A 57,671-nucleotide genomic window follows, 5' to 3' on the forward strand; every position below is an offset into this window, starting at 1 on the left:
CGGCACTGTCCCGCCGCAGTCCGGCCGGCCGGGTTCGGCGGACGCGGGCAGCCGCAATCCTCGTCCCTCGCGGAATTCCCGCATCGCCATTCCGGCCGCTAAATATTTATAAGGCTCAACACTTTTATTTCGGTACCGATACATGACGGGCATCCATCCTTACCTGGGCATTTTCGGGTAAACCTCGTTTAACGTTCATTCGCCGATAACCTTCGACATACGAATATTTGTAGCTTTAAAACCGGCAGATTTATAAAGGTTCAGGGCGATTTCATTGTCTCCGAAGACATGCAGGGAAATTTTCGGAGGCAACCTTCTTTCTTTTATGAAAGCCTCCAGGGCATGCAGCGTTTTCTTGCCGAACCCGTTCCCCCGGAAATTTTCATCCATACGAATCCCGTAAATAAATACTTCCTGCTGTTCCTTGCGTACTTTGATCCACAGCGTACCGACGATTTGACGGCTTTCCTCGTCCATTGCGTTGAAAATATAGCTGTCCGCCGTATTTAATCCGTCCGGCAGCAGCTCTTTAAATTCACGAGCCGAGTCTTCCAAGGCTTTCCCGGCCTCCGTATTACCGGCTTTCGATTTACTTTCGGCATATTCCCTTACGGAAAGCTCCAGCCAGCCATCAAACTGTTCGGGCAGCATAGGTTCTAACACGACCATACGGGCACCTCCGTTTATTTGAAAAGTTAGCCTGCCGTCTCTCCGGTTACAGCTGATCCAGCAGCTTAAGACTGGTCCGCTTCGCATGGACTCCTTCAATCTCACTTCCGATGCAGGACGGACAGCCGTCTTCGCACGCGCATTTCCGGATGAGATTTTTGGCGGCCTGTTTAACTTCCTCGAAGCGGCCGTACACTTCCTCGGCCAGGCCAATTCCGCCGGGATAGTGATCGTATATGAAAATCGTCGGCAGGCCCGTATGAGCCGCCTTGATTTGCGAAACGACGTGAAGGTCGCTGCGGTCGCACATGACCAGAACGGGCGCGATATGCCGCAAGACGTTTGAAATTCCCAGCAGAAGCTGCTCCAGCGTTTTAACGCCAAGCTCCGGATCGACCTCGGCAAGCTGCACCCAAGCCGCGCTTGTGTGCAGCTCTTCTTCGGGCAGATGAATGGGGCCGGAACCGATATTTTCAAAGGTGCTCAATTTGATTTTCTTGAAAATAGTCGGCATCGCGTTCACCGTCACGTCCCCGTAATGCAAAGCCGACTTCGCAAGGCTCCGCGTCTTGTCAATCTCCAGCACTTTCAGCTGGACGGCCAGGTTCGCATCCGTGTAATATTCAACGTCCACTTCGCGGACGTACGCTTTTTTGTGCTCCCAGTCCAGCTTTTCGACCTGATACTGCACGCCTTCGTGAAGATAAATCGCTTCGTCATGCAGAAGCGTCATAGCGCTGAACCGGTCCATTTCCCCGATAATCCGGACGTTCGCCACATCGGACTGGTCGATAATGACCACGTTCTCCTGGGACGCCGACCGCAGGCTTATATTGCTGGCGGGAAAAGACTGGTCCGCCCAGTAGAATGTATCCGCATTGCGGTGCAGCACGCGCTCTTCCACGAGAAACTCCATAATCTCGGTAACCGCCAAAGGCCCGTACTCCTCCGTTTCCTTGAAGGGCAGCTCATAGGCGGCGCATTTCAGATGATCCACGAGAATAATCAGATTCTCCGGGTTGATCCGGGCGGCTTCCGGGGTTCTCTCGAAAAAATACTCCGGGTTCTGCACCACGTACTGGTCGATAGGCGTGGAACTCGCGACCATGATAATGAGCGCTTCCCCATGACGTCGTCCCGCCCGTCCCGCCTGCTGCCAGGTGCTCGCGATACTTCCCGGATAGCCCGTCATCACACACACCTGCAGCTGTCCGATATCGACGCCGAGCTCCAGCGCATTCGTGCTGACGACGCCGAGAATTTCGCCGTCCCGGAGCCCTCTTTCGATTTCCCTCCGCTGTTTCGGCAAATACCCGCCCCGGTATCCACGGATCGATTTCGTGCCGATTTCGTTTTTGACGAGTTCCTGGATATGGCTCAAAATAATTTCGACCCGCACGCGGCTTCTCGCGAAAATAATGGTCTGGATTTTATTTTTCAGAAATTGCTTGGCCAGGCTGTTGACTTCGGCTGTCGCGCTCCGCCGGATATTGAGGGGCTTGTTCACCACAGGCGGGTTGTAAAACACGAAATGCTTCCGTCCTCTGGGAGCGCCGTTATCGTCGATCAGCCTCATCGGAGAGCCGGTCAGCTGTTCCGCCAGCTCTTTCGGGTTGGCAATCGTGGCGGAAGTGCAGATAAACACCGGATCGCTGCCGTAAAACTTGCAGATCCGTTTCAGACGCCGGATTACGTTCGCGACATGGCTGCCGAATACGCCCCGGTACGTGTGCAGCTCGTCGATGACGATATATTTTAAATTCTCGAACAGGCTCACCCATTTGGTATGATGCGGCAAAATGGCGGAGTGAAGCATATCCGGATTCGTAATGACGATATGCCCGGCTTTCCTTACGACCTGCCGGATGGCCGGGGAAGTATCCCCGTCGTACGTGTAGCTTTTGATGTCGATGCCCATTTCGCCGATAATTTCGTTCAACTCGCTCTTCTGATCCTGCGCCAGAGCTTTCGTCGGAAACAGGTAGAGCGCCCGGCTGCTGTCGTTATCCGCGATGGCCTGCAGGACGGGCAGATTGTAGCAGAGCGTTTTGCCGGAAGCCGTGGGCGTCACCGCCACGATGTTTTGTCCGGCATGCACCGTCTCGTAGGCGGTGTGCTGATGGGTGTACAGCTCCGTGATCCCCCGCTTTGCCAGAGCCGACTTGATCCGGTCGTCCACACTCCCGGGTACGGCTTTTGTTTTCGCTTCCTGGGGTTCGATCTCGTGCCAGTTCACTATATTTTCATCGGTCCGGAGTTCCTGAATTAATTCGGCAAGCTGTTTCTTTCTCATGATTCGCGTCCCTTCTTAACCTTGACTGCTTAGAACGGCTGTTCTCATTATTATACGCTTCCCGGGCAAAAGAAAAAAAGCCCCAGTTTTATACGGGGCTTTCGTTAAGACAGACACCGGCGCCGGGCGCAAGGGCAAGATCGTCCCGGCCCATCGCCTCGTCGAGCAGCTTCGCTCCCTGCATCACGATGGGGATTCCCCCGCCGGGATGCACCGAGGCTCCGACCGCGTACAAGCCCCGGATCGGATAAGGCTTGACCTGCGGCCGGAATACGCCGCTCTGAAGCAGGGTCGGCGCAATGCCGAAGCTTCCTCCGGCATAAAGCCCGCCGGCAAGCGAATCGTGCGGGGTCCGCACCTTGCGCCACCGGACCGACTTCCGCAGCCCGACGAATCCGCGCTTCTCCACTTCGTCGATGACGGAATCGGCGAGGGCTTCCGCCCCGCTCCAATCGAGATGCTCACCGGACGGAACCGGGACGAGCATGTACAGCACGCTGTGCCCCCCGGGCGCCAGGGAACCGTCGATCAGCGACGGGTTGAACACATAAATGCACCGCTTCTCGGGCACGACTCTGCCGTGAAACACATCCTTCATCATGCCGTCGAAATGGTCGGAGAAATAGAACTGGTGAACATCCTTATCCGCGTAAATGGTGTCCACTCCCAAATAAACGAGCAGGCAGCCCGAAGACGGCGTAAACTTTCTTTTTCCCGCGGAATGCTTTTCGTCAAAAAGGCCCGAAACTCCCGGAAAATCCCCGTTGAGCACCACCCGTTCCGCTCCGATCTCCTCGCCTCCCGCGGATATTCCCCGGCACACGCCTTCCGCGTGAAGAACGCGCTCCACGGCGCGTCCGGTATGCACGCGCACGTTTTTGGCCAGCAGCTCCTCATGGAGCGTTTTCGCAAGTCCGGCATATCCTCCCTGAACATACCAGATGCCGTGGGCATGCTCCGAGTAAGGCACGAGCGAGTACAGGGCCGGTGTGTCTGCGGGATTGCCCCCGATGTACAAGGTTTGGAACGAATATGCCTGACGGAGGCGCGGATCGCGGAAAAATCTGGCGGCATCCCGGCTTACGCTGAGATAGGCCCGCATTCGGAGAAGCTCCGTCGTGTTTTTTACCGTAAAAAAGTCGCGCTTGCGCAGGAACGACTTTTCCAGAAACGCGGCCCGCCCCCTTTCGAAGCGGACCTTCATTTCTTTCATGTAGGCCCGGTATCCGTCCGCTTCCCCCGGAAACAAGCGCTCGATTTCTTCGATCTGGCGCGCTTCCTCCCGCCATTTCGTGAACACCGTTCCGTCCGCAAAATGAATGCGGTACAGCGGATCGCACGGGATTAGCGGAACCCGGCCGGCCGGGACACCCGCCTCTTCCAGAATGCCGCGGATCATATCCGGCAGCAGCACGATAGTCGGCCCCTGGTCGATCTTGTAGGTTCCGTTTCCTTCGTACGCCAGGCGTCCGCCCAGAACCGGCCCCCGCTCGTACAGCGAAACCTCGTGCCCGCGCCCGGCGGCATACAAGGCGGCTGTCATCCCCCCGATGCCGCCGCCTACGATGATCGTGCGGTTGCGGTCCCTCATCGTCCTACCTCCCGCGTCCCGGCTGTCCGGCGGAAGCGCTCCGCCGCCGTATATTTGGCGGCAATGCCCCTGGCAGTGATGCGGGCCGACTCCATAATCGTCGGCAGTCCGCTGCCCGGATGGGTGCCGCCCCCGACCAGCCAGCAGCCATCCGCTTCCTCGAAGCGGTTGTGAGGGCGCAAATACATCATCTGGCTGAGATTATGCGCCAGGTTGAACGTCGCGCCTTCGTAAACATGATGCTGCCGCTCCCAATCCAGCGGCGTGATCATTTTTTCGCCGACGATATGCGACGACACCCCCGCGAATCCCGCCTGTTTTTCCAGCTTCGACAGAAGCAGTTCACGGAAGCCGTCTTTCTCCGCTTCCCAATCGATGCCGCTCGTGTTGTTCGGAACCGGAGCCAGAACGTAAAGCCCGCTGCAGCCGGCAGGCGCCAGGGTCGGATCGGTGACGGCGGGGTTCTGCACATAAACGGACGGATCTTCCGACAAAATTTTGGACGCGGCGATTTCATGGACATTCCGCCGGTAATCGTCCGCGAACAGAATCGTATGATGCGCCCCTTCATATACTTTGTCCAAGGCGAGATACATCATAAAAGTCGAGCAGGAATACGATTTTTTCCCGAGACGGCGGGGCGTGTATTTTTTCAAAACACCGGGTTCAAAAAGCGTGTTCATCGCCTGGGCGAAATCCGCATTCACAATGACCTCGTCGGCCTCCACCTTCTCACCGTCCGCCAGTTCGATCCCGGTTGTCCGTCCGGCTTTCACCAGCACCCGCTTGACCGCGCAGTTCGTATGGATTTCTCCGCCGTATTCTTCCACGACCCGGGCCATCGCCCTTGAAATTTCGCTGACTCCGCCGATCGGGTGATAAATGCCGTAGGCGTGCTCGATATAAGAAAGAATCGTAAACGCACCGGGGCATTCCCAAGGCGACATGCCCAAATACTTGGCCTGGAAAGTAAACGCGAGCCGGAGCCGCTCGTCCGTGAAATAAGAAGCCAGACACCCGTAAAGCGATTTGTGAACCGTCAGCTTCGGCAGCGCTTTAAGAAAACGGGGATGCAAATAATGAAGCAGAGAATCGTGCTTGTTCTGCAAAATAGGAGAAAGCGCCTTCAGTTTCGCTCCCTCCTCGCGCATAAACCGGTCGTAACCGGGCCCGTTTCCCGGAAAAATACGTTCGATCTGCTCCACCATCGTATCCCGGTCCCGGTGAGCGTAAAATTCGGTTTCTCCGAATACGAGCCGGTACATCGGATCGATGGCTTTGAGCCGGACATAATCGTGAACGCTGCGCCCGGCGTCCTCGAAAAGCTCTTCCAGAATATACGGCATATTTAAAAAAGTCGGTCCCCGGTCAAACCGGTAATCCCCGAGTGTGAGGGATGAGTTTCGTCCCCCGACGGCAGGCCGGCTTTCGAACACGCTTACTTTATAGCCTTGGCTGGCCAGAAGCATGGCGGCGCTGAGACCTCCCGGTCCTGCTCCGACAACGGCTATATGCCTGCTTTTCATCTTGTAAACAACCTCCTCTGTCTAACGTTTGGACGGTCAGGTGGACTCAAAAATGTTTTTATGTATAATGTTAGTATAATGTATTACAACGTTTTTGAAAACAATTGAGCTTTTTGTACAAGGTTTGTTATATGTAAGGATTGTTAAAATTTCTAACTTGAGGTGATCATGTTGCACGCTGGCGACCTGGAAAACGCTTACCGTTACTGTGAGAGCATCGTCTGCAAGCATTCCTCCAGCTTCTACCGGGCCTTCTCCATTCTGCCCGAGAGCAAACGGAAGGCAGTCTGGGCCGTGTATGCCTTCTGCCGTACCGTTGACGATATCGTCGATGAAACACCCGGAGATGCAGGTAAGCTGCTGGGTGAATTCGAGCAATCCTTCAACCGCCTGCTGCAAGGGAAACCGGATGAGGGGCCCGGCTGGACGGCGCTTGCCGATGTATTCGGCCGCTATCCGATGGAGCCCGGGCCGTTCCGGGACATGATTGCGGGACAGCGCCAGGATCTGAGCCAATTCCGCTACGGCAGCATGCAGGAGCTGGAGCGCTACTGTTATCTGGTCGCCGGCACGGTCGGGCTCATGCTGCTCCCCATTCTTACGGACAAGATTACGCCCGCACTTCGCGAGAAAGCGATCCGGCTCGGCGTCGCGATGCAGATCACCAATATTTTGCGTGACGTCGCGGAGGACTATGGCCGGGGCCGCGTCTACCTCCCGGAAGATCTGATGACGCGCTTCGGTTACCGGGCGGAGAACATTCCCGCGGGCATGGACGCTCCGGGCTGGCGTCCCCTGTTCGAGCATCTGGCCAGCCGGGCCGAGCGGGACTACAGGGAAGGCTTATCCGCCCACCCCTATTATCCGCGCGACAGCCGGGCCTCTCTCTCGGCCGCCGGACTCATCTACCGCGAGATTCTGGTGCAGGCCGGAGTCCGCGGCGGCGACGTGTTCAGCGGGCGCATACGCGTGTCGGGAAAGCGCAAGACGGCGATTCTGCTTACCCTCCTGCTTCAGCGCGGGACCTGGAGGAAGCCTCAGCTCCTTCCCGGATCGGAGAGCAGTCTCACATGCTGAAGCCGCTTTTGTACGTCTACGCGTTCTGGTTTCTGTGCGGCTTCGTTCTGCTGCTCGCGGATCTCCTGCCTCCCTGGCTGGAGTGGGCCAACAGCGTCTACCTGATGCTCGGCGGAATCGCGGCGCTGCTCTGGGTGCGCCGGGAAGCAGGCACTCGCCGGATGCTCCTTTTCCTCATCCTTTGCGGCGGCTTGTCCTTCTTCTCCGAGTGGTTCGGTTCTCATACCGGCCTGTGGTTCGGCCGCTATTCGTACACGGACCGCTTTGCCCCGCTTCTTTTCGGGGTCCCGCTGGCGATTCCGATGGCTTGGTGCCTCATACTGGCCATCGCCAAATGGTTCGTCCGGGGCAGGGGAATACGCGCAGCCGCTGCCGCGGGCGGGATCGCGTCGATGATCGACCTCGTGCTCGATCCCGTTGCCGTACGCCAGCGGTACTGGGTGTGGGCCGATCCGGGAGCGCTGTCTTTTCACGGCGTGCCCTGGACCAATTTCGCCTGCTGGTGGATAACCGCCTCCCTGATTTACGCGTGCTGCATGCGCTGGAAGTTGGCCCCGCGCAGCCGGCTTCATTCGCCGGGCCGGACGGGCCGCCTAACCGCTCTTATACGTGCCGCCGATGTCCAGGCCGCCGCCCCGCTCCTTCTATTCGTTACGCTTGAGCTCCTGTTTCTCGCTCTCGGCAGTTCATTCGGCCTCTGGCCGGCCGTTTTGATCAACGGAAGCGGCGCCGCTCTGCTTCTGCTGTGGAGATACGCCGCCTCGGGACGGGCAGCCCGCGGAAACCTGCAAGACCAGCCGGATCTTTTTGCTCATCCCCGTTCCTGACTGAAAGGAGAGAAACACCATGATTGTTTCGCTCATCGGCTCCGTCACGCTCTTTTTCACCTTATGGCTCCTGTGGAACATAAGGCAGTGGCCGAAAGTACGGACGGGCGTTCCCGGGGTTTTTCCGCGGGTGTCCATCCTGGTGCCGGCACGCAACGAGGAGCGCGGCATCGTAAGATGCGTCGAAAGCCTCGCAGCCCAGAACTATCCCGACTTCGAAATCCTCGTGCTCGACGACCGCTCCGAGGACCGCACGCCTGCGCTGCTCGGCGGGCTTGCCCGGCGCCATCGGCAGGTTCGCGTGCTGCACGGCAGGAAGCTTCCCGAGGGCTGGGTCGGAAAAGTTCATGCCTGCCACCAGCTTTACGAAGCGTCCTCCGGGAGCTGGCTGCTTTTCGTCGACGCGGATACCGTACATACGCCGGATATGCTCCGCTCGGTCCTGCATACGGCTTTTACGCGGGAAACTTCCTTCGTTACGGGCTTCCCGCGCGTCTTGTCCGCACACGCTTTCGGGTGGCTCATCCTGCCGATGCTGCATTTTATTATCGCGCTCCATCTGCCCGTCCGGTTCGTATCGCGATCCCGGGATGACCGCTTTATGGCGGCTCACGGCGCTTTTATGCTTTTTTCCAGAGAAGCTTACGAGAAGATAGGCGGACACGCCGCTTTTAAAACGGAAATGGTTGAGGATATGGCCCTGGCGCGGGCCGTGAAGAGAGCGGGCTTTCAAGCGGACCTGCTGGATATAACGCCCGTTACCTCCTGCGAGATGTACGAAACGCCGCGCGATGTGGTGGAAGGGTTCACCAAAAATATTTTTCTGGGCGTCGGCCGCTCCTCCGCGGCGCTTTTTGCCCTGCTTTTTTTGTACGGGTCGCTTTATGTATGGCCGCTGCTCGGTGCTGTTTTCGCTTTTGCCGGTGGAAATCTGTATGAAGGAGGCTTCTGGACGGGGATTTACCTGCTGGGGGTTCTCCAAAAATGGACGGTCGATCACCGGTTCGGCACGAAAGGCCCGTGGCACTGGTTTTTGCCCCTTTCATTCGCAGGTCTGGGCTATATCGCGCTCCGCTCCTGGTATATCGGAATAACAAAACGGGGCTATTCTTGGAAAGGCAGGGTTTACAGATGAATCGCACACCTGAAGGCGTCATAATCGGGGGCGGAATCGGGGGGCTTGTCGCTTCGATCAAACTCGCTTCCCTAGGATACAAGATCACGCTGCTTGAAAAAAACGCCTCTCTCGGAGGCAAGCTCCAGGCCCACGCTTACGGCCCTTATTCGTTTGATTTCGGTCCTTCTACCATGACGATGCCCTGGGTCTTCAAACGGCTTTATACCGAGTGCGGCGAGCAGCAGGATCCTGCGCTCCAGTTCATCAAGCTTGACGTGAACTCCCGCAATTTTTTCCGGGACGGGTCCGTCATCGATTTGTCTGCGGATCCTCATTTTATGGAAGAACAGCTGAAATCTTTCTCCGCCCGCAGCCGTCAGGGCTTTAAAAACTACCTGCGTGAAGTGGAACGGATTTACCAGATCGCAGAGCGGCAGTTTTTCTCCCGTTCGTTTACGAAATGGAGCGATTATGTCTCGCCCGCGCTCGGAATTTCCCTGCTCGGCGTCCGACCATTCACAACGATGAACAAATTTCACGAGACTTTTTTTGACGATCCCCGTCTGCTGGCCATGATGAACCGTTACGCGACTTACGTCGGCTCTTCCCCTTACCGGACTCCCGCGACATTGTCGATGATCGCTTACCTGGAGCTGTTAAAAGGGGTGTATTACGTTCAGGGCGGCAACTATAAGCTGATCGAAGCGCTGGAAAGGCTGGCACGCAAAAAAGGAGTGGACATCAGGACGTCCATTCCGGTCGGGCATATCTCTGTGCGGGGCGGAAAAGTGCAGGGCGTTGAAACTCCCGGCGGCTTCGTTCCGGCTTCGTTTGTCGTATCGAATAACGATTATTACGCGACGCAGCTAAACCTGATTCCGGAAGAGTTCCGCAGTATCCCGGGGAGCATCTTCTTGGGCCAAACGTCGACGAGCTTGTCCTCTTCGGGTTTTCTTATGCTTCTCGGCGTGCGCAAAACGTTTCCGCGGCTTCATCATCACAATCTGTTTTTTCCGGACCGGTATGAAACCGAATTTACCGACCTTTTCGAGGGCGAAGTCTGGCCCCGCAATCCGGCTCTTTACGTGTGCAACTCCTCCTATACGGAGCCGCAGCGGGCCCGTCAGGGCGGAGGAAGCAATCTCTATATTCTCGCGAATGTTCCCGCCGCCGTTCCCGGCAGACTCGGAAGCCATCCATCGGAACTCGCCTCCGTGGCGGATTTGTACAGAAGCCGTCTGACCGGCCTCTTGGAGAGACAGTGGGGCCTCCAGGGATTGTCCGCGAACACGGAAGTCGAACGCGTCTTCCATCCGGGAGACATTGCCGAAATTAGCGGCTCCATGTACGGAGCCCTCTACGGGCGGGCGTCCCACGGACTGAAACCGACCTTCTTCCGGCCGTCCATCGCGGACCGCCGGATTGAAGGCCTTTATTATGCGGGCGGAACCACGCATCCCGGTGGAGGAACGCCGATGGTCGCGCTGAGCGGTATGCTGGCGGCAGAGGCCGTATCCCGCAATTATCCGGTTCTTGAAGGTTACGCGAGATCGGACGAATCGTCATAATCATAGCGGATGCCATCCTGAACGGCGGTTGTGAAGGCGCTCTGCTCCTGCAGAGCCTGCATGGAACTAAGCTGGAGCTTGTGAAGCACCTCGCGGTATTCCTCGGCTTTCGTCTCCTTCGTCTCGCTGCGGATGGCAAGCTGAAGGGCTCTTTCAATCACAATGATATCCTGGCTTGTAAAGTTCATGTTCAGCACCCCCATTTTGTTAAAAAGAAGCTGTACTAGCATGCCCTGTTTTTTCCTCTGTCATACGCCGCTTTGTTTAGGATTCGCCGTTTGCGTCCAAATAAAGAGGTGTACCGTTTTTTGCTATCGTCACTCAAAAGACAGGAGGAATGGTCATGCCGGAACATCGTTTCGACGTACAAAATGAGCGTCACGCCGCCTATGACATCAATCCGATCTTTCTTAACCGCTGGTCGTCGCGGGCTTTTCTCGAAAAGGAGATCTCGGACGAAATTCTGATGAGCCTGTTCGAAGCGGCCCGCTGGGCCCCGTCCGCCAGCAATCTTCAGCCATGGCGTTATATTGTCGCACGTACGGACGAAGAGAAGCGGGTATTCGCCGAATTTATTTCAGCTTCCAACAAATCCTGGTGCCTGAGGGCGCCCGTGCTGGCTCTCCTGCTTTCCCACACGCCTTCCCCCGCCGGAGGGGTAAACGGTTCTCATGCGTTCGACGCGGGAGCTTCCTGGAGTTATCTGGCACTGGAGGCGGTCCGTCAAGGGCTGATTTCCCACGCCATGGCCGGTTTTGACAGGGAGAGCGCCCGCCGGCTGCTCGGCGTGCCCGACGATTACGATATCCATACCGTTATCGCCATCGGCTATCACGGCAACACGGACTCTCTCTCCGAACAGCACCTGCAGCGCGAGCAGCCGTCGGGACGGCGCGAGCTTGACGATTTTTTATTTGCGGGAAAATTTGGAAACTCTTTTGAGTAATTTCAGACCTCAGGCCGGTCTTCAAAGTCTGGGGCCTCTCTTTTATACATAGGGGGGCTCCCAGGCTTTTTTCGTCCATCCCAAATGTTCGGACAGCACCTTCATTTCTCTATCCAGCGTCACATCAATGCCGAACGGCAGCTTGTGCTCATGCCAAAATCTCACTTCGCGCCATTTCACCACGTATCCTTCTTCATGCGTATCCCAGCTTACATGACCGCTCTGTGCAAAAGCCAGAAATGCCCGGACACCTTCGGCAGCCATCGCCGCCTCGACAACCGGATGCGTCCGGTCCTTGACGTAGGTATCCTTCAAAACGATTCTCGCCCCCCGCACCGTTCCGCTGTGAAAGCTGTCTTCCGTTTCCGCCGCAAACTGCCAGCTTCTCCACGTCAAACCCGGAACCAGCAGCAGCGGGCCGGATGCCCCGAACCGGTCTTTCACATAGCCGCTCAACCGGCGGAAAAGAATTCGCTTATGGAGCCATCTCGCGATTACGTAAACGAAACTAGCCGTATATACGGCAGCCATGCATACCCCAGGGTGTATCGCTCCCGCCGCCCACAGCAGAGCCCCGCCTCCGTGAAGCACCAAGAGAAACGGATCGGTAAGAGGCAGAATATCGAGATGGAGCCAGCGGGATGAAAAGGGCCTTAAACACTGCACGCCATATGCGTTCAGCAAATCCAGCCCGACGTGGAGTATAACGGCCGCGGCCGCCCAGCCGAAAAGGAGAGCGTAATGGTCCCATGTGCCGAAAACCGCTGCGGCCAGGGCGCTCAGCAAAGCGGGCCAGACCAGCAGGGCAGGCAGCGAATGCGTGATTCCACGATGATGCTTGAGATAGACGGCATACCCTTTGAGGCGGGTGACCGTATCGAAATCCGGCGCATGAGAACCCGCTACGGTTGCGGCCAGCACCGCCTGCAGAAGAAGCGGATTTTGCGCGACATCCGGCTGCAGTGTGGCCAATCCCGCCAGCGTGACTCCGAAAAGCAGATGACTACCCGTATCCATGCTTATTCCCTCCCTGGACTGCTGATCTCGGAGCATCGGGCTGCGGGGGAGGTTGCCGCAGTGTCAGCGGCTGAAGTTACTGCCGCGGGCTCACGCTGCAAGCTCCTCCTAAACTGTCGGTTCACGGCGTGGATCGAATGCCCGCCCGGACCGTGTCCGCTCTCACGCACGGCAAAGTTATTGCGCCGCCGGCAGTATTACCGGGCAGTACGCCCCGTTGTTTCCCCCGGGTTCCCCTTCCCCGTATCGGGCAGCCGGCCGCGTGCGCGGTGGGCGAATCGTGACGGCCGTTCGTCCCCCATCCCGAGCTTGCCTCCCGGCAGCGCCCGACCCCCTGGGATCAGCCTAGCAAGCCCGCATCATTGGAACGTTAGCAGAAGATGAAGATTTTATGAATACGCTCTGCGTCAAAAGCGAATCGTAGGAGATGGAAAGGAGGGATACCGATGGCCAAAAAAGATAACCGCGGGGATAATGCCGTTCATCTGAAAAACAGCATCCGGAACACGGAAGCCCGCCTTCATGAAACTCAGGAATATTTGGACGAGCATGCGGACGAAATTTCCACAACAGAACAAGAGGCGCTTCAAGCCAAGAACGAACGCCGCCGCCAAAGCGTGAGCAGCTTCAAAAGCGAACTCCAGGACGAAGCTAAATTCGATACGACCGAGTGATTCCGGCATACGCCGGTGGAGCGGAAGTAACCAGCGGCTCATCAAAAAGCTTTGCATAGAAAAAAGGGCCCGGCTGGTGTGATCCCGCCGGGCCTTTTTTCTATGCATTTGTTCCTAGGGGAACCGGATAGCCCTGCTCAGCTCTGTTTGCGCGGAACCACGTGGCTGTAGAAGTCTTCGGCCAGCCAAGAATCCGGGTGAATCGCTCTCGCTTCCTCAAGAAGACGATCGGCTCCCTCTCCTTGATAGCGCGAGGAGATGTGCGTCATGATCAGCGCGCCGACGCCGCCGTCCGACGCCGTACGCGCCGCCTGTTCCGTCGTCGAATGGTCGTACGCCTCGGCAAGATCTTCCCGTTCCGCTCCGAACGTCGCCTCGTGAACGAGCACGTCGGCGCCTTCCGCAAGCAGCGCCGAATTGCCGCACGGCTTCGTGTCGCCGAGAATCGTCACCGTCCGGCCCTTGATCGAAGGCCCGACGAAATCGCTTCCGTGCAGCTCGCGGCCGTCCTCCAGCTTCACCGTCTGGCCCTGCTTCAGGCGCCCGTACAGCGGTCCGGCGGTAATGCCCAGCTCATGCAGCTTCTCCTGCTGGAGCTTGCCCGGAAGGTCCTTCTCGACGATGCGGTAGCCGAAGCACTCGATCCGGTGCTCCAGAGGCGCGGCCTCGACCCGGAACGTCTCGTCCTCGAAGACGACTCCGCCTTCGGACGGGATTTCCCGGATAACCAGCTCGTAGTCGAGATGAACCTGGCTCAGCTGCAGGGACATGTCCACATACGCTTTAATGCCCTTGGGTCCGTAAATCGTAAAAGGCGTATCCCCGCCTTGATAAGAACGGCTGCTCAGAAGTCCCGGCAGGCCGAATATATGATCGCCGTGAAGATGCGTTACGAACAGCTTTTCCGACTTGCTCAGCTTGACGGGCGATCTCAAGATCTGATGCTGCGTTCCTTCCCCGCAGTCAAAAAACCAGATGCTCCCCCGCTCCGGCAGCAAATTCAGCACAATGGATGTCACATTACGGTGTCTGGCAGGCATGCCTGCTCCCGTTCCGAGAAAATACAATTCCACGACCCTGTTCCTCGTTTCTGCAGATATCGTTTCCTGCTTTTTAACATGCTATAAAAATTCGTTCCGGAAGTCAAACGGCCCCGTATTCCATGGGAAAGCTCCTTTAATGGCTCCGTAAATTTCTTTGCCGCAGAAGCAATTCCCTTCCGGGACAGACTTCCCCGGCTCCTTCCCGCTGCATTCGCCCCAGGTAGAGGGCAAAAAAGACGGTTCTTCTCGGAAGAACCGTCCTGCTTTTCGCAGCCTGCCGGCCGAACCGGTGGTCAGCGTCTATTTATTCATAATCATTTTGCGGGCGGGACGAAACGTTAAACTTTGTCGACGTTAAAATACCGCGCTTGAGGATGGGCGAACACGATGGCCGATACGGAAGCTTCCGGTTCCATCATGCAGCCTTCGGTCAGCTCGATTCCGATATCCTCCGGCTTCATCAGCTCGAACAACGGCTCCTGATCCTCCAGATTCGGACAAGCGGGATAACCGAACGAGAACCGCTGGCCGGTATACTTCGCCCCAAAACGCTCCTGCATCGTCATTTCCGCACTATCCGGAATGCCCCACACGTCGCGCATAATATGATGCACGCGCTCCGCGAAACCTTCCGCGACTTCGAGAGCGGTCGACTGCAGCGCATGGGAGCGCAGATAATCGCCCTGCTCGCGCCATTCGCGCGCCAGCTCGCTTACGCCCTGCCCCGCCGTGACGACGAGGAAGCCGATGTAATCCATAACGCCGCTGTCTACCGGCTTGAGATAATCGGCCAGACACAGGAACGGCTCCGTTCCCTGACGCGGGAAGGTGAACCGCTTGAGCACCTTCGTCGTGTCCGCGGGATCGTACACGACAACATCGTTTCCGTCCCCTTGGGCCGGGAAGAACCGGTACATCCCCTGGGCACGGATGATGCCGTTCTTCTGCGCTTCGTACAGGATGGTGTCCACGGTGTCCTTCAGCTGCAAGGCTTTCGGGTCCTGCTCGGCGATGAGCTTATCGACCTTGCCTTTCAGGCCGAGGTGATGCCCGAGGAGCATCTGCATGTTCACGTACGGCATGAGATGGCCGATCGGATAATCCCGCAGTACGTGGCGGTCCAGATCCGGCGGCACCGCCACCGGCAGGGTGCGGTCTACCGTGGACGAGAACACGCGCGTCAGCACCGGCATTTCCGTCCCTTCCTTGCGGCCGGCTTCCATCACATCGGAATCTTTCGCTTCCCGAAGCTCCTGGATAAGGCGCTCCCGCTGCACGGGGTCGCTCAATTTGTTCGCGATGTCGAGACCGTCCATCGCGTCTTTCGCATACAGCACGAGGCCGTCATATTCCGGCGAGATGCGCGTCTTGGTGAACTTCCGCGTCAGAGCGGCGCCGCCCACCATGATCGGAACGTCGATTCCCGCGGTACGCAAATCCTGCGCCGTGACGATCATCTGCTGGGCGGACTTCACGAGCAGACCCGACAACCCGATCGCATCCGGCTTTTCTTTGCGGAAAGCCTCGATCAGCTGCTCCGGCGGAACCTTGATGCCGAGGTTCACGATCTGGTAGCCGTTGTTGGATAAAATAATTTCCACGAGGTTTTTGCCGATATCGTGGACGTCGCCTTTTACGGTGGCCAAAATAATTTTTCCTTTCACCGCAGACTCGTTCTTCTCCATAAACTGCTCCAGGTAAGCCACGGATGCTTTCATAACTTCGGCGCTTTGAAGCACTTCCGCTACGATCAGCTCGTTGTTGTTGAACAGGCGTCCGACTTCTGCCATCCCTTCCATCAGCGGACCGTTGATCACTTCCAGGGGGGAATATTTCTGAAGCGCCTGCTCCAGATCGGGAAGAAGCCCTTCCTTCGTTCCCTCGACCACGTAAGAGGCCAGCCTCTCTTCGAGCGTAAGGGTCGATATCTTTTCCTTCTTCTCAACCTTCTTTACCCGGAAATGAGCCACAAATTCGGCCAAAGTCTCGTCGTTCGTCTCATAGATGAGCCGCTCGGCAAGCGTTCTTTCCTCTTCGGGGATGGAGGCGTACCGCTCCAGCTTCTCCGTGTTCACGATGGCGTAATCCAGGCCCGCTTTCGTACAGTGGTACAAGTAAACGGCATTCAGCACCTCGCGCCCGGCTTCGGGAAGACCGAACGAAACGTTGCTGAGACCGAGAATGGTTTTGGTTTGGGGCATCGCTTCTTTGATAAGCCGGATGCCTTCGATCGTTTCTTTGGCGGAACCGATATACTGCTGGTCTCCGGTGCCGACCGGGAATACGAGCGGGTCGAATATGATATCTTCGGCGTTCATTCCGTACTTGTGCACGAGCAGATCGTGGGAACGCTGCGCAACTTCCAGCTTGTCTTCGCGCGTTATCGCCTGGCCGCGTTCGTCAATCGTACCGACTACCGCCGCCGCTCCGTAACGGTGAATAAGCGGAAGCACCTTCTCGAACTTCTCTTCCCCGTCCTCCAGGTTAATGGAGTTGATGATCGCTTTGCCCTGCGAATGTTTCAGCCCCAGCTCGATGACACGCGTATCCGTCGAGTCAATCATGAGCGGAACCTTGATCTTTTTAACGACAAGCTCCAGGAACTTCGTCATGTCTTCCGTCTCGTCCCGGTCCGGGTCCTGCAGACAGACGTCGATAACGTGGGCGCCGCCCTTAACCTGGGCACGGGCGATCTCGGAAGCTTCTTCATACTTGCCTTCGGCAATCAGACGCTTGAACTTCCGGGAACCGAGTACGTTCGTCCGCTCGCCGACCATGTAAGGGCGGTTCTCCGGTTCGATGTATACCGTTTCGATACCGGACACGGCCGACGGGTGCGTTCCAAGTTCGGTACGCGGTTTGTAAGCGCTCAGCGTTTCGGCGAGCGCACGGATATGAGCGGGAGTCGTGCCGCAGCAGCCGCCCGCGATGTTCAGCCAGCCCTGCTCGGCAAAAGCCGCCATTTTCTTGGCCAGGGATTCGGGCGACTCATGATAATGACCGTTCTCGTCGGGAAGCCCCGCGTTCGGATAACAAGAGATATAAGTGCCCGCAAGCCCGGACAAGGTACGGATATGATCCCGCATAAATTCCGGCCCCGTCGCGCAGTTCAGGCCGATCGAAATCGGATTGAGATGCTCCAGGGAAATATAGAAGGATTCGATATTTTGTCCGGCCAGCGTCGTGCCCATCGGCTCGATCGTACCGGAAATCATGATCGGCAGCTCGATACCCGTCGTCTTAAAAGCCCGCTGTATCGCGATCCCGCCCGCTTTTACGTTAAGCGTATCCTGGGAAGTCTCCAGCAGAATGGCATCGACGCCCGATTCGATCAAGGCGACCGTCTGCTCGTAATAGCTCTCTTCAAGCTCCTCGAACGTAACGCCTCCGGTTACCGAAAGCGTCTTCGTCGTAGGTCCGAGTGCGCCGGCGACATAACGCGGCCATTCGGGAGTTGAATATTTCCGGGCGGCTTCGACGGCCAGTTTGGCGGCGGCAACGTTAATTTCGCGCGCCTTCTCCGGTATATCGTATTCGGCCAGGACGACGCTCGTTGCCCCGAACGTATTCGTTTCAACGATATCCGAACCGGCTTCGAAATATTTCTCATGGATGCGCTGAATGACATCCGGACGTGTAAGAACGAGCATTTCATTACAGCCGTCGAGCTCTTCTCCTCCGAAATCGTCGGCCGACAAATCTTCCTGCTGGATCATCGTGCCCATGGCACCGTCCAGAATGAGAATTTTTTTCTGTAGTTGTTCTTTCAAACTAGGTTTCATCGTCCACCCTACCCTTTCCACGAACCTCCTGCTAGAACGCGCCTTTTAACGTAGAAAAGCGCACAAGTTAAGAAATAGTTTAGCAGATACGTGGGGGGAAGAAAAGAAATTTGTCGTTTTTCCGCCATAAGCCGCAGCGGATTGCAAAAGCCTTCGGATCCATCATGCGCAAACGAGAATATCTCGGGGACACGGACGCCAAACTATAGTCGGGAAACTTTTACTGAATGTAAGCGAACGGAGGTGATTTGTATGAACAAACGGATAACAACCTTGGCCGGCATCCTGCTCGTGACCGCTTCGCTGGCGGCCTGCGGCCAAAAGGAAACCGCGCCTACGCCTCAGCCGACCACTCCTGCCGCAACGGCGTCTCCGACAGCTTCACCGGGTGCCGCTGCGGGCGGCAACGCTCCCGAAGGCGAAGGCAGCGGAAGCCAGACGGCTCAGGCCGAATCTCTCTACAAGGCCCAGTGTATCGCCTGCCATGGCGTCGATATGGGCGGCGGCGTAGGCCCGAACCTGCAAAAAGCGGGAAGCCGTTTAAGCGAGGCGGACGTCAAGAACATTCTTCTGAACGGAAGAGGCGGAATGCCGGCTTTCAAGGGCAACCTGAGCGACACGGATATCCAGGCGCTGGCCGCATGGCTCGCCGCCAAGAAATAAGCCGCTTTTTCCACGCCAACGCATTCAGCGAGTTATTGTCCGAACCAACGCACGGATCCGCTACAGAAAACGGAATCTTCCGAAAGATTCCGTTTTTTCTTTTTCCTTACATACAAATCGGCAAAAAGGTGATACTTGGATATAACACTCATCTCGAAAACTCCACTTCTCTTACAGGAGGAACATCATGGCAGAAAATCAGCAGACCAAGCAGCCCCGGGACGAATCCCGGCGAAAGTTTCTGAAACTGTCCGGCGTAGCGCTCGGCGGAATTGTGGCGGGCGGAGTCGTCGGCGGTATCGTCGGCAATTCCATGGCCAAGAACAAGCAGGCCGCTCCGGGCAGCCCGCAAGGTCAGGGGCAGGCACAGACGGGCAACGCCAAGGATTACAACCAGGCTCCCATGTTTTTCAATCAGGAGCAGCTGCGTATTACGGAAGCCGCGACGGAGCGCATTTTTCCGAAAGACGAGCTCGGTCCGGGAGCCAAAGAGCTCGGTGTCGCTTATTATATCGACCATCAGCTTGCCGGCCAGTGGGGGATGAACGCCCGCGATTATATGATGGGGCCTTTCTATAAAGCCGAAGCGACCCAAGGCTACCAGGCAAGCTACAAGCGGCATGAGCTGTTTGTGATGGGCCTTACGGTCATGAACGACTACAGCAGGCAAAAGTACCAGAAAGCCTTCGCGGATCTCGCCGAGAACGAGCAGGACGAAGTGCTGAAAGCGTTCGAAAGCGGCAAAGACGTGCAGCTGAACGGCGTGCCGAGCCAGACGTTCTTCGAAATGCTGCGCAGCCTGACCATCGAAGGCGCTTATGCGGACCCGCTTTACGGCGGCAACAAGAACATGGCGGGCTGGAGAATGCGCAAGTACCCCGGCGATCAGATGAGTTACACGGCGATCATCGACAAAAAAGAGTTTGCCGTCATGGAACCGCTCAGCTTGCACGACCACACGAATCATTCCTGACAAGGAGGAGCAACGAAGAATGGCAACCAAACTTCCCAAAGTACCCATCCTGATCGTCGGAATGGGCTGGTCCGGCGGTATTCTGGCCTCAGAGTTAACGAAAGCCGGGCATAAAGTCGTCGCGCTCGAACGCGGCAAAAGCCGTAAAACCGAAGACTATTACATGGCCCACGACGAACTGCGCTATTCCCAGCGCTACGAGCTGATGCAGGACTTGTCGAAGGAGACGGTGACGTTCCGCAGCAGCGAGAAAGTACGCGCCCTTCCGATGCGTTCCTACGGCTCCTTCCTGATGGGCGACGGCGTCGGCGGGGCCGGCGTGCACTGGAACGGCCAGAATTACCGTTTTCTGCCCTACGATTTCCAAATCCGCACCAAAACGATCGAACGCTACGGCAAAAATAAAATTCCGCAGGGCATGATGCTGCAGGACTGGGGCATCACTTACGACCAGTTGGAGCCATACTTCGACAAGTACGAGAAAATGGCCGGAATCTCCGGCGAAAAGGAACAAAACGAAATGGTCGGCAAACGCTCCGCCCCCTTCCCGACGGGACCGATGAAAAAGACGCCGGGGATGGTCCTTTTCGAGGATGCCGCCAAAAAGCTCGGCTATCACCCGTATGTCATCCCGTCCGCCAACTTGTCGGAGAACTACACGAATCCCGACGGGATCGCCCGTGCGGCCTGCCAGTACTGCGCGTTCTGCGACCGGTACGGGTGCGAGTACGGGGCGAAAGCCGATCCGGTCGTCACGGTGATCCCCGTTGCCGAGAAGACCGGCAACCTCGAAATCCGCACAAACTCGAACGTCACCAAGCTGCTGCACACCGGCGGCAAAGTGACGGGCGTCGTATATGTCAATACGCCTACCGGCGAAGAATTCGAGCAGCCTGCCGACCTTGTCATCCTGGCGAGTTATGTATTCAACAACGTCCGGCTTCTGCTCACGTCCAATCTGGGCAAACCCTACGATCCGAAAAGCGGTACGGGCGTTATCGGCAAAAATTACGCCTATCAGATTACGGGCGGGGGCGCAGTCGGGTTTTACGACGACCAGGAATTTAACATCTTCGCGGGCGCGGGTGCGCTGGGGAGCTGCTTCGACGACTTTAACGGCGACAACTTCGACCACAGCTCCCTTAATTTTCTTCACGGGGCTAACATCCGCTTTACCCAGGCCGGGCTCCGTCCGATCGCCCACAACCCGGCTCCCAAAGACACTCCGCGGTGGGGTAAAGATTTTAAGCAGACCACGATCAAATACGCCAACCGGTTCCTGAACGTCAGCACGCAGGGCGCCAACATGCCTTGGCAGCATCACTTTCTGGATCTCGATCCGACCTACAAGGACATTTACGGGCTGCCTCTGCTCCGCCTGACCTACGATTTCGAAGATCAGGACAAGGAAATGGTCAAATATCTCGCCGAGAAAACGACGGCCGTGATGAAGGAAATGAATCCGACCAAGGTCGAGACGTCCAATACGATCAGCACCTATAACATCGTGCCCTATCAGTCCACCCATAACACGGGAGGCGTTATCATGGGGGCCGATCCTTCAACCTCCGCCGTCAACAGTTACCTGCAGATGTGGGATGTTGAAAATCTGTTTGTCGTCGGCGCTTCCGCTTTCCCGCACAACAGCGGATACAATCCGACCGGAACGCTGGGAGCACTCGCTTACCGCGCCGCAGAAGGAATTTTGACCTATTTGAAAAAAAGCGGCCCGCTGGTCTGAACCGACCGTCAAGGCATCGGGCATGGAAATGAGGTGACTGCTTATGGACCGGCCATCCGAAATGATCGGTCATCTGGAGGAGCTGCGCAAACGGCTGATTCTGGTGGCCTCGTGGTTTTTGCTGGCTCTGATCGGAGGGCTTTACGTCTCCCCCGTTATTCTGAACGCGGTAAAAGAGTCTCCGGCGGCGCTTTCGTTTCACTGGAACGTGTTCGCTCTTCCGGACGGGCTGGCCATATACATGAAATGCGCCGTTTTGTTCGCCGTCCTGCTCACTCTACCGCTGCTTCTGTATCAGCTCTGGGCGTTTGTCAGACCGGGCCTGAGCGAGCAGGAAGCCAAGGGGACGCTGGTCTATGTGCCCGCTTCCTTCGCGCTTTTCCTGTCCGGCGCCGCCTTCGGCTACACGGTCGTGCTTCCGATGATGATCCGGTTTATGCAGACCATCAACCGCAGCATCGGGGCTGCCGAGACCTACGGCATCGACCGTTTTTTCGGTCTCGTCTTCAACGTCGTGTTCCCGCTCGGAATCGCGTTCGAGCTGCCTCTGCTCGTGCTTTTTCTGACAAGGCTCGGTCTCTTGACGCCCGAAAATTTGCGAAAAACACGCAAATATACGTACATCGGACTTGCAATCGTGGGAGCTTCGATCTCACCGCCCGATTTCTTCTCCCACATTGCCGTCACGATTCCGCTGATCGCGCTGTTTGAATGCAGCATCCTTCTCTCCGCCCGCTATGTCCGCAGGATGAACCTGTCCGCCGGATCAAGCTGAAGTCAGAATGAGCGCCTTAAATCATCCAGGAAAGGAGACACACCCATGCTCAACAATATCGGTATATCGGGACTACTCATCATCTTGATGCTGGCCCTCATTTTGTTCGGCCCTTCCAAGCTGCCGCAGCTCGGACGCGCTTTCGGGGACACGCTTCGCGAATTCCGCACATCGACCAAAGAAATGGTGGACGATGTGGAAAAAAGCATCGAAACGACAGACCGGGACAAACAATCCTGACGGTTTGGCGGGTACAACGGGAAGCGGCGCATCACCTCGTCTAAAAGAAACACATCGCTTCCCTTCGCCCTGTCGTCTTGACTTCTTAACCGGATATCTTCGTGCATTACCGCCTGGCCTTATTAGGGCGGCATCGCGTATATCTAGAGCGCCTCTCCCGCCGGAGAAGCGCTCTTTTAAAATCCCATCGGAAAAGTTGTATTTTTTGCCGGGAATCATCGACAGCCGGGAGTTTATCCTCTATAATCAGGTATAAACCTATTCCGACCTACGGGCGGCTATTATTTCCGAGAAAGAAAGAGGGATGAGAAATGGCTGAAATTCATATTCGCAACACGGGTGAACGCATTTCCGGAGAGGAGAATGTCCGGGCGTTTCTGGACCGTCAGGAAGTTCTTTACGAGCACTGGAATCCGACCAAGCTGCCTGCCGGCATTCAGGAGAAATTCATTTTGTCCGACGAGGAGAAAGCTCAAATTTTGAGCACTTACGACGAGGAGATCCGCGATCTTGCCAAGCGCCGCGGTTACCAGACGTGGGACATTATCGCTCTTTCCGACGCGACTCCTAACCTGGACGAGCTTCTTAAAAAGTTCGAGCAGGTGCACACGCACACCGAGGACGAAGTCCGCGCCATTACGGCCGGCAAAGGGATCTTTATCATTAAAGGTTCCGACGATGTCGGTTACTTCAACGTAGAGCTGGAAGCGGGCGATGTCATTTCCGTACCGGAACACAAGCCGCACTTCTTCACTCTGATGGACAATCGCCAAATCGTCGCGGTCCGTCTCTTTATCGAAACGGAAGGCTGGATTGCCCACCCGTTTGAGGATCCGACTTTTCAAAAAGCTTAAGACACCTGAAGCCGGATAATGGCACTTAATCATTTCTTCATAGAAAAAGCGAAAACCCGCCGCTCGTATTAAACGAGAGACGGGTTTTGTTTTTACCCGGATATTTGAACTTCCCGTTCCGCTTCCAGAATACCCCGGATGTCGCGAAGAGAAGTAATTTCAAACGTCGGCTTGGCTTCTCCGTTAAAGAGCATGCCGTGCCGGTTAATCCACATGTTCTTCATCCCGCAGCGGAAGGACCCGAGAATATCGGTCGTCAGCTTATCGCCGACCATTACACATTCCTCGGCCTTCAGACCGAGCAGCTCCATGGCGTGGTTGAAAATCGTGACAGCCGGCTTACCGTCGCCGAAATCGCCGGAGATGACGATATGATCGAAGTAAGGAGCCAGTTCGGGGACTCCCGCCAGTTTTTCGCGCTGCAGATCAGGGGATCCGTTCGTCAGCAGCAGCAATTTGTACGACTTCTTGAGCTCGGCGAGCACTTCGAACGTCTCTTCGTAGACGATGGGACGCGATCTCCGCTCGGCGGGAAATTTCTCGGCGAGCCGTGCTCCAAGCTCCGGATCGTTAACGCCGAGAGCGGCAAGTCCGCGGGTCCACGCTTCTTTGCGGTAACCGGGCGCCAAAGCCTGCAGCTTGCGGAACTCTTCCTGCTTCCCCTCCGTAAAGTTGGCCCACAGCCCCTCAAACGGGTTGATTCCGATATGCTGGGTGAACGGAAACGTTTCGTAGGCTTCGTACAAAGCCCGTGCTTCCTTGCGTACGGAAGCTTCCAGCTCTTCGGGATTCACATCCGCATGGCGGGCCGCCTCCTCGCAGGTAGCCTGGAACGCTTCCTTCACACTCCGGTCATCCCATAACAGAGTGTCGTCCAAGTCGAACAAAATTGCTTTTACCGTCATCTTATAGATCCCCTTTACTGCCTTTGGCGGCCGATAATTTTATTGTTCATCCGTATAATGGATGGAGTCCAGCTGACCTCTTAGCTGTGATTTCATTGCTGCAATATATTCTTTACGCAATTCGTTGCGCTCCTCAAGCTCAGCCTCGGACAATCCGACGCTTTTTGCTTTGCGGGCCAACTCGTTAATGCGCTGTACTTTAAGTTGGAAATTGTCGCTCATACGTAAACCTCCTATCCAGCCGTTCAATATCTATTACTTTGCCATCCGCTATGTCGATTGTCAAGAAGCCGTCTGACTTAAACGGACACGAAAAACGAAAAAAAGACATATCCCGCAGGACATGTCTTTCGCAATATCGTTATTTTGGATTTGGTCCTTCAGAGAAGGCGGATAGAGCCGACAGAGCTGCCTTTCTAATAGAAGAAAGAGCTACGGCAGCTTGATGACATCTCCCGCTTTAAGCACGTCTCCCGCGGACAAATCATTGATCTTGCGCAGCTTGTAAATATACGCCCGGACATCAGAGCCTTCCGGAGCTTGATTCGCAGCGATACTCCAGAGCGTGTCTCCTCTTTGTACGATGACGGAAGGCTCCGCGGTCTCCTGCTTGTTAATTGCCGCAGCCTGAAGCTCTACGTCAGCCGTGCCGTTCTCTCCGCTCGCGAACGCCCGGACCATAATGACGCAGCTGAAAGCGATCAGAAGGACAAATGCGATTACAGCCGTACGTACGATATTGCGGTTGGATTTTTTCAAAGAGGGAACACTTGTTCTCTCCCCTGCTGTGCGGACACTCCGTTCGGCCTTGGAGTCGGATGTACGCGCCGTTAGACGGCCGCTATTGTGACGAGGATCGTTCGCTTCATTAACTGCCGGTGTATGGGGTGAAGCCTCGTCTTCCGGGGACAATTCCCCGTTTCGTGTATGTAAGGTTAATTCCGGATTGGCAAAGTATGCGATCATCAATAACGCCTCCAAACATTTGTTCTGTTTTGAATTTAACACGAACGAATGTTTGTGTCAACGCATTTTTTCGAACTTATGTTTGTACGAACTCCGGTTCTGTGCTATACTTTAGGTAATTTATACATATTGGAGTGATACGTAATGGGCAAGGTCTCGCAGCGCCAACTGGCCATCCTTGAATTTATCAAGAATGAAGTGAAAGATAAAGGCTACCCGCCATCCGTCAGAGAAATCGGAGAAGCCGTAGGTCTGGCATCCAGCTCGACGGTGCACGGGCATCTCGAACGCCTGGAGAAGAAAGGTCTGATCCGCCGGGATCCCACGAAACCGAGAGCCATCGAAATTACGGACGGAGATTCCGATTTCGCGCTTTCCATCGCACAAGTCCCTCTCATCGGTAAAGTAACGGCCGGTGTGCCGATTACGGCTACCGAGAACATCGAAGACTACTTCCCTCTTCCGATGCACCTCGTCAGCGACTATAACGTCTTTATGCTCAATGTCGTGGGCGAAAGCATGATCGAAGCCGGCATTCACAACGGCGATATGGTGATTGTCCGCCAGCAGCAGACGGCTAACAACGGAGACATCGTCGTTGCCATGACCGATGAAGACGAAGCGACGGTGAAGCGTTTCTACAAAGAACGCGACCATATCCGTCTGCAGCCCGAGAATTCCACCATGGATCCGCTTCTGCTCAACAATGTTACGATTCTGGGCAAAGTGATCGGTTTGTTCCGCAATATCCATTAATCCGGCCTTGGCAATGGAGCTGCCCGTTACGCTGAACATATAGAAGAACCCGCAGAAATTGCTTTCTGCGGGTTCTTTTTTGTGAGCCGGCCCGGGGGCCGGTTTCACGATTTTCGGGACACCCCGATCTTAAGACAGACCTAAGATCCGCCTTAACCGGTTATTTTTAGTAAAGCGTCATGTACTGCTCGCGTTCCCATGCGTGAACTTGAGTACGGTACATGTCGTACTCGATTTCTTTCAGTTCCACGAAGTGCGCCAGCGCGTGTTCGCCCAGCGCGTCGCGGATCACTTCGCTTTTGAGCAGCTCGTCAAGAGCTTCTCTGAGGTTACCCGGCAGACTAGGAATGCCCTGCTCGATACGCTCTTCTTCGGTCATTACATAGATGTTGCGGTCAGTCGGAGGCGGCAGCTGAATTTTGTTCTTGATGCCGTCCAGACCCGCTCTCAGCAGAACCGCCAGAGCCAGGTACGGGTTAGCCGCCGGATCCGGGTTACGAACTTCAACGCGCGTGCTGAGGCCGCGGGAAGCCGGAATACGGATCATCGGGCTGCGGTTGCTCGCAGACCAGGCTACGTAACAAGGTGCTTCGTAACCGGGCACAAGACGCTTGTAAGAGTTGACGGTCGGGTTTGTAATCGCCGCAAATGCACGTGCATGATGCAGGACACCGGCCATGAAGTGACGAGCGTCTTCGCTGAGACCCAGCGGATCTTTCTCGTCTACGAACGCGTTCTCTCCGCCTTTGAACAGGGACTGGTTGCAGTGCATGCCGGAACCGTTTACGCCGAAGAGCGGCTTCGGCATGAACGTAGCGTGCAGGCCGTGCTGTCTGGCGATCGTTTTAACGACAAGTTTAAACGTCTGGATCTGGTCGGAAGCTTTAATCGCGTCCGCATATTTAAAGTCGATTTCGTGCTGTCCCGGAGCCACTTCGTGGTGGGAAGCCTCGATCTCGAAGCCCATTTCTTCAAGCTTAAGTACGATTTCACGGCGGCAGTTCTCGCCAAGATCCGTAGGAGCCAGGTCAAAGTATCCGCCTTGGTCGTTCAGTTCGAGGGTCGGGTTGCCTTTCTCGTCGGTTTTGAACAGGAAGAATTCCGGCTCGGGACCTACGTTCATCGAAGTATAGCCCATTTCCTCGGCTTCCTTCAGCGCACGCTTCAAAATTCCGCGCGGGTCGCCAGGGAACGGATTTCCGTCCGGCAGGTAAACGTCGCAGATCAGGCGGGCGACTTTGCTTTCCGTAACCCAAGGGAAGATGACCCATGTATCCAGATCGGGATACAGATACATATCGGATTCCTCGATACGCACGTAACCTTCGATGGACGAACCGTCGAACATCATTTTGTTATCAAGCGCTTTTTGAAGCTGACTGACCGGGATTTCCACGTTTTTAATCGTTCCAAGGAGATCGGTGAATTGAAGACGGATAAAACGGACGTTCTCTTCTTTGGCGATTCGTAGAATATCCTCTTTCGTGTAAGAAACTGTCATGAAACTTCTCCTCCTCTTACCCCATGCTTTTTATTTTGGAAAAAATCGGGATAACTCACCTTGAATCAGCGATACCTGGCCCGGACGCTTGCCTCCGCCGAGCAGCTGCTGCTTCAGCATTTTGTGCAGCTGGGTGTCTGTCAGTTCTTTGCGTTTCACTTCGGTTTGTTCGGTAATAACGGTAGCTTCCTCGGAGTCTTTGGAGATCGGCAGCAGCACTTGTTTAATGCCCGCAATGTTAACGCCTTTCTCAATCAGATCCTTGATCTCAAGCAGTCTCTCCACATCGTTGAACGAATACAACCGCTGGTTGCCGGAGGTTCTGGCCGGGATCACGAGTTCGTGCTGCTCATAGTAACGAATTTGTCTGGCTGTCAAATCGGTCAGTTTCATTACAATACCGATTGGAAAAAGAGCCATATTTCTGCGGATATCATCACTCATGATCGATTCACTCCTGAACGTTAAGTTCTGATCTTATTGTAATGGAAAGTACGGAAATATGTCAAGTCATGTTAGCTTAATTTACAAGAGAAAATAAAACAGACATTCCGGCGCTTTAAAATGCCGAAATGCCTGTTATTTTTCCGTTGCCGGCGGTTTTCCCGCCTGTTTTCGATCAAACCTCACATGAAGTTTATAGCAGACCCCGCTCTTTCATGTGCTGCAAAGCCGTCAGTACGCCCAATTTGCAGTGGGAATAGGTAAGACCGCCCTGCATGTAAGCGATATACGGCTCGCGGATCGGAGCGTCGGCGGACAATTCCAGGCTTCCGCCTTGAATGAACGTGCCCGCCGCCATAATAACGGGATGCTCGTATCCCGGCATATCCCACGGCTCGGGCGTCACGTGCGCATCTACCGCCGATGCCCTCTGAACCCCCTGCACGAAAGTGATCAGATGCTCGGCGCTCGTAAACTCGATCGCCTGAATCAGATCCGTGCGCGGCTCTTCCGGTCTCGGCCGGGTTTTGAAGCCGAGTTGCTCGAAAACGGCCGCGGCGACGACCGAGCCTTTTACGGCTTGTCCGACGAGATGAGGGGCCAGAAACAGCCCCTGATAAATCGAGCGCGTCGTTCCCAGCATGGCGCCGACCTCGCCGCCGATTCCCGGTGCCGTCAGCCGGTAGGCCGCCATCTCGACAAGCTCCTTGCGCCCGGCGATATAACCGCCCGACGCCGCAAGTCCGCCTCCGGGATTTTTGATCAGAGACCCCGCGATGAGATCCGCTCCCACCTGATTGGGCTCCAGCAGTTCGGTAAATTCACCGTAGCAGTTGTCGACGAATACGATCAGATCCGGACGGATGCTTTTCACAAGCTCCACCATCTCCCCGATGGCCGCAACGGTAAACGACGCCCGCCAGTCGTATCCTCTCGAACGCTGGATGCCGATGACTTTCGTTTTTGGCGTAATGGCCGCGCGGATGCCCGCTTCATCCAGTGAACCGTCCGCCAGAAGAGGAACCTCCCGGTAACCGATCCCGAAGTCCTGGAGAGAACCGGTACCGTCTCCCGGCTTTCCGATCACTTTATGCAGCGTGTCGTAAGGCTTGCCCGTGATATAAACCAGCTCGTCCCCCGGCCGTAATACGCCGAAAAGCGCCGTACCGATCGTATGCGTCCCCGATACGAAATGAGGACGAACGAGCGCAGCCTCCGCGCCGAACACTTCCGCATACACGAGATCAAGCAGCTCCCGCCCTCTGTCGTTGTAGCCGTAACCGGTAGAAGAAGCGAAATGATAATCGCTTATGCCTTGATTTTGAAAAGCGGCTATAACCTTCCACTGGTTATGGTCGATCGTCCGTTCTATCTCACGGAAGCGCGGCTGAACGCTTTCTTCCGCCTGCTCCATAATAGCCATGATGTCTGAATCAAATTGCATATCGTCCGTTCCCTCTCCTTATTCTCCCTGCTGATCCTGCTGCTCTTGTTTATCCTGCATATCCTGCTTGTTCTTGTCTGCCTTAACTTCATAAGGAGAAAGCAGGTACTGAACTTTATCGTAATCATCCTTGTTGATGTTGACCCGGAACGTCAGCACATCTTCCTCGGCCCCGCTTTCGGCCACGTCGCCGATCCGGTACACGAGAGCGATGATATCTCCCTTATCCGCGGGAATACGGAACGTGCGGCTGTCGCCCATTAAAGTTTCCTGAATGAGCAGCCGTACTCTTTCCTGGTCTTTCTCGTCATAAGCGGAAATCCGCAAGTGCGGCAGGCTCGTCGTCAGCATCTGCAGCTCCTGCTCCGTGCACAGGTCGATCTTGTTAAAAAGCACCGCCTGGGGTTTGCCGCTCGCCCCCAGATCGCCGAGCACTTCATTCACCACACGCATCTGCTCCTCGCGCATCGGGCTGGAGCTGTCCACGACATGAAGCAGAAAATCGGCTTCGCAGGCTTCCTCCAGCGTCGCCCGGAATGCCGCCACGACATCGTGAGGCAAATTCTGGATAAAGCCGACCGTATCGGTCAGCACGACTTCTTTGCCGCTCGGAAGCTCAAGCGTGCGGGAGGTCGGATCGAGCGTGGCAAACAGCTCGTTCTGAACGTACACGTCCGCGTTCGTCAGTTGGCGCAGCAGCGTCGATTTGCCCGAGTTCGTATATCCGACAAGGGCGATCTGATAGACGCCGGTTTTGCGCCGGCGTTCGCGGTGCAGCGTACGGTGGCGGACCATCTCCGACAGGTGCGCCTTCAGCTCGCCGATGCGGCCGCGGATATGACGGCGGTCCGTCTCCAGCTTGGACTCGCCGGGTCCTCTCGTCCCGATGCCGCCGCCGAGACGGGACAAGTTTTTCCCGTGTCCCGAAAGCCGCGGAAGCAGGTAGCTCAGCTGCGCCAGCTCCACCTGCACAATCCCTTCGCGGGTGCGTGCGCGTCCGGCAAAAATATCGAGGATGAGCTGCGTCCGGTCGATAATTTTGACGTCCAGCGCTTCCTCCAGGTTGCGCACCTGCGCGCCCGAAAGCTCCTGGTCGAAGATCGCCGTCGTCGCTTCATGCTCGTCGATCAGCGCCTTCAGCTCTTCGACCTTGCCTTTGCCGATAAACCATTTCGTATCGGCGCTTTCGCGGTTTTGCGTCAGCGTTTCCAGCACTTCGACGCCGGCCGTTTCCGCCAGCTGGATCAGTTCCTGGAGCGAGTAAGCCACGAGTTCTTCGTGTTTTTTCATACTATCCGTAACCATACTTACAAGAATAGCCCGGTCTTTCATTCCGGTTCTGACTTCATGACCTGTTTGTTTCATGCAGCGTCTCCTTTTGGGTATATGTATCCGCCATGTAGGTGGGAATTATAGGCTCGTTAGAGGGTCTAAAGCATCATTATCTCTCATTATTACCTTTTTTACAAAGGTATTCACCAATTTCTTTTGCGTCCGGCGGGCTCCCATCCTTTTACGGCTTTTACACGGACTTTGCCTGCTCCGATCAGGTGGAACACAAAGCCGCTTTCAAATAAAAAACTCATCCTGGTAAGGATAAGTTTTTTAAGACCAGGTGGAACGGAAAAAGTTAACCCGTAATCCTTCTGTTATTCGGTTTTCGGTTTTCGGTTTTCGGTTTTCGGTTTTCCGTTTTCGCTTTTCCGTTTTCGCTTTTCCGTTTTCGTTTTCGTTTTCGCTTTTCGCTTTTCACTTTTCGTTATTCCGTTTTCGCTTTCCGTTCACCGTTACCCATTTTCCCGTCCAGTCCGCGTCTGTCACGCCAGACTGCCGGTTCCGCTTTACCGTCTAGCTCCACTGGCGGCGATTTATGAAACACCATATTCCATTTTAAGTTTGTTTTCCGCCGCCGTCACATCCTGAGGCAGAATCTCCATCAGATCCTGCTTGGACGGCTTTTTGTACCGGCTTAATAACCGGACGGCCTGATTTCGTATTGATTTCTCGATCACATTGCGCACGAAACGCGCGTTATTGAAGTTAAGGCTCGTTTCTTTCTCCATGATAATGATGTCCCTCAGTTTATTAACCGATTCGAGGCGCATAATGTAATCACGCTCGTTAATCATCAATTCCGCAATTTGAATAAGCTGATCCACATTATAATCCGTGAAATCAACCTGGATCGGAAAACGCGAAGGCAGCCCGGGATTCGTCGATAAAAAATAATCGATTTCGTCCGGATACCCGGCAAGAATCAAAATAAAATCGTTTTTATGGTCCTCCAGGCTTTTTACGAGACAATCGATCGCCTCCTTGCCGAAATCCTTCTCCCCGCCTCTGGCCAAACTATAAGCTTCATCGATAAAAAGGATGCCGCCGAGCGCTTTTTTAATCAAATCCCTCGTCTTGATAGCCGTGTGCCCGATATATTCTCCGACCAGATCGGCCCGCTCCACCTCGATCAAATGGCCTTTGCTCAGAACCCCCAGGCTTTTGAACAACTTGGCCAGTATTCTCGCCACCGTTGTTTTCCCCGTTCCCGGATTGCCTTTAAAAATCATATGGTATACTTGCGAATTATCTTTAAGTCCGGCTGCGCTCCTTAGCTTGTTGATATGCAGCGTGGCGTACATTTGATAAATAAGATCTTTCACTTCCTGCAGGCCGATCATCGTGTTCAGTTCCTTCAATGTTTCGTTGAACGTTTCCGATTGGATATCCAAGGTTGTATTTTCCGGTTCCTGTATAAGTGGCGCAGCCTCTTGACTGTTAAACACAATATTGATCTGCGAATTGCTCCTGACCGTGATTCGTCTTGAAGTTGCGTCCATTCTCCTCACCTCTTTCATAATTATATGCAGAGAAGGAACGGGGTCATGCAACAAACTTGGCGTCGGGACAGGCGCGTTATATGAGAAAGCTGCGCAGGAGATTGCCGGGTTCCAAAAACAATTGTTATATTTTGGAATATGTGGTAGTGTCGCTTTGTATCTTTATCTTTTTCGGGAAAAGGTGAGTCTGTGAATAAATTCGTTTGTGTATTGCTTGCCGCAGCCGCTGCGGCAGCTTCTACGCTACCTGCGGCAAATGCGGCGGCTGTAGATTCCGCCTATATCGACCCCGTGTCCGGTATCCGTTTCAGCACGTTCGATGTTGTCTCCGGGCAGCAGGGAGTCCAAGATGCGGCGGTTCCGTATACGGATCCTCAACGTATTCCGAAGGACTCGTCCTTGCAAAATAAACACTCTTCTTTCTCACCGGCAGATCAAATTTCCGAAGTGTACAGTCATTCCGTCTATTCCAATGCGGGAACGAGCGTAACCCGTTTGAACACCGGCCCCCGGCAAAATGATATTTTTCTGGGATCTTCCGCCCGCGGCAGCAGCTTTACCCTGACAGGACGTAAGCAAATAAGCGCTTCTAAGCAAATCAGCGGGTTATATAACAGCGGTATCGCCAGTCTTGTAAAGCGGGCCGTAGCCGGCAATATTTCCGGAGAGTTCCACTATGTATGGCCGGATTCCAAAGTATACACGGCTCCTGAAACAGTGCCTTTTCATCGCGATTATTATGGAGCTATCCAGTACGACACTTGTTCAACGCTGGTTCGCCAGAAAGATATTTATAAACAATATTACAGATCCATTTATGTAAGAGAGGTTCAGTATGAGCGGGGGATTGTCGAGACTGTTTCTTCCATTGCCCCTAAAGGCATAGAATACTCTATCGATTTTTAGAAAGCCTCTTAAAACCGTTAAACTTCCGCTTTTTCATCTCTGGGTTTGGTACCGTCCGTTCCAGAAGACAGAATCATGGGCGCCTGAATCAAAAAAAGAGAGGCTCCTACGCCTCTCCTTTTCCTATAAACATCTCAAGATGAGGCTTACCTGCATCCTGCACATAGCCGATCGTACGATCACTCGCGTTCTTCCGCATCCGCTGTTTTCTCCAGCTCACCGGAATCTTCTTCCCCGGAAGCCGCGTCATTCTCGTCTTCTCCCCCAGTCGCAGGCATTCGATCCGATGATCCGCCGTCCTCCTTGTCCAAATAAAGCGAATCCAGATCGGTCCGCCAATCCGCCACAAAGTAAAGGATATGCTCCGAAGGCACGCCGGCCATATCCGCCTGATCCCAGTCCCCGGCCAAGTCCGTGAGCTTCAGATCTTCCCCTTTATAAGGTCCCGAGGCAAAAAAATCGTTCGCCCAGTTGAGCTGGAAAAGATGGCCGTCAGGCGCCTGAACCGCGGTGGGCGCGTAGCCCATCCGGATTTCTCTGGCCCAGGACGTCGCCAGCCGGACATCGGCCGGAAGCGTATACGGAGACGGCTCCACGGCCGCGACCTCGTCGCAAAAACGGATACGTCGGCCGTCCTGCCACAAATCAATCGGGGGCCGGCTTTGAAAGCTGACATACGCCATGTCGAATGTCTCGCCCCGCACGGTCGTTACCCGGCAGGGAACTTCCGCGGAAGTCCGGCCGCCCGCAATGCTGCTCTGCGCCGTAGCCCCGATTTTGCCGAGCTCATCCCAAATTTCATCGGACACCTCGTATGTACCCGCATTCCAATGCTCCACCAGCCCGGCTTTGGACGGATGGATATAAGACATCATAATGCCGTCCCTGCCCAGGTACCACCTGCTGCCGCAATTTACGCACGCATACTCCCAGCCGTGCTTGAGCTGCCTCTCGATCTTGAGCGCCCGCTGCACCTGCTTCGATTCGGCATCGCTGCCGTGCTGGAACCTGGCCCAGTTAAAAGAAATATACCTCTTGCCGCTGCACTGAGGGCATGCCGCCGGAGGCGATGACTTGCGTGAGAGACGAGGCATTATGCCTCCTCTCCTTTCAAGGTCAGCAGCCCGATAAATTCTTCCTTGCCGACCGCTCCGAAATAGGCGGTAATATCCGTTCCTTCCAAAGCCCGTTCCAGCGACTGCGTATCGTACTTCACGCCGGTAAGCAGACGCTCGATTTCTTCGACGTCTTTTACTCCGAAGAAGTCCCCGTAAATTTTCATTTTGCCGATCCGGCCTTCTTCCAGATTCATCCGCACATCGATCGTCCCTGCCGGAAAACGTTTGGAGTTGACGAGTTCGCTTTTCGGGGATCTGCCGTAATTCCATTCCCAGTTGCCGTAACGTTCCGCGGAAAGCTCGCGGATCGCCTCCCAATCCTTCTCCGTTAAAACGTATTGAGGCACTTCCGATACCTTCATGCCGAAAATATTTTCCAGAAGCTCTTGTCTGAATTCTTCAACCGTCATAGGCTTCTTAAGAAATTCCGTAATATTGGCGACACGGCTGCGGATGGACTTGATCCCTTTCGATTGGATTTTCTCCGCTTTGACCCTCAGTGCCGAAACGACATGCTCAATATCGGACTGAAAAAGCAGTGTCCCGTGGCTGAACAGGCGCCCTTTCGTCGCGAACATCGCGTTCCCCGAAATTTTGCGCTCGCCTACTTGAATATCGTTGCGTCCGCTCAACTCGGCGTCTACCCCCAGCTTGCGCAGGGCCTGGACGACCGGCTCCGTGAACTTACGGAAGTTATGGAACGATTCGCCGTCATCTTTGGTAATGAAGCTGAAGTTCAGATTCCCGTGATCGTGATAAACGGCACCGCCTCCCGACAATCGTCTGACGACGTGAATTCCGTTCTGTTCCACATACTCCGTGTTGATTTCCTCGACCGTGTTCTGGTTTTTTCCAATAATGATCGAAGGCTCGTTTATGTAAAAAAGCAGATAAGTTTCGTCTGCGGGCAAATTCTTAAGCGCATATTCCTCAATCGCCAAATTGATCTGCGGTTTTGTGATGGATTGATTGTCGATAAACAGCATACGGACCTCCACAGCGTTTTTCTTTTATTTTAAATCATTTTTGTCGAAAAAGATATTTTCAGGCCGGCGGCGGATCCCATCTTGAAAGTTCTTGAATAAAAACAGGAGTTAATGTATTTTTATACATAATTACGCATGATTATAAGTCGCCGGCTCGTTTAATTGTTTCCCCTGCGTGGTAAAGACGAGTTAGGTCAAGGAGATGACCCGATGAACACGAAGGCGGATATCCTGACATTGGAAAAATGGGCCGCGGACCAGTGGCCGCCGGAAGAAGTGGAAGCTCTCGGGCCTTGGCGCCTGAGGGCGGCGGGCGGGTTTACGAAACGCGCGAACAGCGTGCTTGCTGCCGGAGACATGCCGGACGATCCCGACTGGTTCGAGCGGATACGCCGCTTCTATTCGGACCGCGGACTGCCCGCCGCATTTCATATCAGCGATTCGTCGCCGCCGGAGCTGGATCTCATGCTGGAAGACAAAGGGGGCATTATAACGGCCCCCTGCTTCGGAATGATCGCTCCGGCAGCAGAAATGCTTGCGGGACTGCGCCCACATCAAGAGCGCGCCGGCGTCACCGCCGAGCTGTTTACGGCCCCTGATCCGGCATGGATGGATGATTTCATGGGACTGGAGGGGTATGCCGCGGAAGCCCGCTCCTTCTACGAAGGTTTGCTGGAACGCATGCCCGCTCCGAAGGTGTTCGTCCGCCTGGTGACGGACGACGGAGAGACCGTCGCGCTGGGTACGGCCCGTACTTCCGACGAACAGGCGATTCTGTCCAATATCATTGTCTCGAAGGACCGGCGGGGACAAGGCTTCGCGAAAGCGCTGCTGTCTTATTTGGCTGTCTGGTGCGCCGGCAATGGCGCTTCTTCCGTTTTTTTTGCAGGTGCTGCAGGACAACAGGCCCGCTCTTCGTTTATATGAGAGCGCAGGGTTCCATCCCCTGTTCCGGTACCATTACAGGGTTTTCCCTCAAGCATGATTTTTTCCGAGAAAGGTAAGCTAGAACAGAAAGGAGACGGTTTTCATGACGACGAACAAGGAGCAAAAGCAGACATTTCCACCCCAGCACCAGAACAATCAACCCGGTATTGAGACGCAAATGACTCCTCAGCCGCAATTCGAGGATAGCAAGTACAGGCCGGCCGGCAAGCTTAAAGGCAAGGTCGCGATCATCACCGGAGGTGACAGCGGAATCGGCCGGGCAGTTGCCGTGGCTTACGCCCAGGAAGGAGCGGACGTGGCCATTGTTTACTTAAGCGAGCATTCGGACGCGGAAAAAACGAAGTCCCTTGTGGAGCAGGAAGGCCGCAAATGCCTTCTCATTCCCGGAGACCTCGGAGACGAATCCTTCTGTAAACAAGTAATCGACGAGACCGTCAGCGGGCTGGGCAAGCTCGATATCCTGGTCAACAACGCGGCCGAGCAGCATCCGCAGAACAGCTTGGAAGATATTACGGCGGAACAGCTGGAAAAAACGTTCCGGACCAATATTTTCTCGATGTTTTTCCTTACGAAGGCCGCCCTCCCTCATTTGAAAAAAGGAAGCGCCGTGATTAACACGGCTTCCATTACCGCATATAAAGGAAATCCGACGCTGATCGACTATTCGTCAACGAAAGGGGCTATCGTCTCCTTTACGCGTGCACTCTCCCAATCCGTTATTGAAAAAGGGATCCGTGTTAACGGCGTAGCTCCGGGGCCTATCTGGACCCCGCTTATTCCTTCGACCTTTTCGGAGGACAAGGTAGCGTCTTTCGGTTCCGATACGCCTATGAAGAGAGCCGGGCAACCCGAGGAACTCGCTCCGAGTTACGTCTTCCTTGCTTCGGACGATTCTTCCTACATGTCGGGACAAATTCTTCACGTCAACGGCGGCACCGTCGTCAATGGCTGAGGCGAACCTATCGGCGTTATAAAGAGAAAAACTGACGCAGAGACATTCTCTCGTCAGTTTTTTTGCTGTCCGGGGCGGAGATCTTGACAATTTTGTTAAAAACCAAAAAAAGACAGAAATTTTTTCTGTCGAATTTCCCGATAAGACTTGCCTTTTATTGGTAAATGGGGTATCTTACTAGAGTAGTAAAAATTTGATAGAGAAAGGAGGCGACCTAAAATGGAAAAAATGTGCATGCAAATGATGATGACCATGTGTATGGATGAAATGATGTGCAAAATGAACACCATGAAGTGCATGATGGACGGCATGATGCAAATGAACATGATGTCCGAAATGAATATGGATATGGACATGATGATGGGCAAGATGCAAGAGTGCGACGAGAAAATGACGATGATGATGAAGATGATGAGCGAAATGAAACAAATGTCTATGTAATTCGGACTTTTCTAACTGAATCCCCTATTCATCCCACAATGAGTAGGAGCATCATCCCGGCAGAGCGGACGACCGCATGTCTTTTTTTTTGCCTTTTTGCCTTCTCAAGACATTCGCGGCAAGAACCCCGTAACCTTTGACCTGTCAATCTTACTTGACTGCCAATATTTTCTTCGAAATTTCAATCCTCTGCGATTTAAGCACCCATACCTGCTCCCGGATCGTTTCAATCTGCGTGCTGTCCTTGCTCTGCCTGAGCTGCTCGAACAATTCCAGCATTTTCAGATTGATCGAATCATACATCTTCCAAAGATCTTGCTTCATCTTCGCGCGAATTTCCTGTTGGACGTAATTGTCCCGGAACTTGAGCGATTCCTTTATAGCTTCCTGCCATTCTGTGTCTCCAAGGGAGCCGGCGTAATTATACAAATCAAGATGATCATCTACCCATTTACGGGACCATTCTTGTATAGAGGGTATTCGCATGACCATCAGCTCCTTCAGCACCTTATACCTAGTATTATACTGGGATTAATAAGAAATACAAGAGGGTAATTGAAATAATTTACAACTATTTTCAGCCCGTAAAAAAGCACCCCTCACCTGTCAGGTAAGGGGTGCTGAATATAGGCCAGCTATCCGTTGTTCTGCTGCCTGTCGTCGTCTCTGGAACCCGAGGTTCCCGTGCCGCCCGGTTCGGACGGAGGTGGAGTTGGGGTCGGGGTCGGAGAAGCCGTCCCGCCGGAAGCTCCGCCGTTTCCTGAGCCACCGTTCGTATTGCCCGGGTTCTTTTCTTTGTCTTTATCTTTATCTTTGTCTTTATCTTTGCCGGTATTGCCGTTTCCATTGCCATTACCGTTGCCGTTGTTATTCCCGTTATTGCCGTTATTATTTCCATTACCATTGCCGTTCTCATTTCCGCTGCCGTTCCCGTTGTTGTTTCCATTGCCGTTGTCTCCGTTGTCGCCGTTCGGATCGGCAGGCGGCGAAGTCGGCTCCGTCCCGGGAACGGTTACGGACGCAACGTTCGATTGGATTCCTGCCGCGTCCCCGTTGGCCGGAACGACGTAGTACTCATACGTCCCGCCGGGCTGAACGGTTTGGTCCATGTATTCCGTAGAGTTGGAAGGCGTAAGCTGACCGAAGTCGGTTTCTCCCGGGCCTTTGCGGAAGACCTGGTAGGCGCTCGTGCCTTCAGCAGCCGTCCAGCTCAAGCGAACGCCGCTGTTTTGCCAGCCTGCTCTCAAATCCGTAACGCTCTTCTTCTCCTGGACCGGAGGCTTCTCCTGCTCGATTGGTTTGCCTCCGCTCGGACGCTCGAAATCTTTTACAGGAATGCCTTTCATCGCCTCGGCCATAACGGCGCTGAAGACCATGTTGGCGCGGTCCGAATAATTTTTGCGGATATAATGCTTCGAATCCGTCTTGTCGAAACCGGCCCAGACGGCTCCCGTCCACTGCGGCGTATAACCGACGAACCAGATATCGCGGTAGTGCGATTCCAGTCCCTTCAAGTCAAGTTGGGTCGAACCTGTTTTACCGGCGAGAGGGCGGCCGAAATCGGCTTTCGTACCCGTACCGCCGCTCGTTACGACTTCCTTCATCATTTGAGTCATGTACCAGGAAGTTTTCTCGCTCATCACTTTCTTGGGCTCTGCTTTATAATCGATTATGGTTCCGTCGCTTTTCTCGATTTTCAAGATCGCGTGCCCCTGATTATAAACGCCGTTGTTCGCGAATGCCGCATAAGCTTGCGCCATTTGCAGCGGAGACTCCCCTTTGGTCATACCGCCCAGGGCGATGGCCAGGTTGTTGTCGTTTTCGTCGAACGTGATGCCGAGCTGCTTGGCGAAATCTTTACCGGTGTTGATGCCGATTTTGCTTAACGTCCATACGGCAGGAATGTTTTTGGATTTCTTGATGGCATAGGTCATATCGACTTGACCCAGATACTGCCCGTCATAGTTTCTCGGGGCGTATTTGCCGAATTCCTGCTTTGTGTCGTCCAGAATGGACGTAGGCAGGTAGCCCTTCTTCTCGATCGCCGGCGCGTAAACAACGAGCGGTTTGAACGAAGAGCCCGGCTGCCGCGGTTTAAACGAACGGTTCCACGTTCCCGATTTATAGTCCCGGCCGCCGATCATCGCGACGATTCCGCCGCTGGCGTTATCGAGAATAACCATCGAACTCTGCATCGGCTGCTCCGGTCCGTCCGGCTGGAACAGCTTCGCGTTCGTGTACGCCTTATCCATCGCCTTCTGAGCCGTGCTGTTCAGCGTCGTATAAATTTTATAGCCTCCGTTGGAGATCTGCTCATCCGTAACCCCGTATAAGTCGTAGGCTTCTTTGATGACGTAGTCACGGAAGCTTGGGAACAAGTCGCTTTGGGCAACCGGTGTCTGCTTCTTCGGATCGTAATCGACGGCCGCCGCCTGCGCGCGCTCTTCTTCGGTGATCAAGCCTTGATCCGTCATAAGTCTGAGAACGACGGCTCTGCGGTCTTTCGAAGCCTCGGGATCGGAAATCGGCGAATACTTCGAAGGTGCTTTCGGAAGACCGGCCAATGTTGCGATTTGCCACAGTTCCAGGTCTTTCAAATCAGTCACGCCGAAATACCGCTTCGCCGCCGCTTTCACCCCGTAAGCCTGGCTGCCGAAGTAAATCCGGTTGAGATATTTCTCCAGAATTTCTTCCTTAGTGAACTGGTTGTCGATAGCCAGCGCGATGGACATCTCGGTCCCTTTGCGGAAGAACGTTTTATCCGAGTTTAGGAAGACGTTCTTCGCAAGCTGCTGGGTGATCGTGCTCCCCCCCTCGACAGCGCTGCGAGCGATAATATCTTTGACGACCGCGCGTCCGAGCGACCAGAAATCAACCCCGGCATGCTCGAAAAAGCGCCGGTCTTCCGTCGCCACAAACGCGTTCACAAGCTGCTTCGGGAACTGCTCGAATTTTACGTTCTCCCGGTTTTCCTTAATAACTTTGGCGATTTCCTGTTTATCGGCATCATAAATAACCGATGCTCCCAGGGCATCGTCCAGTTTGTCTATGTTCGCATTAAGGATTTTAAGACCATTCAAATAAACGACTAAATAAATGCTCATCGCGCATATGAGCGCGAGAAGGGCGGCAATAATCACACCCAATATAACCTTCGCCGCATTCCCCTTTTTTTTCGGTTTCTTGCCTTTCGAAGGCGTTTTACTGCTTGCTGCCATTAACGCTCCCTCTCTTTCTGTGCATGGCTCTCTCTGGGGCAGGCTGCCTTGCAAAAAGTGTCAACTAGTAAAAGAACAACCCTATAAAATAAGGTTGTTCCGGACGATTCTTTAATTTAGACGAAGCAGGTAAACAAAAAGTTGCCGACCGGTTATTCGGCAGCGGACTGTTCAGGCGCCGGCATCAGAGATACGGAACGCTGAGGCGTAAACGTGGAGATCGCGTGCTTGTACACCATTTGCTGTCTGCCGTCGCTGTCGATAATAATCGTGAAGTTGTCAAAAGCGCGGATCAACCCTCTGATTTGAAACCCGTTGGTTAAGTAAACGGTAACGGGAATGCTTTCTTTACGGAGCTGGTTCAGAAAATTGTCCTGAATATTGATCGATTGTTTCATCAGAAGGTCCCCCTTAACATAATCAAACTGAGCCAAGTCTAAAAGCAAGCGTTTGCTTATGCATTATATTCGTTATCGTGTACAAACTTTCCTGTTATTATATCATGGAAATGTTCGAGATGCCCAGAAAAGTTTGCGGTATCCGTGACGTCTATCCACTGGATATCCTTCATATGACGGAACCAGGAAAGCTGCCTTTTGGCAAAATGTCTCGTGTCCCGCTTCAAGAGTTCGACCGCTCTCTCCAAGGAGATCTCCCCGTCCAGGTAAGAGACCATTTCCTTGTAACCGAGGCCCTGCATCGCGACAGATTGGCGGGGCACTCCGCTTTCAAGCAGCCTTGTCACTTCATCGACAAGCCCTTCGGCCATCATGATGTCGATTCTCTCTTCGATACGCTTGTACAGCAGCTGACGGTCCATGGTCAGTCCGACTATACATAGTTCGTAAGGGGATTCTTTTTTCTGGGCGGCATTATGGGCCGATAACGGTTTTCCCGTCAGATGATACACTTCCAGCGCCCGGATGACGCGCCGCCGGTCGTTGGGATGCAGTTTAAGCGCGGAATCGGGGTCCACCTCGGCAAGCGTCCGGTGGAGAGCTTCATCTCCATGCTCCTCGGCGAACCGATTCTTCTCCAGGCGGAATTCTTCGTCCGCCCCGGCTTCCAGAAACTGATACTCGTAGCAGACGGATTCCACGTAGAGTCCCGTTCCGCCGACGAGGAAAGGAAGCTTGCCGCGCTCCGTAATCTCAGGCACTAGCTGCCTGACGCGCTGCTGAAATTCCGCAACGGAGTAAGGGTAACCGGGATCGTGAATATCGATCATATGATGAGGGATTTTGGCCCTCTCCTCGGAAGTCGCTTTCGCGGTCCCGATATCCATTCCCCTGTACACCTGCATGGAGTCCCCGGAAAGAATCTCGCAGTTCCACCTCTCCGCGATTTCAAGGCTCAGCTTCGTTTTGCCGACCGCGGTAGGGCCGATCAGAACGAGCAGCTTCGGTTTCACGCCCGGGCCGTTCAGCATCGGATCACCCCGTAAGCCAGTTTGCTGCCGGTAGGAACGGTCTCGCGGAAACCAAGCCGGTCGAATTCTCCGCTCTGCCGGCCTTCCTTGAGGATGACGCAGCGGCGGGCGACACGACGGGCTTCTTCCACGGCCGCGGCTTCCAAAGGGCGGTCGTCCGCCGCACTGCGCAGAGGCGACAAACCCGATGATTGTTGGATCGGCGCCCGGAACATCGGATCGAAATACACGATGTCGCAGCTGTTGTCCTCCATGGCGCGCAGCCCGTCAAGATGATCTCCCTGCCGGATGGCGACGCGTCTCATGGCGGCGTCGAATTCGGCTTCTCCCGTCCGGTAGGATTTCAAGCCCTGCTCGAGCAAATAGGCCAGCACCCGGCCGTGTTCCCAAGCCGTTACGGAGCCTTCTTCCCCTACAGCGAAGGAAAAAAGGATCGAATCGGAAGCGAGTCCGGCCGTGCAGTCTACGACGGCGTCGCCCCGGCCGGCTCCCGACAATTGAAGAAGCGGATCGGTCGAACCCTGACGCAGCCGTTTGTAGCGGACCAGGGCCATGCTCGGATGGAAAAAGAGCGCGTGAGGGCCGCCGAAGTCATATTTTAAGCCTTCCTTCGTAATGAGAAGGATTTCGTTTTCTCCGAAACGCGAACGCATTCCGGAAAGCGTCAGCCGTTTTCGCGGTATAAAGCGGCCGCCCAGCGTCCGGGCTGCGGCGATCGCTTTATCCACGTCTTCGGAGGCTGGGTCGTAAGATGTGGTTACAAGCACAACATTCCCTCATTATCCGTTAGCGAGTTTTAAGCCGATGACGGGACGGTCGCCCGTTTCCGCCAAAGGACATGTACACCATATCACAAAGTCTTTCCGCACGTCAAAACGCGTGTTCGTATCCTTTCGCATCTGCCGCAGAGCGGAAAAGTACGCCCTGTAAAGGCTTCCCCCGCTTAAAACAGGCACGGGGATGCCAACTTTTACATGACGCGTTTGAACATTTTCTCCAGCTCGTAGGTCGAAAACGAAATGACGATCGGTCTGCCGTGAGGACACGTATAAGGATTGCCGCATCCGCCCAAGCGGTCAAGCAGCGCTTCCATTTCCGCGGTACTCAGACTCTGGTTGGCTTTGATCGAGGCTTTGCAGGAACATAGGGTGGACGATTTTTCCCGGAGCTTGGACAGGTCCACTCCCTTGCGCTCCGTCAAAATCCATTCACACATTTCCTCGACGATTGCCTGCTCGTCTCCAGCCGGAAACCAGTGCGGATAGGCTCTCACCAGGTACGTATTACCCCCAAAAGCTTCCAGATAAACGCCTACCTGCTCCAAAAGCGGCAGCTTGTCCCGGAGGGCTTGAAAATCCGCCGAGGTAAACTCCAGCGGGATCGGAACGAGGAGCTCCTGGCTGGCTTCCTGTGGTTCTCCGAACTTGGTGTAGTAGTATTCATAATTAATCCGCTCGTGGGCGGCATGCTGGTCGATCATATAAAAGCCCGCTTCGTTCTGGGCGAGCAAATACGTGCCGTGCAGCTGGCCGATCGGCGAAAGCGACGGAAAATCCGGCCGCTTGAGCGCTTCCTTGTCGCTGCGCGTCGGCAGCGCGGCAAGCAGGCTGCCCGCCGCCGCCTCGCGGGAGTACGGCCGGTCGTCCTGCGCGGATGCGCGGCCGGTCCGGCTTCCCGCGGCGGAGGCGCCGCCTCGCGGCTGGCCGCCGTAAGGCGCGCCGGATGGCTCGGCAGCGGCCGGCCGGGACTGCGGCTCGCGCAGCTGCGAAGCCGCCGCTTCCCGCGCGGCTGACGCCGGCACGCCGCCGGTAGCTGCTGCGCCTGCGGCGAAGCCGGAGCGCCGGTCGTCCGCTCCGTGCGGCGCGGACGAGCCCGCGAAGCCGCTGCCGGCTTGCGCTTCCGTGCCGCGCGGCGCCTGATGCGGTGCCGCTTCGGCGCCGGCCCGCAAGCCGGCTGTTCCGGCAGCGGGAGACTGCCGCTCCCGCCCGACGTCGCCGTCAGGAGCGGACGCTTCCGCCGCGGAGCCAGCTCCGCTTTCGCCTGCGGCGTCCGGCGGAGCAAGCGAGTCGAGCGAAGCCAGGCTGCGCAGGCGCTCGTCCTCCTCGCTCCCTCGGGCAGCGCCCCGCTCTTCTCCGGCCCCTTCGCGGATTTCCGCGGAAGCCGGTCCTTGTCCGTCCGCAGGGACGGACAGCTGTTCTCTCCACTGGGCCGGGGTAGTTCCCTGCTTCAGCAAAGGATCCGCCTCCGGCCTGTACAGCGTCATCGTCTCCTGGACGAACGATTCCTTGATCCGTGCGGAGGCCTGAACGCCTTTTGGAATAAGAACCTGGCGTCCCAAAGCTTCCTTGATCATGTCCTCGATCATTTTTACCAGTTCGGGCTCTTTGCTGAAACGGACTTCAAGCTTGGACGGATGCACGTTCACATCCACAAGCGAAGGGTCCATCTCGATGTGCAGAACGACCACCGGAAAACGGTTGATCGGCAGAAGCGTATGAAATCCGCTCATGATGGCATGCTGGACGGCGAAGCTCCGCACGTACCGGCCGTTCACCATAATGGAAATGGCGCTGCGGTTCGCCCGGTTCAGCTCGGGACGGGAAATATAGCCCGAAATTTTGTAATCCAGGCTCTCTCCTCCGACCGCGATCATCTGCTTGCCGACGGCGGATCCGTACACTCCCGCGATAACCTGCAGCAGATCGCCTCCTCCGAGCGTTTGCAGAAGACTGTTGCCGTTATGCTTTAATGTAAAAGCGATATCCGGGTGCGCCAGGGCGAGCCGGTACATATAGTCGGAAATATGTCCCAGCTCCGTCTGGATGGTCTTCATATATTTCAGGCGTGCGGGCGTATTGTAAAAAAGCTCTTTGACCGAAATATCGGTCCCTTTGCGTGCGGAAGTTTCTTCCTGCGTAACGACGTCCCCGCCGTCCACGGCAAGCTTGCGCCCCAGACCGCTGCCGTCCGTCGACGTCACGAATTCCGTTTTGGAAACGGCCGCGATACTCGGGAGCGCCTCACCGCGAAATCCCAACGTACGGATGGAAAAGAGATCTTTGCCCGACTGGATTTTGCTCGTCGCATGGCGGTAGAAAGCCAGCTCGCAATCCTCGCTCTCGATCCCGGAGCCGTTATCTGTTACGCGGATGAGCTGCAACCCGCCTTCTTCCGCAACGACATCGATGCGGCTGCTTCCGGCGTCAATGGAGTTCTCTACCAGTTCCTTCACGACCGATGCCGGACGCTCTACTACTTCGCCAGCTGCGATTTGGTTGGCGATATGCTCGTCAAGAAGCCGAATTTTGCCCATCTTAACCTACTCCTTCTCCGTCTCCAGCTGCAAAAGATTGTCTGCATCTTCCCAGTGCAGCTGCGGATAGATATCGTCAAATTTATCCAGATTGATATAGCTCGTCCCGTTCTTAAGAAGAAGGGTGTCGGGTGACATCGCGAATGTGTGAATTCCTTTACCGTTGTTTATGTTAACCGCCTGTGCGGTCTGATTCCACTTGATTTCGGCCCCGATCAGGGCCGCGAGCGTACGGGAAGCGACGAAAACGTGTCCTCCTTCGCGGATCGGTCTGTACGGCTCCGTCACTTCCACCTGATTGACGGTTACATCATGTTTGGTCACGCGTACCTGGAACGAACTCGTTCCCGCTTTGCGCAGGGCCGTAATGAGCTGGGCCGTGTAGCCGTCGGCTTCAACGTCGGGCACAATACCCACTCCGTTGACCGGCTTCATTTTTGGAGTCAAATATTCCTCGAAAGTCACCTTCACCGCGCTTTCATCGGAAAGACTGTGCAGACTCTGCATACTTCCCTTGCCATAGCTCTTCATGCCGATAACCTCGGCCACTCCGTAGTCCCTCAGGGCTCCGGCAAGCATCTCGGATGCACTGGCGCTGTTCTCGTTCATAAGCATGAAAACCGGCAGGTCCTGAGTCGTTCCTCCTTTGATTTGGAGGGGCGTATCTTCGTTGTTGCGGTTTTTCGTATGGGCGAAGACGCCTTCCTTCACAAATTTGGAGGCGATATTCTGGGCCGATTCCACGAGTCCGCCCGGATTATCGCGCAAATCGATAACCAGCGATTTCATGCCCATTTTTTGCAAAGCCGAAAAGGTCGCGTCGAAAATTTCATCCGCATCGCTTGAGAAGCTGTCGATTTTGATATAACCGGTGCTCGGCGTGATGAGGTAGCCTTCTACGTTAGGCATATGGATTTTCGCCCGTGTGAAGGTCAGTTTCACTTCTTTACCGTCACGCTTAACCGTCAGTTCGACTTTGGTTCCTTCGGGGCCGAGAACCCCGCTCACCACTTCGCTTACATTTTTTCCTTGAGCGGAAACGCCGGCGACTTTCAGAACGTAATCGCCTTTCTTAAGTCCGCCCTTCTCCGCCGGAGATCCTTCGAAAACCTTGTCCACATACACGCCGATATCGTCATTGCCCATCTGGGCGCCGATGCCGTAATAATTGTTTTCCAGGCTGTCCGTGAATTTTTCCAGTTGTTCTTTGGTGAAGTAGGTTGTGTACGGGTCTTTGGCGTTAATTTTTTTCAGCATGTCCGCAATGCTCAGACCTTTAAGCTCACCGGCCGTAACGCCGCTTACGTGATACTGGCCGAGCACTTGTCTCACTTCGTCTGTAATCTTCGCGCTTTCCTGAGCCCAGGCGGAAGCCGGAAGGACCGCGCCGAACACCAATGCGGCGGCTGCGGCCGTTTTAAATATACGAATACCGGGAAAACCCATTCATAATCACCCTTTTATTAAGATACGATGCGGCAGGAAAACGGAGGCGGACCCCCAGGTATCGCTTAATCCCGGCTTCGTGCGTCATTTTGATTGGAACTGTTCATCTGGAAAAAGACCACTTTTCCGCTGTCAGCTCTGTAATTTTTTCTTAAGCTCATACAAAACGTTGATCGCCTGAAGCGGCGTTATATTCAGCAGATCCAGCGCTTTGAGCTCTTCGATGGCCGCTCGCGTCTGCGGATCGGGTTTGGCGGCAGGCGTCTGAGCATGCTCCCGGGCCGGCTTCGCCTCTTCGAAAAAGCTCAGCTGCTCCACGGGCGATCCCGCTAATCCCGGGGAGGCCGCTCCCTTCGGCGTAGCGTAAGGAGCGCCGGCTTCGCCGATATCTCCCGCTGCTACTGCGGACCCAAGGGATGCAGCAGCTCCCGCCGGAACGGCCCCGCCGGACGATCCGGCTCCCGGTTCCGGCGCATCGGCTGCCGCACGCGCTTCGAATGCCTGCAGCAGCTCGTAGGACCGGGATATAATGCCGTCAGGCAGACCCGCGATCTGGGCGCAGTAGATGCCATAGCTCGTACTGGCCGCGCCCCGGATCAGCTTGCGCAGAAACGTAACCTGCTGACCGCTTTCCTTGACGGCCATGCAGTAATTCCGCAGCTGCGGCAAACTCTCCTCCAGGTGGGCCAGCTCGTGAAAGTGAGTGGAAACGAGCGTTTTGCACCCGATCTCGTGATGAAGGAACTCGATGACCGCCTGGGCGATCGCCATGCCTTCGCCTGTCGAGGTTCCACGGCCCAGCTCGTCGATAATGACGAGGCTGCGCTCGGTCGCTTTCTCCGTCATCACCTGGATGTCCATCATTTCGACCATGAACGTGCTCTGGCCGCCGATCAGGTCGTCGGCTGCCCCGATCCGCGTGAAAATACGGTCGATGATCGGAATCTTCGCGCTGCTTGCCGGTACGAAACAGCCGATCTGCGCCATCAGGCAAATAACGGCAACCTGCCGCATATACGTGCTTTTACCCGCCATGTTCGGGCCGGTAATCAGCAGCATGCTTCCGTCTCCGGCGGCAAGCTTCGTCTCGTTCTCGATGAACGCTCCGCTTTCAAGCACCGCCTCGACGACCGGATGCCTGCCTTCTTCGATGTGCAGATCGTAGCCGTCGCCGATCTCCGGACGGATAAACCGGTTGGACGCGCTTACCGCAGCCAGCGACTGGTACACGTCCAGCTCGGCTATCGCCTCGGCCAGCTTCTGAAGGCGTCCGATCTGCGAGGAAATCCGCTCCCGAAGATCAACGAAAAGCTGGTATTCCAAATCGGTGCGTTTGTCCTCCGCCTCAAGGATAAGCGCTTCTTTCTCCTTCAATTCGGGAGTGACGAAGCGTTCGGCGTTGGCGAGTGTCTGCTTGCGCTCGTAGCGCCCCTCGGGAAGGGACCCGACGTTGGCTTTGGTTACCTCGATGTAGTAACCGAACACTTTGTTGTAGCCGACCTTGAGAGACTTGATGCCGGTCGCCTCGCGTTCGCTTCTTTCCAGCTCGGCGATCCATTTCTTCCCGTTGGTGCTCGCTTCGCGAAGCTGATCCAGGTAATCGTGATAGCCTTCGCGGATCATGCCTCCGTCTCGGACCGATACCGGCGGCTCGTCTTCGATGGCACCGAGAATCATCTCCGAGATGTCGGAGCAGGGGTCCATTTCGTCGACAAGACGCTCCAGTACACGGGCGCCCGCACCTGCGCAGACGTCCTTCAGCCGGGGTACCTGTTCCAGCGAAACCCGGAGCGCGATCATGTCCCGGGCGTTGGCGCTTCCGTAGGCCATCCGGGCAACGAGCCGCTCCAGATCGTATACTTCTTTCAAAACGGTGCGCAGATCGTCGCGCAAAATAAACTGTTTGTACAGCGTTTCCACCGCGTCGTGACGATTGCGGATCGCATCGGCCTGCATCAGCGGCTTTTCGATCCAACGGCGCAGCATGCGCGCACCCATCGCGGTGACCGTTTCGTCCAGCAGCCATAGGAGCGAGCCTTTGCGGCTGCGTTCGCGGACCGTTTCCACGAGTTCCAGGTTGCGGCGCGTGAAAGGATCCATCGTCATGTACTGCTGGGGCGAGTAAGCGCGAATTTCTTTGATATGCGTCAAGCTCTGCTTCTGCGTTTCATGCAAATAGGCAAGGAGAAGGGAAACGACGCGTCTTGCGGAAGCGTCCAGCTTCCCGGCCGCCCCTTCGCCGAACTGCGGAGCGAGCTTGTCATCCGCCGCCTGCTCCCACGCCGTAAATACCGTGGATTTCGCCGTAAGCGGAATTTGCCCGCGGACCCGGTCAAGAAGCGGACCGTCCCCGATAATCTCCGCCGGTCCGTACGCGTTCAGCTCGTCGATCAGCAGTTGGAACGAGTCCGACAAGGAGGTTGCGTACAACTCCCCGGTGGACACGTCGCAGGCGCTGAAGCCGTACCGGCCTCCGACCTGTGCAACGGCCGCTATGTAGTTGTTGCTGGCGTCACCGAGCGTCTTTCCGTCCATCACGGTGCCCGGCGTCACGATCCGGACAATTTCCCGGCGGACGACGCCCTTGGCTGCGGAAGGGTCCTCCACCTGCTCGCAGATGGCGGCCTTGTAACCTTTCTCTATGAGACGGGAAATATAATTGTCGGCGGAATGATAGGGAACCCCGCACATGGGAATCTTCTCTTCCGTGCCGCCGCCGCGTCCCGTCAAGGTTATCTCCAGCTCGCGGGAAGCGTTGATGGCGTCTTCGAAAAACAATTCATAGAAATCTCCCAAACGGAAAAACAAAAAAGCATCCGGCACCTGAGCCTTGATTGCCAGATACTGTTGGATCATGGGTGTGTATTGAGTCATTCTAAACCTCCGACAAAACGTTCAGCGGATAAGGCTGTCTATGATTCTTCTATTATAGCATGTTTTCCCGTGCGTCATCCTGTTTCCGTCCGTAGGGACCGATTTTCCAGCTCCGCCGGAAATCGGCGAGTTCCTGCCAGCCTTCCATGCGCCGGGACTGTTCCCTTAGCGGACGCAAATACCTGGCGAATTCCCCGTACATGGGCTGTTTCTCGAGATCCGCCCATAAGCTTTCCGCGGCATCCGCGAGGGCCGGCTTATTGCCGGCATAATAGTTCTCCTGCGCGTCGAGGTCGTCCAAGGGCCGCCGGTCCAGCTCGTAATAGCGGTCCGCGATAATCCGCGCAAGCGAGAAAACGCCGAGGGCGATTTCGGGCGAAACGAGCCAGCTCGGGAGCGTCCGGTACTCGAATCCGCCGTGCCGCTGCCGGCGGTAATCCCCGAGAAGCCCGTAGCGCGGGCGGCGCAGCGCCGTCGTCTCCCCCTCGATCATCATGAGAGGGAGCGCCAGGTAGTTATCCAGCGCGCGCAGCAGGTGCGAATTCAGCCAGCAGCGGCTGAAATGAACGTGCCCGCCGAGCGGAAAGCCCGGCAGCGGCATGCCGCCGGCGATCCAGGCGAGGCTGTCGTCGCCGATCTTGCGGGCGGCCGTACGCATCGTCCGGCGCAGATTGGCGGCCAGCTGCGCCGGCTCGCTGCTCGGCTGCGGCCGCAGCTCGGCCAGCGGCAGAATGACGCGGTGGCCGCTGAGCACGATCGCGTCGCAGCCGACCTGTCCTTCCCGCTCCAGGTACTTGGAGGCGGATACGACTTTGCCGCGCGGATTGACGAGCAGAAACTCGGGATCGCTCCCGAGTACCGCCGGCTCCGTCCGCCCCAGCTCCTGCGAGAGCTGCACGGCGTAACGCCCGATGGCTTGCGCGAAGAGCGCCGCGAGCGGCCGGTCGGGCTCCGGCGCAGGATCCACGCGCAGCACGAGCGTCCTGCCGGACGGCTCGATCGCAACATGCACGAGGCCGTAGTCGAGACCGAGAGCGTACACCGCCTTGACCGACTCGCGGACGGCGCGCTGGGTGTGAAACGTCTGCTGCTCCAGGCTCACTTCCTGAAAGCCGGACGGCTCTGTTCCGGCCGAGCCTGGAAGAAGCAGCAGGTTGTTTTTCTGCCGGTAGACGGCGAGGGCTTCCATATGGAAAACCGGAATGCGGTATTCGTAGGAATAAGTTCCGCCGCCCCGGCGGATGCCGCGACCGCGGCGTTCGGCCTCCGTACCTCCCCGGGAACCGTGGATCGTCCGGATGCCGTGTACGGCAAGCTGTATCCTTGCGTCCTCTTCCCTCACCGCCAGGGAGACTGCTTCCGGAGTCTGCAGCAGAGTGCGCCGGGGCATGGCGGCTAAATCCCCCGCCTGCTCCGCAGTTAGTTTGCCCCAGGCCGCGATTCTTGCAGGCGTTTTGTCCGGGAGCTTTTCCCCATGCGGAATATTCAGAAGATCCAGTTCCCGGCCAATGACAGAAGCCGCCTGCTTATTATCCCGCCCGGAGTACAGCACGAAGAGCTGCATAGTCGTCCTCCTCCCGGCTGCCCATTTTTATCCGGAGAAACAAAAAAGAGGGCAAACGCCCTCTGCCCCAGCTTCTTCCGGTGCATAAGATGAATTATCCTTTAACTTAAATCATCTTCCAGCAGATCGGGGTTTAAATCTTCGAAATCTCCATCATCGCTGATGAGATCGAAGTCTACATGCTTCTCTTCGAAATCTCCGCCGTTCGGATCCACAATCACGTGCACTTTCGTTTCCGCCGTCAGCTCCACATGAAATTCGCGCTCTACGCGGATCAGCACGTTCCCGCCTCCGGAGATGCTCGCTTCCACACAGTTCGGTTCCTGCGTTGCGACCGCAGAAACTTCCGCCGTGGCAGACTTGTGCCGCTTGTCGAGATACGACAAGCCGACTACCTCCGCATAAGATACCGTTTCTTTCGCGACATCGGTTTTCGTATTCCGATCATACGAATACCAGATGTTGATATCGTAAGTACCGACGACCTCGACTCCCTCTCCAGACTTGACGGCTTCGTACTGATTGTTGATAATCCAGGCGCCTAAGATACTGGTTGGAGCATGAGGCGGAGTCACGGTATGACTTACGTGCGAAAATTTGCGTCCTTTGCCGCAGACAGCTTTCACGATGATCTCTCTGCTTTGCAAATTTCTATCTATTGACATCCTTTCAACCTCCTCCATGCAATCATTCATTACAAGTGTATGCAGGACATAGGCGATTGTTGATTGAACGGACACAATCCAATCAAGATAATTTGTAAAATCCGCATTAAATCAAGCTGCGTCTTCTTATAATAGTTAAATGGAAACAAACCGATTTAGATGAAAGCGGGCCAGTTTAGGGTCTGTCTTCAAAAACCGGCTGCGGTTGAACGCAGCCGGTTATCTTTTTGTCCAGTTTCGTGCACGGGCTTAAACGTGTCGTGTTGCTCTGGCGATATTGTGCAGTTGCTTTTAAATCTCCATCAAATAATCATCCGGTTCCTGGAACCATACGACTCAAATCCGGCAAAAAGAAAAAAGCCGGCAGTCTTCGTTACACACATCGGATTCTGAACGATTTTATCATACAGAATTAAGACGTTTTCCCATTTACTCACTTCCCAAACTCACATAAAATAATGAGAGACTTTTTTATTTTCTACAAAGGTGTGAAGAAGGAGCATGCATAACAGGAAAAATAAACGCTGGTACTTTTTTAGTCTTTCGGCACTTTTTTTGTTAGTTCTCTCTCTGTTTGTTTTCAAAAATTTTTATCCGGAACCCTACTTGTTATATATGTACGGAAATTTCATTCTACCCATTATTCTTACTGGGCTTGCTTTCGGCTCTTTAATGCTTAATGAAAAAGATGAATTATTAACGTTAGCGTTTCTATTTGCAGCAGCTTTCTTTTATTATTTCTTTGAGTTTGAAAAGCTCCTCTTGGTTAAATATTTATTGACAATAATCCTGCCGATAATTTTTATCATAAGATTATTTCAGTACTTTAAAAGGAAAAAATTATTTTAAGCCTTTATTGGCGATCATGCCCGTCAAGTATACACAAACAAATGATAGTCTAATTAAGCTGCGGCCGTTTCCCCGTTTTATACCGGGGCACGGTCGTTTGCTTTTCCTGATCTCTGTGCCCATTCAAGCATTTCACCCAGCTCCAGGAGCTCCTGCCCGCCCCGGACTGTCATCGATAAAAACCCAATCCCCCATACTCCCTACGGTCCTACAAAGTGATTATTTTCACAAACTCACGAAAATACACCAAGAACGGATGAACATAAATAAGAGATTTGAGAAAGTTCAACGCTTTCACCATGGTTATAATGCCTGTTGTCGTATACGGCCGTGGTTTGAGGCTGGCAACATACGGGTTAAGCGCATTTTGAATAAAAAAAAAAGCCCCTGAACAGGGGCCTTAAATAGTAAGGTATCTCATTGTCCACTATCACTTTATGTACCCTATAAAAGTTTGATTGGACTTAATTGATAGACACTAGACGAATGCCCCTCCGCATGTACCTCTTTTTCCAATAATAGGTTAACGTCCTTTCGTACATGAGATACCTGTCATAGGATGATCTTGTATTAAACATTCCGAGGAGGTATCTTAAATGAATTGTCCAAAAAGAAAAAGATGTCACAAAAAAACAGTTATCGTGTGTAAACCGAAAAGAAAAAATAAAGTCGTTATCGTTAAAAAGAAAATCGTAAGAGTATCCTGTCCTCCGCCCAACGTAAACGTAACGCCCCTTCCCGGACCTCAAGGCCCGCAAGGACTTCCAGGTTTAACGGGACCCCAAGGCCCGCAAGGACCTCAAGGTCTTACCGGCTTAACCGGGCCTCAGGGAATCCAAGGTCCTGCCGGACCGCAGGGACCCGCGGGCGGAATTTCATCCTTTGCCTTTTTGTGCAGCACAGAGGCGCAGACGATAGCCGCGGCAGCCGTACCGGGAGGGCAAGGCGGGGCCGTATCCTTTAACGGCTTCGTCATCAACGCCACAGCCGTCACATTCGCGCCTCCGTCCAGCATTGTCATAAACGAGAGCGGCTTTTATAAAATAACTTACGAAGTGTTCCCTACACCCGGAAATAACGCTTTCGGCTTGTTCTTCGACCCGGATGCGGCCGGCCCGGTCCCTCCGGCTTTAGTACCGTGCAGCAACTACGGAACCAATGCCGGAAACAATCCGTACACCGGGCAGGTACTCGTTCAATTAACGGCCGGCGGAGTATTGACCTTAAACCGGATAGATAATACGGGCGCGTTAACTCTACAAAACGCAATCGGCGGAGGAACTCCGACCGTAAGCGCCTCACTTTCGATCGAGAAACTGGCCTAAAATTCGAATCAACGATATAAAAATCCGGGCCTTCAGGAGGCTCAGGGGAATCATCCAAAATAACCATAGGATCAGGAGCGCGCGGAAGCGGGCTTCTGTTTTTTTTGTTTTTTGGCGATATTCAAATACTGGTTCAATTCCCGGGTTAACTGCTGGAGAGCCGCTCTCGCCTCAAACTCGGAAAGCGTCTGGGGCAGCGTCTCCATCTTGAAGTTCGCCTGCAGGGCGGCCAGCTTTTTCTCCGAACGTCCGGTGTAGTAGTCTACCTTGCAGTCCCTGCTCAGCTCTTCGAAAATGGAAGCGAGACTTTCCCCGAGAGGCAGTTCTCGGCTTACATGGGACACCAAGAGCGCCATCCGCTGAATGGATTCGAACTGCTCGTTGCGCATGTAAAAATAAAGCTGTATGTCCGTATAGGCATGGGTGCCGAAAAGCAGCGCGTTCTCAAGCGAGCGGCTGGCGGTCTCGGTGCCCGTTTGCAGCACTTCGTCCAGCTCCAGGAGCTCCTTGCCGCCCCAGACGATCGTCGTATCCCGGAGATGCTCGGCGATATGCAGAAAGACGTCGGAGAAAAGTCCTTCGACTTTGGCCCGGTAAAATTCGATTTCTTTGTCCGCCTTGGGCATATACGAAATGTTGATCAGTGTCGCGGTGCCGAGTCCTACGATAAGAAGGATGATTTCATTTAAAATAAGCGGCGCGCTGATCGACTGCGCATTGTATAGATGGAACATGGTTACGGACGCCGTGACGGCCCCGTCGCTCAGCTTGATCCGGTGGAGGACCGGAAACACAAGGAGCACGAAAAGGCTGAGCACCCACACGTGGAAGCCGAGCAGGCTGAACAGCACGGAGCCGAAAAGTACAGCCAGAATGGATGCCGCGATCCGCTGAAACGCGTTGTTGATGCCGCGGCGCTTCGTCACCTGCACGCCGAGAATGGCAAGAAGCCCTGCGGAATTGGGGCTGGTTAAGCCGATCCACTGGGCCAAGGTAATCGAAACGATGACGGCCAAAGCCGTTTTTAAGACGCGAATGCCGATGAAAGGAATATTCATAGATGTATGCTCCGTCATGTGGATATTTTCTGCTTCGATTATTCCATGTTCGGCGCTTCAGTTCAAGTCTGCCGGTCACAGGGTCCGGAAGTTCAGGCTTCTATCAGGCTTACCGCCGGGACATCAGTTTATTCTCCAGGTAGACGACAGCCTGATACATAAAGGTCGCGACGATTGCGATAACGACCAGGCTCGCGATTACGAGGGTGAAGTTAAACACCTGGAAACCGTACACGATGAGATACCCGAGTCCCATTTTGGAAACCAGGAACTCTCCGACGATGACCCCGACCCAGGCAAGGCCGACGTTCGCTTTCAACGTTGCCACTATCGTGGGAAAAGACGCGGGAAGAATCACTTTACGGAAGACCTCGCCCCGGCTTCCTCCGAAGATTCGGACGACTTTGACGTAATTGTCGTCGACCTCCTTGAAGCTTCCGTACACCACAAGCGTCGTAATGATGACCGTCACCGACAGCGTCGTCGCGATAATGGACAGCATTCCGGGACCGAAGCCGACGATAAAGAGCGGACCCAGCGCCACTTTCGGCATGCTGTTCAGCACGACGATGTACGGATCGAGCACGCGGGACAGGAAGGGCGACCACCAGAGCAGCATCGCCAGCGCCGTTCCGAACAGCGTACCCAGCACGAAGCCTACCACCGTCTCATAGACGGTATATCCCGTGTGGGGAAAAATGGAGCCGTCCGCGATTTTGGAAGCCAGGAGCACGAAAACTTTACTCGGATAGCTGAACAGAAGCACATCGATCCACTTCATCCGGCCCGCGGCTTCCCACAAGCCCAAACTGACGGCCAGGATAAGCAGTTGGGTCACGCGGACGCGAACCGCCGTTTTGCGTTTGCTTTCCAGATGGGCCGCATGGATCGTTTCCGCAAGCGTTCCGCCGCCCGTATGATCCGAATCGCGCGCCGCCGGGCCGGAACCGGCTTCTTTATGTCGTGCAGGTCCACCTGCCGGATCATGACTCATGCTTCCGTCCCCTTTCCGCCCATGCGTTCGAATTCCTGCCAAATCTCGTGGAAAAGCTCATGGAAGCCCGGTTTTTCTCTCGCTTCGAAAGGCAGCGTCTGCCGGATGTGTTCCGGAACGGCGATTTCCCGCCGGATCCGCCCCGGATGCGGTTCAAGCAAAATAATCCGGTCGCTCATCGCGATGGCTTCCGTAATGTCGTGCGTAACGAGCAGCGCCGTTTTGCCTCGCGAACGAAGCGTCTGCACGACGAGATCCTCCAGCTGCAGCTTCGTCTGATAATCGAGCGCGGAGAACGGCTCATCCAGCAGCAGCAGCTCGGGCCCCGCGGCCAGCGTCCGGACGAGCGCGACACGCTGCCTCATTCCGCCCGATAACTGGGCGGGCCGGTAATCGCGGTAGGCGGCCAGCCCCATCTCCTCCAGGAGATGGTCAACGTACGCCTCCGTTTCCTTGTTCAGCCTGCCCAGCAGCTCAAGTCCGATAACGGCATTGCCGTAAATCGTCCTCCACGGAAACAGGTAATCCTGCTGGAGCATATACCCCACCCGGGAAGTGGGCGCATCCATTTCCCGGCCGTTAATCAGCACCTGCCCCCGGGTCGGCCTGATCAATCCGGCGATAACGGACAAAAGCGTCGTTTTGCCGCATCCGCTCGGACCGATCAGGCTGACGAATTCGCCGGGACGGACGGTCAGTTCGATGTTTTCCAGGGCCGGATTCGCCTGGGCGTCCGACACGTATACATGCGTCATGCCGCTAACTTGAACCGTAGCCGCTGTAGCCATGATCGCATCCCTCCTTATCCGCTTGCACGAGAAAGGCCCCGCAGCCTGAACGGGCAGCCGTGCCGGTGAGCAAGCCCTGCCTGCTCACTTCACATTCACCTTGGCCTTCTCGGCAAAACTGTTGTCCACCAGCTTGCTCCAGTCGGCCTTCGTTTTCAGCTCACCCGCCTGGGTCATAACGTCCTGGAGGTTGTTCCATTCCGCCTCGTCGATAATGGGGTCCCCGGCATAAGTATTCTGGTCTTTATACCGTTTGACCACGCTCTTGACGATTTCCGGATCGGTATCCTCAAAATAAGGCAGGACCGCGGCCGCGATTTCATTGACGCTTTTCGTCTGCATCCAATTCTGGGCCCGCTGTACGGCATTCGTAAACTTCTGAACCGCGTTCGGGTTTTTCTTGATAAAACTTTGTTTCGCCATATAGACGGTGTACGGCAGCTTGCCGCTTTCGACTCCGAACGAGGCGAGGACGTAACCTCTTCCCTCTTTCTCGAATACGGAAGCCTGGGGCTCGAAAAGCTGGACATACTCTCCGGTACCGGACGAAAAAGCGGATGCGATGTTCGCA

Annotated in this window: 50 protein-coding genes (1 of these 50 only partly in view); 18 read left to right on the plus strand and 32 right to left on the minus strand. The window is 55.0% G+C overall.

Going from position 1 to position 57,671, the window contains the following annotated elements:
* Positions 1-195 precede the first annotated feature (195 nt).
* The 4 genes from C4S74_RS08350 to C4S74_RS08365 all read right to left on the minus strand — a co-directional run bounded on the left by C4S74_RS08350 (position 196) and on the right by C4S74_RS08365 (position 6,079).
* Positions 196-669, minus strand: coding sequence for a GNAT family N-acetyltransferase (locus C4S74_RS08350; protein ID WP_103994888.1), 474 nt, complete (start codon positions 667-669; stop codon positions 196-198).
* A 46-nt stretch (positions 670-715) separates the two neighbouring features.
* The gene (locus tag C4S74_RS08355; protein ID WP_103994889.1) at positions 716-2,962 is read right to left on the minus strand and encodes a DEAD/DEAH box helicase; all 2,247 of its coding nucleotides are present in this window, start codon (positions 2,960-2,962) and stop codon (positions 716-718) included.
* 88 nt (positions 2,963-3,050) lie between these two features.
* Complete coding sequence (locus tag C4S74_RS08360; protein ID WP_103994890.1) at positions 3,051-4,553, minus strand: NAD(P)/FAD-dependent oxidoreductase; 1,503 nt, start codon at positions 4,551-4,553, stop codon at positions 3,051-3,053.
* Complete coding sequence (locus C4S74_RS08365) at positions 4,550-6,079, minus strand: NAD(P)/FAD-dependent oxidoreductase (RefSeq protein ID WP_103994891.1); 1,530 nt, start codon at positions 6,077-6,079, stop codon at positions 4,550-4,552. The genes C4S74_RS08360 and C4S74_RS08365 overlap by 4 nt, the downstream gene beginning before the upstream one ends.
* A gap of 168 nt (positions 6,080-6,247) precedes the next feature.
* Here C4S74_RS08365 and C4S74_RS08370 point away from each other — a divergent pair, with 168 nt between their 5' ends.
* Genes C4S74_RS08370 through C4S74_RS08385 form a run of 4 tightly spaced genes read left to right on the plus strand, consistent with a single transcriptional unit; the run spans position 6,248 to position 10,668 of the window.
* Positions 6,248-7,156, plus strand: coding sequence for a phytoene/squalene synthase family protein (locus C4S74_RS08370; RefSeq protein ID WP_103994892.1), 909 nt, complete (start codon positions 6,248-6,250; stop codon positions 7,154-7,156).
* Positions 7,150-7,983: a carotenoid biosynthesis protein gene (locus tag C4S74_RS08375; protein ID WP_103994893.1), complete on the plus strand. Its 834-nt coding sequence runs from the start codon at positions 7,150-7,152 to the stop codon at positions 7,981-7,983. The genes C4S74_RS08370 and C4S74_RS08375 overlap by 7 nt, the downstream gene beginning before the upstream one ends.
* A 19-nt stretch (positions 7,984-8,002) precedes the next feature.
* The gene (locus C4S74_RS08380) at positions 8,003-9,118 is read left to right on the plus strand and encodes a glycosyltransferase family 2 protein (protein ID WP_103994894.1); all 1,116 of its coding nucleotides are present in this window, start codon (positions 8,003-8,005) and stop codon (positions 9,116-9,118) included.
* Positions 9,115-10,668, plus strand: a complete 1,554-nt coding sequence (locus C4S74_RS08385; RefSeq protein ID WP_103994895.1) for an NAD(P)/FAD-dependent oxidoreductase — start codon at positions 9,115-9,117, stop codon at positions 10,666-10,668. Before C4S74_RS08380 ends, C4S74_RS08385 begins: the two co-directional genes overlap by 4 nt.
* Here the strand turns inward: C4S74_RS08385 and C4S74_RS08390 are convergent.
* Positions 10,641-10,898, minus strand: a complete 258-nt coding sequence (locus C4S74_RS08390; RefSeq protein ID WP_103994896.1) for a hypothetical protein — start codon at positions 10,896-10,898, stop codon at positions 10,641-10,643. The two genes, C4S74_RS08385 and C4S74_RS08390, sit on opposite strands and share 28 nt — an antisense overlap.
* Positions 10,899-11,011: 113 nt before the next feature.
* Here C4S74_RS08390 and C4S74_RS08395 point away from each other — a divergent pair, with 113 nt between their 5' ends.
* A complete protein-coding gene (locus tag C4S74_RS08395) occupies positions 11,012-11,614 on the plus strand; it encodes a nitroreductase family protein (protein WP_103994897.1) in 603 nt (200 codons plus the stop codon).
* A gap of 42 nt (positions 11,615-11,656) precedes the next feature.
* On the opposite strand, the gene C4S74_RS08400 is transcribed toward C4S74_RS08395, so the two are convergent.
* Positions 11,657-12,631: a metal-dependent hydrolase gene (locus C4S74_RS08400; protein WP_103994898.1), complete on the minus strand. Its 975-nt coding sequence runs from the start codon at positions 12,629-12,631 to the stop codon at positions 11,657-11,659.
* Between the two features lie 446 nt (positions 12,632-13,077).
* Here C4S74_RS08400 and C4S74_RS08405 point away from each other — a divergent pair, with 446 nt between their 5' ends.
* Positions 13,078-13,305, plus strand: coding sequence for a small acid-soluble spore protein Tlp (locus tag C4S74_RS08405; protein WP_103994899.1), 228 nt, complete (start codon positions 13,078-13,080; stop codon positions 13,303-13,305).
* 137 nt (positions 13,306-13,442) lie between these two features.
* On the opposite strand, the gene rnz is transcribed toward C4S74_RS08405, so the two are convergent.
* Positions 13,443-14,378 carry a ribonuclease Z gene (gene rnz, locus C4S74_RS08410; RefSeq protein ID WP_103994900.1) on the minus strand — a complete coding sequence of 312 codons (936 nt, stop codon included), beginning with the start codon at positions 14,376-14,378 and terminating at the stop codon, positions 13,443-13,445.
* 308 nt (positions 14,379-14,686) lie between these two features.
* Positions 14,687-18,130 (minus strand): methionine synthase, encoded by a 3,444-nt coding sequence (gene metH, locus C4S74_RS08415; RefSeq protein WP_103994901.1) that lies wholly within the window; start codon positions 18,128-18,130, stop codon positions 14,687-14,689.
* Between the two features lie 252 nt (positions 18,131-18,382).
* Here metH and C4S74_RS08420 point away from each other — a divergent pair, with 252 nt between their 5' ends.
* From C4S74_RS08420 to C4S74_RS08445, 6 genes are all read left to right on the plus strand, one after another.
* A complete protein-coding gene (locus tag C4S74_RS08420) occupies positions 18,383-18,793 on the plus strand; it encodes a cytochrome c (protein WP_103994902.1) in 411 nt (136 codons plus the stop codon).
* Between the two features lie 187 nt (positions 18,794-18,980).
* Complete coding sequence (locus C4S74_RS08425; RefSeq protein WP_103994903.1) at positions 18,981-19,766, plus strand: gluconate 2-dehydrogenase subunit 3 family protein; 786 nt, start codon at positions 18,981-18,983, stop codon at positions 19,764-19,766.
* 19 nt (positions 19,767-19,785) lie between these two features.
* Positions 19,786-21,507 (plus strand): GMC family oxidoreductase, encoded by a 1,722-nt coding sequence (locus tag C4S74_RS08430; RefSeq protein ID WP_103994904.1) that lies wholly within the window; start codon positions 19,786-19,788, stop codon positions 21,505-21,507.
* Between the two features lie 43 nt (positions 21,508-21,550).
* Positions 21,551-22,282: a twin-arginine translocase subunit TatC gene (gene tatC, locus C4S74_RS08435; RefSeq protein ID WP_103994905.1), complete on the plus strand. Its 732-nt coding sequence runs from the start codon at positions 21,551-21,553 to the stop codon at positions 22,280-22,282.
* A gap of 45 nt (positions 22,283-22,327) precedes the next feature.
* The gene (gene tatA / locus C4S74_RS08440; RefSeq protein ID WP_009674378.1) at positions 22,328-22,522 is read left to right on the plus strand and encodes a twin-arginine translocase TatA/TatE family subunit; all 195 of its coding nucleotides are present in this window, start codon (positions 22,328-22,330) and stop codon (positions 22,520-22,522) included.
* A 311-nt stretch (positions 22,523-22,833) separates the two neighbouring features.
* Positions 22,834-23,376, plus strand: a complete 543-nt coding sequence (locus tag C4S74_RS08445; RefSeq protein WP_103994906.1) for an acireductone dioxygenase — start codon at positions 22,834-22,836, stop codon at positions 23,374-23,376.
* 92 nt (positions 23,377-23,468) lie between these two features.
* Here C4S74_RS08445 and C4S74_RS08450 read toward each other — a convergent pair whose 3' ends face one another.
* The 3 genes from C4S74_RS08450 to C4S74_RS08460 all read right to left on the minus strand — a co-directional run bounded on the left by C4S74_RS08450 (position 23,469) and on the right by C4S74_RS08460 (position 25,247).
* Positions 23,469-24,281 carry an HAD family hydrolase gene (locus tag C4S74_RS08450; protein ID WP_103994907.1) on the minus strand — a complete coding sequence of 271 codons (813 nt, stop codon included), beginning with the start codon at positions 24,279-24,281 and terminating at the stop codon, positions 23,469-23,471.
* A 39-nt stretch (positions 24,282-24,320) separates the two neighbouring features.
* Positions 24,321-24,503: a DUF896 domain-containing protein gene (locus C4S74_RS08455; RefSeq protein WP_103994908.1), complete on the minus strand. Its 183-nt coding sequence runs from the start codon at positions 24,501-24,503 to the stop codon at positions 24,321-24,323.
* A gap of 210 nt (positions 24,504-24,713) precedes the next feature.
* Positions 24,714-25,247, minus strand: a complete 534-nt coding sequence (locus C4S74_RS08460; protein WP_103994909.1) for a LysM domain-containing protein — start codon at positions 25,245-25,247, stop codon at positions 24,714-24,716.
* A gap of 144 nt (positions 25,248-25,391) precedes the next feature.
* Here C4S74_RS08460 and lexA point away from each other — a divergent pair, with 144 nt between their 5' ends.
* Entirely contained in the window at positions 25,392-26,003 is a 612-nt protein-coding gene (gene lexA, locus C4S74_RS08465) for a transcriptional repressor LexA (protein ID WP_103994910.1), read from the plus strand.
* 166 nt (positions 26,004-26,169) lie between these two features.
* Here the strand turns inward: lexA and glnA are convergent, their stop codons facing one another.
* From glnA to C4S74_RS08495, 5 genes are all read right to left on the minus strand, one after another.
* On the minus strand, positions 26,170-27,504 hold the full coding sequence (glnA, locus tag C4S74_RS08470; protein ID WP_103994911.1) for a type I glutamate--ammonia ligase: 1,335 nt from the start codon (positions 27,502-27,504) through the stop codon (positions 26,170-26,172).
* A gap of 30 nt (positions 27,505-27,534) precedes the next feature.
* Positions 27,535-27,948 carry a MerR family transcriptional regulator gene (locus tag C4S74_RS08475; RefSeq protein WP_009674344.1) on the minus strand — a complete coding sequence of 138 codons (414 nt, stop codon included), beginning with the start codon at positions 27,946-27,948 and terminating at the stop codon, positions 27,535-27,537.
* A gap of 193 nt (positions 27,949-28,141) precedes the next feature.
* A complete protein-coding gene (locus tag C4S74_RS08480; RefSeq protein WP_103994912.1) occupies positions 28,142-29,392 on the minus strand; it encodes a methionine gamma-lyase family protein in 1,251 nt (416 codons plus the stop codon).
* Positions 29,393-29,410: 18 nt separating this feature from the next.
* Complete coding sequence (hflX, locus tag C4S74_RS08485) at positions 29,411-30,757, minus strand: GTPase HflX (RefSeq protein ID WP_103994913.1); 1,347 nt, start codon at positions 30,755-30,757, stop codon at positions 29,411-29,413.
* 503 nt (positions 30,758-31,260) lie between these two features.
* On the minus strand, positions 31,261-32,226 hold the full coding sequence (locus C4S74_RS08495; protein WP_103994915.1) for an AAA family ATPase: 966 nt from the start codon (positions 32,224-32,226) through the stop codon (positions 31,261-31,263).
* Positions 32,227-32,415: 189 nt separating this feature from the next.
* Here C4S74_RS08495 and C4S74_RS08500 point away from each other — a divergent pair, with 189 nt between their 5' ends.
* Positions 32,416-33,132, plus strand: coding sequence for a hypothetical protein (locus C4S74_RS08500; protein ID WP_103994916.1), 717 nt, complete (start codon positions 32,416-32,418; stop codon positions 33,130-33,132).
* A gap of 179 nt (positions 33,133-33,311) precedes the next feature.
* Here C4S74_RS08500 and C4S74_RS08505 read toward each other — a convergent pair whose 3' ends face one another.
* The gene (locus C4S74_RS08505) at positions 33,312-34,226 is read right to left on the minus strand and encodes a hypothetical protein (protein ID WP_103994917.1); all 915 of its coding nucleotides are present in this window, start codon (positions 34,224-34,226) and stop codon (positions 33,312-33,314) included.
* On the minus strand, positions 34,226-35,236 hold the full coding sequence (locus C4S74_RS08510; protein WP_103994918.1) for a lipoate--protein ligase: 1,011 nt from the start codon (positions 35,234-35,236) through the stop codon (positions 34,226-34,228). Before C4S74_RS08510 ends, C4S74_RS08505 begins: the two co-directional genes overlap by 1 nt.
* A 210-nt stretch (positions 35,237-35,446) precedes the next feature.
* Here C4S74_RS08510 and C4S74_RS08515 point away from each other — a divergent pair, with 210 nt between their 5' ends.
* From C4S74_RS08515 to C4S74_RS08525, 3 genes are all read left to right on the plus strand, one after another.
* Positions 35,447-36,163, plus strand: coding sequence for a GNAT family N-acetyltransferase (locus tag C4S74_RS08515; protein ID WP_258042438.1), 717 nt, complete (start codon positions 35,447-35,449; stop codon positions 36,161-36,163).
* Between the two features lie 103 nt (positions 36,164-36,266).
* Entirely contained in the window at positions 36,267-37,136 is an 870-nt protein-coding gene (locus C4S74_RS08520; RefSeq protein WP_103994919.1) for an SDR family oxidoreductase, read from the plus strand.
* Between the two features lie 219 nt (positions 37,137-37,355).
* Complete coding sequence (locus C4S74_RS08525; RefSeq protein ID WP_103994920.1) at positions 37,356-37,577, plus strand: hypothetical protein; 222 nt, start codon at positions 37,356-37,358, stop codon at positions 37,575-37,577.
* Positions 37,578-37,727: 150 nt separating this feature from the next.
* On the opposite strand, the gene C4S74_RS08530 is transcribed toward C4S74_RS08525, so the two are convergent.
* The 10 genes from C4S74_RS08530 to C4S74_RS08575 all read right to left on the minus strand — a co-directional run bounded on the left by C4S74_RS08530 (position 37,728) and on the right by C4S74_RS08575 (position 52,086).
* Positions 37,728-38,063: a hypothetical protein gene (locus C4S74_RS08530; RefSeq protein ID WP_103994921.1), complete on the minus strand. Its 336-nt coding sequence runs from the start codon at positions 38,061-38,063 to the stop codon at positions 37,728-37,730.
* Positions 38,064-38,212: 149 nt separating this feature from the next.
* On the minus strand, positions 38,213-40,795 hold the full coding sequence (locus C4S74_RS08535; RefSeq protein ID WP_103994922.1) for a transglycosylase domain-containing protein: 2,583 nt from the start codon (positions 40,793-40,795) through the stop codon (positions 38,213-38,215).
* Positions 40,796-40,947: 152 nt separating this feature from the next.
* Positions 40,948-41,193: an RNA chaperone Hfq gene (hfq, locus tag C4S74_RS08540; RefSeq protein ID WP_009674373.1), complete on the minus strand. Its 246-nt coding sequence runs from the start codon at positions 41,191-41,193 to the stop codon at positions 40,948-40,950.
* Positions 41,194-41,249: 56 nt separating this feature from the next.
* On the minus strand, positions 41,250-42,224 hold the full coding sequence (miaA, locus tag C4S74_RS08545) for a tRNA (adenosine(37)-N6)-dimethylallyltransferase MiaA (RefSeq protein ID WP_103994923.1): 975 nt from the start codon (positions 42,222-42,224) through the stop codon (positions 41,250-41,252).
* Positions 42,218-42,991, minus strand: a complete 774-nt coding sequence (locus C4S74_RS08550; RefSeq protein WP_103994924.1) for a class I SAM-dependent methyltransferase — start codon at positions 42,989-42,991, stop codon at positions 42,218-42,220. Before C4S74_RS08550 ends, miaA begins: the two co-directional genes overlap by 7 nt.
* 203 nt (positions 42,992-43,194) lie before the next feature.
* Positions 43,195-45,537: a DNA mismatch repair endonuclease MutL gene (mutL, locus tag C4S74_RS08555; RefSeq protein WP_103994925.1), complete on the minus strand. Its 2,343-nt coding sequence runs from the start codon at positions 45,535-45,537 to the stop codon at positions 43,195-43,197.
* 6 nt (positions 45,538-45,543) lie between these two features.
* Positions 45,544-46,983: a S41 family peptidase gene (locus tag C4S74_RS08560; RefSeq protein ID WP_103994926.1), complete on the minus strand. Its 1,440-nt coding sequence runs from the start codon at positions 46,981-46,983 to the stop codon at positions 45,544-45,546.
* 132 nt (positions 46,984-47,115) lie between these two features.
* Positions 47,116-49,857: a DNA mismatch repair protein MutS gene (mutS, locus tag C4S74_RS08565; RefSeq protein WP_103994927.1), complete on the minus strand. Its 2,742-nt coding sequence runs from the start codon at positions 49,855-49,857 to the stop codon at positions 47,116-47,118.
* Positions 49,858-49,909: 52 nt separating this feature from the next.
* The gene (locus C4S74_RS08570; RefSeq protein ID WP_103994928.1) at positions 49,910-51,421 is read right to left on the minus strand and encodes a hypothetical protein; all 1,512 of its coding nucleotides are present in this window, start codon (positions 51,419-51,421) and stop codon (positions 49,910-49,912) included.
* A 101-nt stretch (positions 51,422-51,522) separates the two neighbouring features.
* On the minus strand, positions 51,523-52,086 hold the full coding sequence (locus C4S74_RS08575) for an outer spore coat protein CotE (protein ID WP_009674367.1): 564 nt from the start codon (positions 52,084-52,086) through the stop codon (positions 51,523-51,525).
* A 1,445-nt stretch (positions 52,087-53,531) separates the two neighbouring features.
* On the opposite strand from C4S74_RS08575, the gene C4S74_RS27190 reads away from it, so the two are divergent.
* A complete protein-coding gene (locus C4S74_RS27190; protein ID WP_103994930.1) occupies positions 53,532-54,260 on the plus strand; it encodes a hypothetical protein in 729 nt (242 codons plus the stop codon).
* Between the two features lie 71 nt (positions 54,261-54,331).
* Here the strand turns inward: C4S74_RS27190 and C4S74_RS08590 are convergent, their stop codons facing one another.
* The 4 genes from C4S74_RS08590 to C4S74_RS08605 form a co-directional block, all read right to left on the minus strand.
* The gene (locus C4S74_RS08590) at positions 54,332-55,318 is read right to left on the minus strand and encodes an aromatic acid exporter family protein (protein WP_103994931.1); all 987 of its coding nucleotides are present in this window, start codon (positions 55,316-55,318) and stop codon (positions 54,332-54,334) included.
* A 109-nt stretch (positions 55,319-55,427) separates the two neighbouring features.
* On the minus strand, positions 55,428-56,312 hold the full coding sequence (locus C4S74_RS08595) for an ABC transporter permease (RefSeq protein WP_103994932.1): 885 nt from the start codon (positions 56,310-56,312) through the stop codon (positions 55,428-55,430).
* On the minus strand, positions 56,309-57,100 hold the full coding sequence (locus C4S74_RS08600; protein WP_103994933.1) for an ABC transporter ATP-binding protein: 792 nt from the start codon (positions 57,098-57,100) through the stop codon (positions 56,309-56,311). Before C4S74_RS08600 ends, C4S74_RS08595 begins: the two co-directional genes overlap by 4 nt.
* 84 nt (positions 57,101-57,184) lie before the next feature.
* Positions 57,185-57,671, minus strand: the 3' portion of a protein-coding gene (locus C4S74_RS08605) for an ABC transporter substrate-binding protein (RefSeq protein ID WP_103994934.1). The gene runs 521 nt beyond the window's last position; the window shows 487 of its 1,008 coding nt (coding positions 522-1,008); the start codon falls outside the window, past its right edge; it ends in the stop codon at positions 57,185-57,187.

It is taken from the genome of Paenibacillus sp. UNC499MF, assembly GCF_900107975.1.
Classification (GTDB): Bacteria; Bacillota; Bacilli; order Paenibacillales; family NBRC-103111; genus Paenibacillus_F.

What these genes read in the sequence shown, in the direction of transcription:
- C4S74_RS08350 (WP_103994888.1), bottom strand. Translation starts at nt 669, where the DNA reads ATGGTCGTGTTAGAACCTATGCTGCCCGAACAGTTTGATGGCTGGCTG.
- C4S74_RS08355 (WP_103994889.1), bottom strand. Translation starts at nt 2,962, where the DNA reads ATGAGAAAGAAACAGCTTGCCGAATTAATTCAGGAACTCCGGACCGAT.
- C4S74_RS08360 (WP_103994890.1), bottom strand. Translation starts at nt 4,553, where the DNA reads ATGAGGGACCGCAACCGCACGATCATCGTAGGCGGCGGCATCGGGGGG.
- C4S74_RS08365 (WP_103994891.1), bottom strand. Translation starts at nt 6,079, where the DNA reads ATGAAAAGCAGGCATATAGCCGTTGTCGGAGCAGGACCGGGAGGTCTC.
- C4S74_RS08370 (WP_103994892.1), top strand. Translation starts at nt 6,248, where the DNA reads ATGTTGCACGCTGGCGACCTGGAAAACGCTTACCGTTACTGTGAGAGC.
- C4S74_RS08375 (WP_103994893.1), top strand. Translation starts at nt 7,150, where the DNA reads ATGCTGAAGCCGCTTTTGTACGTCTACGCGTTCTGGTTTCTGTGCGGC.
- C4S74_RS08380 (WP_103994894.1), top strand. Translation starts at nt 8,003, where the DNA reads ATGATTGTTTCGCTCATCGGCTCCGTCACGCTCTTTTTCACCTTATGG.
- C4S74_RS08385 (WP_103994895.1), top strand. Translation starts at nt 9,115, where the DNA reads ATGAATCGCACACCTGAAGGCGTCATAATCGGGGGCGGAATCGGGGGG.
- C4S74_RS08390 (WP_103994896.1), bottom strand. Translation starts at nt 10,898, where the DNA reads ATGCTAGTACAGCTTCTTTTTAACAAAATGGGGGTGCTGAACATGAAC.
- C4S74_RS08395 (WP_103994897.1), top strand. Translation starts at nt 11,012, where the DNA reads ATGCCGGAACATCGTTTCGACGTACAAAATGAGCGTCACGCCGCCTAT.
- C4S74_RS08400 (WP_103994898.1), bottom strand. Translation starts at nt 12,631, where the DNA reads ATGGATACGGGTAGTCATCTGCTTTTCGGAGTCACGCTGGCGGGATTG.
- C4S74_RS08405 (WP_103994899.1), top strand. Translation starts at nt 13,078, where the DNA reads ATGGCCAAAAAAGATAACCGCGGGGATAATGCCGTTCATCTGAAAAAC.
- metH (WP_103994901.1), bottom strand. Translation starts at nt 18,130, where the DNA reads ATGAAACCTAGTTTGAAAGAACAACTACAGAAAAAAATTCTCATTCTG.
- C4S74_RS08420 (WP_103994902.1), top strand. Translation starts at nt 18,383, where the DNA reads ATGAACAAACGGATAACAACCTTGGCCGGCATCCTGCTCGTGACCGCT.
- C4S74_RS08425 (WP_103994903.1), top strand. Translation starts at nt 18,981, where the DNA reads ATGGCAGAAAATCAGCAGACCAAGCAGCCCCGGGACGAATCCCGGCGA.
- C4S74_RS08430 (WP_103994904.1), top strand. Translation starts at nt 19,786, where the DNA reads ATGGCAACCAAACTTCCCAAAGTACCCATCCTGATCGTCGGAATGGGC.
- tatC (WP_103994905.1), top strand. Translation starts at nt 21,551, where the DNA reads ATGGACCGGCCATCCGAAATGATCGGTCATCTGGAGGAGCTGCGCAAA.
- tatA (WP_009674378.1), top strand. Translation starts at nt 22,328, where the DNA reads ATGCTCAACAATATCGGTATATCGGGACTACTCATCATCTTGATGCTG.
- C4S74_RS08445 (WP_103994906.1), top strand. Translation starts at nt 22,834, where the DNA reads ATGGCTGAAATTCATATTCGCAACACGGGTGAACGCATTTCCGGAGAG.
- C4S74_RS08450 (WP_103994907.1), bottom strand. Translation starts at nt 24,281, where the DNA reads ATGACGGTAAAAGCAATTTTGTTCGACTTGGACGACACTCTGTTATGG.
- C4S74_RS08455 (WP_103994908.1), bottom strand. Translation starts at nt 24,503, where the DNA reads ATGAGCGACAATTTCCAACTTAAAGTACAGCGCATTAACGAGTTGGCC.
- C4S74_RS08460 (WP_103994909.1), bottom strand. Translation starts at nt 25,247, where the DNA reads ATGATCGCATACTTTGCCAATCCGGAATTAACCTTACATACACGAAAC.
- lexA (WP_103994910.1), top strand. Translation starts at nt 25,392, where the DNA reads ATGGGCAAGGTCTCGCAGCGCCAACTGGCCATCCTTGAATTTATCAAG.
- glnA (WP_103994911.1), bottom strand. Translation starts at nt 27,504, where the DNA reads ATGACAGTTTCTTACACGAAAGAGGATATTCTACGAATCGCCAAAGAA.
- C4S74_RS08475 (WP_009674344.1), bottom strand. Translation starts at nt 27,948, where the DNA reads ATGAGTGATGATATCCGCAGAAATATGGCTCTTTTTCCAATCGGTATT.
- C4S74_RS08480 (WP_103994912.1), bottom strand. Translation starts at nt 29,392, where the DNA reads ATGCAATTTGATTCAGACATCATGGCTATTATGGAGCAGGCGGAAGAA.
- hflX (WP_103994913.1), bottom strand. Translation starts at nt 30,757, where the DNA reads ATGAAACAAACAGGTCATGAAGTCAGAACCGGAATGAAAGACCGGGCT.
- C4S74_RS08495 (WP_103994915.1), bottom strand. Translation starts at nt 32,226, where the DNA reads ATGGACGCAACTTCAAGACGAATCACGGTCAGGAGCAATTCGCAGATC.
- C4S74_RS08505 (WP_103994917.1), bottom strand. Translation starts at nt 34,226, where the DNA reads ATGCCTCGTCTCTCACGCAAGTCATCGCCTCCGGCGGCATGCCCTCAG.
- C4S74_RS08510 (WP_103994918.1), bottom strand. Translation starts at nt 35,236, where the DNA reads ATGCTGTTTATCGACAATCAATCCATCACAAAACCGCAGATCAATTTG.
- C4S74_RS08515 (WP_258042438.1), top strand. Translation starts at nt 35,447, where the DNA reads ATGAACACGAAGGCGGATATCCTGACATTGGAAAAATGGGCCGCGGAC.
- C4S74_RS08520 (WP_103994919.1), top strand. Translation starts at nt 36,267, where the DNA reads ATGACGACGAACAAGGAGCAAAAGCAGACATTTCCACCCCAGCACCAG.
- C4S74_RS08525 (WP_103994920.1), top strand. Translation starts at nt 37,356, where the DNA reads ATGGAAAAAATGTGCATGCAAATGATGATGACCATGTGTATGGATGAA.
- C4S74_RS08530 (WP_103994921.1), bottom strand. Translation starts at nt 38,063, where the DNA reads ATGCGAATACCCTCTATACAAGAATGGTCCCGTAAATGGGTAGATGAT.
- C4S74_RS08535 (WP_103994922.1), bottom strand. Translation starts at nt 40,795, where the DNA reads ATGGCAGCAAGCAGTAAAACGCCTTCGAAAGGCAAGAAACCGAAAAAA.
- hfq (WP_009674373.1), bottom strand. Translation starts at nt 41,193, where the DNA reads ATGAAACAATCGATCAATATTCAGGACAATTTTCTGAACCAGCTCCGT.
- miaA (WP_103994923.1), bottom strand. Translation starts at nt 42,224, where the DNA reads ATGCTGAACGGCCCGGGCGTGAAACCGAAGCTGCTCGTTCTGATCGGC.
- mutL (WP_103994925.1), bottom strand. Translation starts at nt 45,537, where the DNA reads ATGGGCAAAATTCGGCTTCTTGACGAGCATATCGCCAACCAAATCGCA.
- C4S74_RS08560 (WP_103994926.1), bottom strand. Translation starts at nt 46,983, where the DNA reads ATGGGTTTTCCCGGTATTCGTATATTTAAAACGGCCGCAGCCGCCGCA.
- mutS (WP_103994927.1), bottom strand. Translation starts at nt 49,857, where the DNA reads ATGACTCAATACACACCCATGATCCAACAGTATCTGGCAATCAAGGCT.
- C4S74_RS08570 (WP_103994928.1), bottom strand. Translation starts at nt 51,421, where the DNA reads ATGCAGCTCTTCGTGCTGTACTCCGGGCGGGATAATAAGCAGGCGGCT.
- C4S74_RS08575 (WP_009674367.1), bottom strand. Translation starts at nt 52,086, where the DNA reads ATGTCAATAGATAGAAATTTGCAAAGCAGAGAGATCATCGTGAAAGCT.
- C4S74_RS27190 (WP_103994930.1), top strand. Translation starts at nt 53,532, where the DNA reads ATGAATTGTCCAAAAAGAAAAAGATGTCACAAAAAAACAGTTATCGTG.
- C4S74_RS08590 (WP_103994931.1), bottom strand. Translation starts at nt 55,318, where the DNA reads ATGAATATTCCTTTCATCGGCATTCGCGTCTTAAAAACGGCTTTGGCC.
- C4S74_RS08595 (WP_103994932.1), bottom strand. Translation starts at nt 56,312, where the DNA reads ATGAGTCATGATCCGGCAGGTGGACCTGCACGACATAAAGAAGCCGGT.
- C4S74_RS08600 (WP_103994933.1), bottom strand. Translation starts at nt 57,100, where the DNA reads ATGGCTACAGCGGCTACGGTTCAAGTTAGCGGCATGACGCATGTATAC.